Origin of the sequence: Clostridium tunisiense TJ (assembly GCF_000300195.1) — a bacterium.
GTDB lineage: Bacteria > Bacillota > Clostridia > Clostridiales > Clostridiaceae > Clostridium_J > Clostridium_J tunisiense.
The window spans coordinates 403,698-461,368 of sequence record NZ_AMQH01000006.1; the positions used below are offsets into that span (position 1 = coordinate 403,698).

A 57,671-nucleotide genomic window follows, 5' to 3' on the forward strand; every position below is an offset into this window, starting at 1 on the left:
AAGGATGAAGCTAAAGCTGCTACACTTCCTCCACCTGGAGCTGGTGAGTTTGATCCAAGCTCTTCTACGAATTCTCTTACAGTTTTATTGTCTAACATATTTACTCACTCCTTTTAATGTTCCACTACGATTTTACCATTTTTTATAACTTTATCTATAGAATTTATACCAAAATGATAAATTAAATAATTTAAATTTTTGCTGCTAAAAATTGCAATGTCAGCCTTTTTGCCCACTTCTATGGAACCAATACTGTCTTCTCTATTTATTGCACAAGCTGCATTAATAGTCATTGCATTAATGATTTCTTCTGGGAACATTCTCATTCCAAAGCAGGCGAAGGTCATTACATTTTGTAGTGACTCCGTAGGTGAAGTTCCTGGATTGCAATCTGTTGCTAGTGCTACAGCAACTCCATTATTAATCATTTCCCTTGCCCTTGCATATTTACCAAGCATTAAATAAAAGGCTGTAGATGGTAAAAGTACTGCAACTACATCATTATCAGCTAAAGCCTTTATTCCCTCATCAGAAGCGGCGATTAAATGCTCTGCAGTGGTTGCCTTTAATTCTCCTGCCAATTCTGCTCCCTTTACTGACTCTACCTCATCAGCATGAATTTTAAGCTTCAACCCATGTTTTCTTCCTACTTCTAAAATGTTCTTGCATTCCTCTGTTGTAAAAACTCCCTCTTCACAAAAACAGTCAACAAACTCAGCTAGTTTATGTTCACCTATATAAGGAATCATTTCTTCATTAATTTTTCTTATAAATTCTTTTCTGTTTTCCTTATATTCCTTTGGAATTGCATGAGCTCCCATAAAGGTTGAAACTATATCTATAGGATGACTTTCATTAAGTAATTGATTTACTTTCAGGATTTTTTCTTCGCTTTCTAAATCTAAGCCATAGCCTGATTTACTCTCTACAGTAGTAGTTCCATGATTAAGCATAATGTCTAATCTTTTTCTAGCTTCTCCTGCTAATTCTTCAACTGAAGCTTTTCTGGTGTTTTCTACTGTACTTAATATACCTCCACCCATTTTAAGTATTTCTATATAGCCTACCTTATTTAATTTTAGTGGTAGCTCTCTTTCCCTGCTTCCAGCATACACTACATGAGTATGAGGGTCCACAAGACCTGGTGTCACTGTCTTACCTCTTCCATCTATGATTGTATCTGCTTCAGCTATATAGTCTTTATATCCTTCTCCACTGCCTACAGCTATGATTTTATCTTCTCTTATTACCACATAACCATTTTCAATGATTTTGGCATCCTTCATTTCTTCTCTTTTTTTTCTATAGCTGCCCTCACAGGTAACTAAACAGTCAATGTTCTTAATAATTATGCCCATTAGTATCAGCTCCTAAATAAAATTATTCACTTATTCTTTTTTCTAATATTTGATCCATTGAGAAGTTTTCTATTTGAAGATAGTACTCTGCACTCTTAACTAAGGCTGCCATTGGTACAAGACCTATAACTTCACTGCCTATAACTGGTACTCCATAACGTTTTGCTTCCATTTTAACCATTTCAAAAGCTCTATAAACAGCTGTTTTTTCGTAGTTTACTAGGTTCATTGAAACTTGAGCTATATTTCTATCCTCTAATTTTACTCCCATAGCCTTAACAAATCTTAAGCCTCCACCTAAATGTCTTACAGTTTTTGCAATGGCATCAGCAATTTCCACTTTATCTGTACCTAAGTTAACATTAAAAGCTACAAGTGGTTCTCTAGCTGCAATAGCAATGCATCCACCCTTCACATTCACTTCACTTGGACCATAATCTGGTTTCCAATTTCCTTCTTTTATTTTTGTAAAGAAGCCTTCATATTGTCCTTTTCTTACTGAAGCTAAGTTCTCTCTGTGTGATGCTGTAGCAGCTTTTTCATAAAGGTAAACAGGTACATTGAATCTCTCACCAATTACTTTACCAACGTTATTAGCTATCTCAACGCACTCCTCCATAGTAACCCCTTCTATTGGAACAAAAGGTACTACATCTAAAGCTCCCATTCTTGGGTGACCGCCTTCATGAGTGCTCATGTCTATAACTTCATAAACCTTCTCTGCCATGTTAATTATTGCTGCTTGGAGTGCCTCCGGATTTCCAACTGCTGTAACTACAGTTCTGTTATGGTCTGCATCACTTGAGTAGTCTAAAAGCTTTACCCCTTCAGCCTTTCTTAAAACCTCTACTATACTTTCTACTTTATCCTTATCTCTTCCCTCACTAAAGTTAGGTATACATTCAATAATTCTCCCCATTTTAAAGTCCTCCTTATATTTTTATAAAATTAATTTATTTCTTTTATTAATAAGTTACTTTTACTACTTCCTCTACATTATTAACAATTGCTTCCTTAACTATAAGTTCTAGTACTTTATCTAGCTCTTTATACATAACTACATCTTTATCTATAAAATTCACAGCATTTCTTACTGTATCATAGGCTATTTTAGTTCCTTTTCCTAAAGTGACATTTTCTCTAAAATCTATGCCTTGACAAGCTGCTAAAATCTCAGTAGCTAAAACTCTTTCACAGTTTCTGATTATGTCCCTTCCCTTTCTTGCTGCTATAGTTCCCATACTTACATGATCTTCTTGATTTGCAGAAGATGGTATAGAATCCACACTAGCTGGATGAGCTAAAATTTTATTTTCTGACACTAAAGCCGCTGCTGCATATTGGGTAATCATAAACCCTGAGTTTAATCCCCCATGCTTAACTAAAAAAGCAGGTAAATCATTTAGTTGATAGTTTATCAATCTTTCAAGTCTTCTCTCGGATACATTTGCAAGTTCTGCCATAGCAATACCTAGAAAATCAAAAGCTAAAGCCATTGGCTGACCATGGAAGTTTCCTCCTGAAATTACTTGGCCTTCTTCAGTAACTATTGGATTGTCTGTTACTGAATTAATTTCAATTTCAACTTTTTCCTTTACATAGTTTAAGGCATCCTTGCTAGCACCATGGATTTGTGGAATACATCTTAAGGTGTATGCATCTTGAACTCTTATCTCTCCTTGATTTGTGATAAGACTACTTCCTTCTACTAAATTTAAAACATTCTCTGCTGTTTTGATTTGTCCTCTATGAGGCCTAATATTATGCGTTCTTGGGTCAAAGGCATCTCTTATACCTCTTAGTGCCTCTAAAGTTAAAGCTGAAGCTATGTCTGAGGTTTTTACAAGGTTAATTCCATCATAAAGTGCAAGAGCACCTACTGCTGTCATTATTTGAGTTCCATTAATAAGGGCTAGACCTTCCTTAGCAACTAATTCTACTACAGGAATTTCTGCTCTTTTCATTGCCTCCTGGCCAGTTAATATCTCTCCTCTATATTCAGCTTCCCCTTCCCCAAGCATAGGAAGCACCATATGAGAAAGTGGTGCTAAGTCTCCTGAAGCCCCTAAAGAACCCTTCTCTGGAATTATAGGATGAACTCCTTTGTTTAACATTTCAATGAGAGTACTTAAAGTTTCTAATCTAATGCCAGAATACCCTTTTGATAAAGCATTGGCTCTTAGTAGCATAGCAGTTCTAACCTCATCTTTTGCTAGGCTATTTCCGAAGCCACAAGAATGAGATATAATAAGATTTCTTTGAAGAGTTTTACAATCCTCTCCTGATATAGTTACATCAGAAAATTTTCCAAACCCTGTAGTAATTCCATAAACAACCTGGTCATTTTCTACAATGTTATCTACTATACTTCTTGATTTAATTACTCTTTTCTTTGCTTCTTCACTAAGCTCTACCTCATAATTTTCTCTAGCTACTTTGATAATTTCTTCTAGAGTTAAACTATTTCCATCAATCACCACTTTTTTCATTTAATAACCCCCAATATTTATAGATTTCTATATCTACTCTATTCTTTATAAAACTCAAATAACCTCCTAAAAATATATCAAGAATATTGCGAATATTTTTAACATAACATCACTTTACTTTGTTAAACTTCTCATACTGCTTTTTATCTATATAGATATACCACGTCTTAGCTTTAAATAAAATTAAATTTTTCTATACTTGGATAGCAAAATACTTTAAGGTTTCAAGTAGTAAATCTATATATATATGACTTACAAAATAAAAAGTCTAGTTCAAAAACCTAGACTTTTTATTATAAAATTCTTATTCCTTAGCCAAGATAATCATTGAAACAATTATTAATATACTTCCGAAAACTACTCTTAAGGTTAAAGCTTCTTTAAGTATCAATACACCTAGAATAAGGCTTACTATAGGTTCTAAGGTGCTAAATATAGCTGCATTAGAGGACCCAATGATTTTTACCCCTTGTAAGAATGCCATTAACGCAACTACCGTAGATATAAAGGCTAGCAGTAATATAGCAATAAAGCTATAAAACTCTATATTAAAATTAAGGGTATTAGTAGCTACTCCAAATATAAGTTCAGAACCTGCCGCAAGAAGTGATACATAAAAGGTCATCACATAACTATTTATGGCTTTAATTTCTTTGTGAGAGGCACCTAAAACATATAGTGAATAACATAAGGAAGAAAGTAGTCCTAAGAGTATTCCCATAGGATTATATGTAGTTCCTCCTACTTCTATCATAGTAAAGATACCACCTATTGATAAAAGCAGGCATACTATTTTCTTTAATTGTACTTTTTCTTTAAAAATTATAGTTGAAAATAAAGTAACTATAGCTGGGTAAGTATAAAGAAGCATAGTAGCCATACCTACTGATATATAGTTATAAGCCATGAACAAAGTGGCTGAAGTTAATGAGTACCCTGCAATACCAAGTATAATTACTATCTTAACTTGACTTTTATTTAACTTCATTGATATTTTATTAGTCTTTAAATAGTAAAATATCATTAAAGAAGCAAATAAAAATCTCAAAAATAGCGTAGTTATAGTATTAGCGCCTCCGTTATATGCTAACTTTGCTAATATAGGCATAATACCAAAAGAAACTGCAGATAAAATTATATATAATACCCCATTTAGTTTGTCGTTTTTCCCCATTTTGTCCTCCAATAAATTCTTTTATTATAGACTTTTAATGTGTTTGTTAAAGTAGCTTTCTCCTACCTTATTATACATTATTATCTATATCATTACATTATAAATCTAGAGAATGCAAAATATTCAAAAGAAAAATCACTATAATAATTTAGAATTCTTATAGTGATTCCATTAATTTTCCTAGCCATCAATTATGTTTTTATATATAGCTTCATATGTTGCCCAAAAATTTTCTAGGGTAAATCTTTCATAGAGTAACCTTTCACCATTTACCCCTTTTACTTTAATTTCTTGATCCTCATAAGCCTTTTTCATTGTTTCATATATAGCTTCACTATTTTGATCTTTTATTATATAGCCACACTGCTTTTCAAGAATACTCTCCAAATCCCCTACTTTAGTTGCCATTACTGGCACTTTTACATAGGCTGATTCTAACATTACTAATGGAGGTGCTCCACCTTCACTGAAGGAAGCTATTATAGAACAATCACAAAGCTTTAAATAATCTATAGGATTATCCACAAAGCCTGTAATGAATATACTTTTTTCTAATCCACTACCTTTTATTTTCTCTTCAATTTCCGCTCTTAAATCGCCATCACCAATTAAAAGCAGTTTACCCTTATTGCCTTCCTTAATAAATCTTGAAAAGGCTTCAAGGACGTTTATGTGATTTTTTATGGGATGAAATCTTCCCACCATTCCAAAGACAAAATCCTCTTTAGAAATATGATATCTATTTCTTATGCTTTCTTCTGTTTCTTTTCGCTTAATTCCTTCAATATCAATAGCATTATTTACTACAAACTTTCCCCCTTTAAAACTTTTTTCTTCTAGTAAAAGTTTTAAATTATTAGAAATAGTAATATAGTTTTTAAAAGTCTTTAACCCTAATATACTTATGGGCGTAAATAATAATAATTTTATTTTGCTATTCAAAAAATCATATCTAAAATCACTGTGTATAGTAGCTACAGTTTTTTTATTTATCCTTGACCTATAAATTAAATGTATCAAAGAAGTTCTTGCTCCATGAAAAACAACTAAATGGCAATCACTTTTATTTATATAATCTATTAGTGGTAAATTCTTTGTAGCTTTTTTAAATACTTCATTTTTTATACCCTTACTTATTGCCTTATCATATAAAATTCCTTTTCCTAGAAAGGCTATTTCATTATAAAAAGCCTGGTTTTTTTCATTGCATATATTAAGAACATGATTTCCTGCTCCACCATTATCATCCCCAGCTATTACATGTAAAATCTTCATAACATCCACCTCTATAAAATATATAACTTACTTATAAAATAAAGTATAGGTTACACCTATACTTTAATGGGTTTACTTACTACTTTTCTTTTATAACTTGAATTAAAAACTTAGGTATAGAGGATAACCTTTTAGCTCTCCAAGGTTCTTTTGCAACCCTATAAAACCACTCTAACCCAATATTAATCATCCACTTAGGTGCTCTCTTCACTTTGCCTGCAATTCCATCAAAGCTTCCTCCTACACCCATAAATACCTTACATGGTAATTCATCCATATATTTAATGATAAAGTTTTCCTGTCTTGGTGCTCCCATAGCTACAAATAACGCATAAGGGCTCTTTTCTTTTATATCCTCAATTATATCATTACAATTTTCCTGATCAAAAAATCCATTATGATACCCTAATATATTAAGTTCTGGATATTTTTTCTTTAAATTTAATACGCACTGTTCTATTGTTTCCTGAGATGCTCCCACTAAATAAATTCCTTTGTTGGTTTCAGCGCAACGTCTTACAATCTCATCCATTACTTCTATTCCCGCAATTTTCTCTTTTACTGGTTGTTTTACTATTCTAGAAGCAATAACCGTTCCAACTCCATCAGGTATTATTATTGCCTTGTCCGAGGCGAAATTTCGAAATAAACTTTCATTATTTAACCCTTGAAACAAAACCTCTGGATTCCCTGAAACAATATGAACCTTTTCATGTTTAAAGATTTCATTTATAAGATTTGATTTTGTATCTGAATAAATATTGTAATTAAGTAATTTAGTACTCATTAAAACCCCCAAGTTTTCCTCATAAATTTATAAAACTTATGACATTTTAGCTTTTACTTAAAATTTCCTCAAGTTCTAATACTATTTCATCTTTTGAGTCTAACTTTTTGGCTATTTCTAAGTGAAGCTTTGCTTGTGTTTTATCATTAATATTAATATAACACATAATTAAATTTGTACAAATTTCTATTGATTTAGTAACTTCAAAAGCTTTTCTAAAATACTGAATTGCAAAATCATAATTTCCTAAGCAAGCATGATTAATTCCAAGTTCATTGACTACTTCTATGTAATCACTACTTATTGCTAAAGCTTCATTTAAATAGTATACAGCTTTCTCAAAGTTTTCCAAAACTCTATAAGCTACAGCTATAAAATAGTAAATTTCTGCACTATCTCCTAAGGTATCTACAAGAGGAAGTAAAATTTTAAGTGCTTCTTTAGGGGCTTCGTACACCATTTCTTTACCTTTATCATACTCAGTAATAGTATTTAAGGAAGTTTTTAGTTCTGAAACCTCTTCTGTAACCTGACCTCCTAGAGATATATATTGATTAACTGCATATAAAGCTCCCTGAAAATCCTTATCATCTCTTTTAATTAAAGCTTCGTAGTAATAAGGTTTTGTATAATTACTTATTCCTTTTCCCCTTTGTATTAAGTTTAATTCTTCATCTTTAAAATTATTATTTTTATTTCTAAGAGCATCTACAAGTAGCAAGGCTTTGTCGAAAACTTCCTTGCTTTCATCCATCTCTAATAGCCCTCTTAGCAATATGTAAGCATCTTCATATTTTTCTTCTTTAATATATTTAAAAATTATTCCCTTAATGAATCTATCGCTATTTGGTACATGTTGTATTAGCTTTTTATAAGTTTCATTAAATTTAAATTCTTTATCAGCACCTAAAACATAAAACATTCCCTCGATAAACATATTTACAGGTATATGCTCTAGATTTTCTCCTGCTTTTGCCTTATCAACAATTTCATCTCCTCTTACTGGAAGAAATGTATTTTCAACAAATTTAAAATCATTTATCTTACTTTCCTTTTTTATTTCCAAGAATAATACTTTTGATAGTTTCTCCAATAAATAACTTTCAATACTCATATTCCACCATCCTATATGTTTGAATATTTTTATACAAATAATAAAAAAATAACCTTTATTACTCATATATAAACTAATTTTTCTCTGACTTTCTATATTACCATAGAATTGATTATTATACTAGAAATATACAGTATATTTAATATTATAAACAAAGTGAAAATTTTATTGCAATCCCAAAGATATTAATTTATAATTAATTTGTTTTATGTGTATATATATAAATAGTATTTAAATAAAATCCTGTGTTTGATGTTTTATTTATTCAATTATTTATTTTATTTATGTAAAATTATTTATTCAATTAATGTATTTTATTTGAACTGAAAATCTATATACATAAAACTAATGATTATTTCATAATTTAACTATAATAATTATATTACACCAATTGAAAGAATATAGAAAGAGGGTATGGAATTGTATAAGCTAAACCAAAACGAAACGCCACTTTTTGATGCCTTAATGGAATATGTAAATAGAGAAACTCTTCCTTTTCATGTTCCTGGACATAAAAAAGGAGTAGGAGTAGATAAAGAATTTAAAGATTTTATGGGAGAAAACCCATTCAAAATTGATGTGACAGTTTTTAAGCTTGTGGATAGCTACCATCATCCAACAGGTCCAATAAAAAAAGCACAAGAATTGGCTGCAGACGCCTATGGCTCTGATGCTTGCTTTTTTTCTGTACACGGTACTTCTGGAGCTATACAAGCTATGATTCTTTCTGTAGTTGGTGCAGGAGATAAAATAATAATTCCAAGAAATGTACACAAATCTATTACTGGCGGAATTATTCTAGCTGGAGCAATTCCAGTATACATGCAACCTGAGCTTGATAAACAAATTGGTGTAGCTCATGGTGTAACTCCAGAAACAGTTAAAGCAACTTTAGAAGAGCACCCTGATGCAAAAGCAGTACTTATAATTAACCCTACTTATTATGGAGTGTCTACAGATATCAGTAAGATTGCTGATATAGTTCATGACTATGATATTCCTTTAATAGTAGATGAGGCACACGGTCCTCACCTTAACTTTAATGAAAAATTACCAGTTTCAGCTATGGAAGCTGGTGCAGATATATGTGCACAAAGTACTCATAAAATTATTGGTGCATTAACTCAAGGTTCACTGCTTCAAGTTCGTTCAAAACGTATTAGCATACCAAGAGTAAAACAAGTACTTAACTTAATGCACACTACTTCTCCTTCATATATTCTTATGGCATCCTTAGATACTGCAAGAAGACAAATTGCCCTTGAAGGAAAAGAGCTACTTGATAAAACTATAGAGCTTTCTAACTATGTTAGAGATGAAGTAAATAAAATCCCTGGTTTCTATTGTTTTGGTGAAGAAATATTAGGAAGACCAGGTGCTTATGCCTTTGACCCAACAAAAATAACTATAACTTGCAGAGACTTAGGAATTACAGGCTATGATTTAGATATGATATTATCTAACAAATATCATATTCAAATGGAGCTTTCTGACCTTTACAATGTACTTATTGTAGGCTCTTTTGGTGATACTCCTGAAGGTATGGAAAAATTACTTAGTTCTTTAAGAGAAATTAGTAATGAGTACTACGGAAAAGGAAGTGCTAAGGCAGACTTTATAGATATCCCAGAAATTCCAGAACAAATCCAAATACCTAGTGAGGCCTTTAACAGCGTTAAAACTCCTGTTAGAATTAAGGACAGTGTTGGTATGATTAGTGGAGAGTTCCTAATGGCTTATCCTCCTGGAATTCCAATACTATGCCCTGGTGAAAAAATCAGCTCCGACATAGTAGATTATGTTCAAAGATTAAAAGACACTGGATTATATGTTCAAGGAACAGAAGACCCAGAGGTTGAGTACATCAGAGTAGTTAAAGCGGAAGATGCTGTTTATATCAATGTAGAATAATATTAAAAGCTATCAAGTATTTTCTTGATAGCTTTTTTATTTCTTATTACTATTATTTTATTTGCAGTATTTTAGTTTTCCTTATTAGCTTATTTTAGCAATTCTAGCTTTAAACACAACTTTTACTTATTGAACTTTATTTTTTAACACAAGTAATTTATATTCTGCATTAGTCTTTCCTGAGTTGGTTACAAGCTTTAAATATTGATTATAATTCATTGTAGCAATAGTTCCATAGGATCTTAAAAGATTTTCAAAGTATCCCATAGTGTAGTGAAGCTTCATTAAAGGCTCTGTGCTACGAGTATTAAATCTTATAGTATAGCTTTTTCTTGTCTTCTCTGCTCTTTTTTTTATGTCATTATAGTAAGCTGAGTTACTAGCAATTAATTGAATCTTTTCATAGTTGCAAACCATAGCATCCCTATAGTAAGGCATCAAAACCTCTATCATTTGCTCATTAAAGTATTCATGTTTTGCTTTCTCTTCCTCAATCTTATCTAGAAGAACCTTTAACTTTTCATTATTCTTAATTCTTAAAGCACTAAGCTTTGTTAGAGTGTTTTCAACTTCTTTTACTCCTTTAACTGCGGGTTCCTCTTCCTTGCGGTTTTTAACTTCTTTTTTGTTTTTATCTATCTTATTGTCTTTTTTACTTTTTTCCCTTTTATTTATCATTTGTAAAGCTTCAATGGCATTTTCAAAGTCATTGCTAGTCTTTTCTAAATCCCCATCTCTTTGCAAGGCTTTAATTATGCTGTCACTATCTTGACTAAAAAAGGCGTCCATGTAAAAGAATATCCTACCTAATCTTTCAATAGTATTCTTATTATTAACTACCTCATTATTCTCATCTAAATATAAATATTCCTTTGGATTTTCTCTGAACTTTCCAAAAACCTTTTTATTAAATACTACTTCTTTGTATAATTTGTCATGAAGCATTGCTGGCTGTGATACCATAACACTTTCAAATGTTTTCTTATAACTACTTGCAACCTTCATAACCTCTGGTGATGGTACTGTATATATGGACATATTAGTTCCCCCTTAATTGCTTTCCTTCAATTTTCTTCTATAATTTATTAAATATATATCTATTATTATCAATATTATTAATAGTATATATTATATCAAATATTTTGACAAATTTTAAAGTTATTAAGTTATTATTTTATAAATCCTTTCAGAACTTTACAATCCATAGCTATAAACAAAGCCTATAAATATAAAATGTTTATTTTAAGAAAATTATTCTTCCAAAGCAATATAAAAAAACACTAACCTTATATTAGCATTTCATTTCCCGTAAAAAAACATAACCCCAGGGTGAGGTCACAGAAAAATCCCTTGCTTTTCGGTGACATCCCTTAGGGTTACATTTTTATTTATCTATTATGCTTCCATTCCAGCTTTTAATGCTTTTTTATTAAGCTCAATTGCCTTTTCTGGTACTAATGATGCAACTACATCTTCCCAGTTGATTTCTTCTAGGTTTAAAGCCTTAAGTAATGCTCCAAGAAGTACTACGTTTTGCGCTTTAATATTTCCTAATTCTTTAGCAATTTTAGCTGCATTAATTATTAGGGTATTAGGAATTCTACTTTTTAATTCTTCACTAACTCCCTCTGGATATTTTTCTTCTCCAATTAAAACTGGTACTGGATGGATTTCATAGTCGTTAACAACTAAGTGTCCCCCATCCTTTAAATAAGGAAGTGCTCTTAAAGCTTCACTTTTCTCAAAGGCAACTATTACATCAGCCTTTCCTTTTTCAATTAATGGTGAGTAAACCTTCTCCCCAAATCTTACTTGAGTAGTAACACTTCCACCTCTTTGAGCCATACCATGAACTTCTGACATCTTAACATCATATCCATGTCTTAAAAGTCCTTCAGATAATATTTTTGAAGCAAGGATAGTACCTTGTCCTCCTACTCCTATAAATAGTATACTTTTAACTTCCTTCATATTATTCACCAACCTTCTCTATTGCAGTAAATGGGCAAACTTGCTTACAAACTTCACAACCATTACACATAGATTCATCAATACTAACTACACCATTTTGGAATTTAAGTGCTGGACATCCTGTTTTTAAGCACATTTTGCACTTTCTACAAACTTCCTCATTAACTTTGCACTTTAAGTTTACTCTTCTCTTCATTACTTCTTTTATTAGAGCACATGGTTGTTTTGTGATAATAACAAAAGGCTCTGTGCTGTCATGAGCTTCTTTAACAGCCTTCTTAGTTTCTTCAAGCTTATAAGGGTCAACTACTCTAATGTTTTCTTTCTTAATTCCACAACCAATAACTAGCGTTTCTATATCAATTACTGGTGCCACTCTATTTTGAAGAGTTTTACCTGTTCCTGGGTTCTCTTGGTGTCCAGTCATACCAGTAATGCTGTTATCTAAGATTACAGTTACTATTGGGCTGTTGTTATATACAACTTCAATTAAGCCAGTAACCCCTGAATGATAGAAGGTTGAATCCCCAATGAAAGCAAAAACTTTTTTATCTTGTCTTCCATCTGCCATATCCGCTTTTTGTAACCCTACTCCACCAGAAATTGAAGCACCCATACAAATTACTGTGTCAGTAACATTTAATGGAGCATTCATTCCTAAAGTATAGCAGCCTATATCCCCAGCAGCTACTACATCTTTATATTTTGATACCACATGGAAAATTCCTCTGTGTGGACATCCTGGACATAATACAGGTGGCCTTGATGGAGCTTTTAGTTCAGAACCATAATTTCCCTTACTTTCTTCTCCTAAAATAGCTCTTCTTATTATATCTGGATTTAATTCTTCACAAATTGGAATTATTTCTTTTCCTAAGCATTTAATACCTAGAGCCTTAACTTCTTTTTCAATATAAGGATCATTTTCCTCTACTACATAAAGCTTTTCTACCTTAGAAGCAAATTCTTTTATCATTTCATCTGGTAGCGGATAGCTAAAACCAATCTTTAAGTAAGAAGCATTATCCCCAAAAACTTCTTTACAATATTGATAAGATATTCCACTAGTTATGATACCAATCTTTGTATCTCCCATTTCAATTCTGTTTAAGCTACAGTTGTTAGAGTATTTTCTTAGTGCTTCTAATCTTTCTTCTACTTCATAATGTTTTATTTTTGAATGGTTTGGAGTCATAACATATTTTTTTATATTTTTTTCATAAGGTTTAACCTTTACTTCTTTTCTTTCCCCAAGTTCTACTACAGTTTTAGAGTGAGAAATCCTTGTAGTAACTCTAAATAGAACTACTGTATCATATTTTTCACTTACCTCAAAAGCTTCCCTCATGTAATCAAGACATTCTTGAGAATCTGAAGGCTCAATCATAGCAACTTTAGCATGTGGTGCATAAAGTCTGTTATCTTGCTCATTTTGAGAAGAGTGCATTCCTGGATCATCGGCATTTACAACTACAAAGCCCCCATTTACTCCTTCATATGCCATAGTGAATAGTGGATCTGCAGCTACGTTTAATCCAACGTGTTTCATGGTAGTCATAGATCTTGCTCCACCAATTGATGCTCCTGATGCTACTTCAAAACCAACCTTTTCGTTAGGAGCCCATTCTGCATAAACTCCTTCGTATGTAGCAAAGTTTTCTAAAATTTCTGTACTTGGTGTTCCTGGATAAGCTGAGGCAACATGGCATCCTGCTTCATAGGCACCTCTTGCAATGGCTTCATTACCAGTCATTATAACTTTCTTCATTTTTTTACCCCCATTTATTTATTCTTTGGAATGGATTAGCTGCTATAAAACAACAATCCAATCCATCCCCATAAGTGTTTTTACATACATAAAATAATATGAAACTTTTTATATTTAATTACTTTAGAAGAATAATTTCCTGCATAAATTACTAATTTTGCTTTGTTTTGATTTATCTTACAACCTTTAAACCTGAAAAATAAAGGAATTATCCCTCCCAAGTTCATATTACCTGGAATCAAATTAAACTAATACAGCTCCAAGTGCTATTGAATAAAGCTTAGACTTAGCACTATCTGCTCTTGAAACTAAAACTACTGGACACTTAGCACCAACAATAACTCCAGCACTTTCTGCTTGAGCAAAGTAAGTTAAAGATTTCCCTAAGAAATTACCAGCTTCAATATTTGGAACTAATAATATATCTGTTTCCCCTGCAACCTCACTTACAATTCCTTTATGATGTGCAGCTTCCTTAGAAATAGCATTATCTAGTGCTAATGGTCCATCTATAATGCAACCTTTAATTTGTCCTCTTTTATTCATAGTAGCTAAAGCTGCTGCATCTAAAGTTGCTTGCATTGAAGGATTAACTACTTCTACAGCACAAATTGGTGCAACCATTGGCTTCTCTATTTGTAGTGAATGAGCAACCTTTACTGCATTATTAATTATTCCAATCTTGTCCTTTAACTCTGGATAAGGTACCATACCTCCATCAGTTAAAAATAATAACTTGTGATAAGTTGGTACTTCATAGATCATCACATGAGATAAAAGATTGTTTGTTTTAAGTCCAGCTTCTTTATTTAGTACAGCCTTTAGTAAATCAGCAGTTCCTAAAATCCCCTTCATTAAAAACTGTGCTTCTCCCCTACTTACAAGGTCCACTGCTTTTGCAGCAGCTTTATTAATATCACACTCGTCCTCAATTCTCATATTAGATAAATCTAAGTTTAATTCTTCTCCTAGAGATAATATTTTTGTCTTATCCCCAACTAATATAGCATCAACTATGTTATCCTTTACAGCTTGTACCACTGCTTCTAAAACAACCTTATCTTGGGCTGCAGCAATGGCTATAGTTTTCTTTTGTCTTTCCTTAGCTAAGCTAATGAGTTCTTCTAACTTTCTTATCATAGTTTCACCCCTTGATTATAAATAAAAAATTAAATACAAGTTGTTATGCAAACCAATAAAGTTACATAGCAATTTATTGCTATGTAACTATGGACACATAAAAGATGTATATTTCTAAAAATTTCTTATATTCACAATTTTAGTATAAACTTTTTGCTATTTTTCGTCAATTTTACCTGCTAAAGTAAAATGCCTGTAAGCAAGTTTTTTTTATTTATTCATAAATACATAGAGTTTAAATTGTATTTAATAAATTTCTTTTACTATAGTTTATTTAAATTACATTACTATTCGGTGATCATAAAAATTCTTTTTAAATCAAGAATACTTATTTACTCCAATCTGTTTTTAAGCAAGAAAAAAACAGGGTTATCTCCCTGTTAATAATTTGTTTTATAATAAACTTATCCAATTTGGATTTTCGATATAATAAAAAACACCCATAGATTTGATATGCACAAATCTATGAATGCCTCCTCTTACAGATGTTCTTTTAACCATGTAACTGCGTCTTCTATCATTCCCATTGTTATCTTATGATTTATATTTGCAACCTCAATTAATCGAAGATTACTTGGATTTTTTGTATATAGTGGGCTTACTTTATCATAAAATAACCTTTGAGTTTCAATTGGTACTGAAGTATCTTGTACTCCATGCAATATTAAAATGGCTTTTTCTTTTATTCTGTCGCCATTGTTTGCTGGGTCATATGATTTTACAATTCGATTATCTTCGTCACTAGGTGGTGGCATATGATTTCTTTTAATAGCTTCTTGCCAAGCAAATGTTCCATTAAGTCCGATAAGGCATTTCACATTCAGGTTTTCGACCATAACTCCCCCCGCAGTAATTGCCCCCATAGAACTTCCCATAATTCCAATCCTTTTAGCATCAGCATCATGCTCTCTTATAATTGTATCTATAAACTGCTTAGACTCCTTAATGCTTTGAATTATTATTTTCCACAAATATCTATCACAATTTTCAATATTATCATGATCTATAGCATCTCTTTCCCCGTGATGTAAAGCATCTGGGACAACAATCTGATATCCGTAAGCAGCAATTGTCATTGCATTAAATCTTATAAATTCTTTACTTGAATGCCATCCATGATAAAATATTACTGTTGGTAATACTCCTCCATACCCATTTGGTCTAAATTTTAAAAATGGAATACCGTTTGCTTCCTCTCTTGTAATTGAAATGAAATTATTTTCATATTGAAAAATTGACCAACCCATCTTTTGCTCTCCTACCTATTCAATATTAAATCCAATATATTTTCAATTAAACAATTTTGCTCTAATCTTATTATGTTATTTGAAATTTTTTTATTTAATGAACATACAGCTACTTTATAACCCAAATCTATATCAAACAATTTAAAAGTATATTCCTTATTTTCACTGTTACTAATCACTTTAATATTTTCATATTGATCTATTTCAATTGAAAATGACTTTAAAGGCATTGATAACCCTTGTCCACAAAATTTGATATAGCTCTCTTTTAAGGTCCATATTTCATAAAATCTATCTAATTTAGATTTCGAATCTTTATTGGCAATATACTGAAATTCCTTTTCTGTAAAAAAGTTTTTAGCTATCTCTTCAAACTCCAGGTGTTTTATCTCTTCAATATCTACTCCTATAGGTTTATCATCAATTGCACATAATACATACTCCCCCGAATGAGATATATTAAAATTAAAATTTGGATAGCCTTTCAGATATGGCTTGCCATATTGATTTTTATTGAATCTTATATGTTTATTATTAATCTTTAGGTTTTCAATAACTATTTTTCTTATTAATATTTCCCCAATCAGCGTTCTAATCTTATCTTTTTTATTAATCAACTTTTTAATTTTATAACTTTTTTCTGAATCAATTAGTAAACATAGCTTATCCAGTTCTTCTTCACTAATATCAAAAATTTTTACAACATAAATCTCCATAAAGTTCTCCATCATAAACTTTTTATCTTGATATACTTCAAAATATTTCATAATAATTAATACATTTCCATTAACTAACATTATACATCATATTTACTAATTTATTATTATCTTTAAATATTTATAAAAACATATAGTTTCATATCTTTTTGTGAACTTAACCTTTGTTTCTTCCTTTTAAAATGCCTACTAAAATCTCCTAATTCTTTTCAAGAAGGAATTATAAAATAAATAATTTAAATAACGAAGGGGTTGGTTTTGAAAGAATTCATTTTGAAAAAATTCATCAAAGCATAGAAAAAAGCTATGATATTCTAAAATTAAAGTATGTTCTTAAAAGAATACACTGTAATAATTTAGGTTATCATAGCTTTTAATATTTTATTACACTCATTAATAATTATACTGATGAATTGTATCAATAATCTTTCTTAACTCCTCTACTGGAACTTGCCCAGGAGCAGACATTTCCTTTCCTGACCCAAAGGTTATATCCGAACCAAAAATTTCACCAGAAATTCTGCTAATTAGCCCCATATTTCCCATAGCCATTGTAATAATAGGTATATTCCCGTAACCCTCTTTCATAATTCTAGAGGCATCTAGTAAGTTAATCACATCTTCAGTGGAATTGGGCATCACTGCAACCTTAAAAATGTGCGCCCCTAAACTAACAGCTCTTTGATATCTATCTAGAATTTCATCTTTAGAAGGAGTTTTTTCAAAGTCATGAGCAGATAAAATAACAGCAACTCCATTTTCTTCAGCAGTTGAAATTATTTCTTCAATATGCTTCTCATCATTGAATAGCTCAATATCAACTATATCAATTAATTTTGTTCTTATTATTTCTTTATTTAACTTTAAATAATATTCTCTAGTAACTTCTTTTTCTCCACCCTCTTTAAGGCTACGAAAGGTAAAGATAATAGGTATATCAGTTAATAGCTTCCTGATTTCTTGCAGTACAGTCTTAATTTTATCTATATTTAAAAAGTCATCATAAAAATCAACTCGCCACTCTACTAAATCCAAAGGTAATTCCTTTAAGTAACTTGCCTCTTCCATAAGTTCTTCAAGACTCTTTCCTACCAAGGGTGCACAAATTTTTGGAATACCTTCTCCAATTGCAACATTTCTAACCTTAACCACACTCTTCATATGAATCCTTCCTTTTATATCTTTGTGTATATTTTATCATAAAGAATAACTTTTTCTTTAAGTTTTTAATATTATTTCAAAATCCTTCTTCTTTTTACACCTCTTTACCAAACTGTGTAATATACTATAATAAAATACTTATTTTTCTTTACATTAGTTTAGTGAACAACAATGCCTTTTATACATAATGTTATTTTATATAGATAAGTATTTAATCAAAGGGGATGATTTAGTGGAAAATTTGCTACATAAAAAAACATTGATAATAAGCTTTGTGGTCTTCCTACTAATAGTTATGTCTGCTTTATATTTTTCAAACAAAATAAGTTTGCGAACTTATAAAATTGCTCACTCATGGGCAATAGATGTAAAGGACCCAACGCAGGTATATGATAATTCAGATTTTATTTTTATTGGAACAGTAGAAAAACAGGTTGGAACAATAACTTATGGCAACTTCCCAGAAACTCAATTTTCTGTAAAGGTTCATCAGGTTATTAAAGGGAATATAAAAAATACTATCATTGTAAACCAAGAAGGTGGTATAAAGAATTATACATTGACAATAGCAGAAGGAGATAAGTTGCTGATTCCTGGTGAGAAATATTTACTTATAGGCAAGTTTGACAAAGAAACTAACATTTACACTGTACTACCAGTATACGGTGATGTTCTAATAAGTGATGATTTAGATATCCAAAAGCACGTGGATACATTTAGCAAATTTAACTAATACAAAAATAGTGTTATCTCCTACTTTGTTTTAGAGTAGCCCTTTTTACTATAAGCAAAAAATCAAGAGTAGATCTTCTTTTAAGAAGCCTACTCTCTTTTAATTGATATTCTATTTATTTTCTAAATATAACTCTACCATCTATATTTTTAACATCCTTACAGCCTGTTAAAACCATAGCTGATTTTAGTTCTCCCTTTAATTCTTCTACATAAGTCTTAACTCCTTCAGTCTGTCCTCCAAAGGAAGCTGTAACGAAAGGTCTTCCAATAAGTACTGCGTCAGCACCTAGAGCAATAAACTTAAGTACATCTACTCCAGTTCTTACTCCTCCATCTGCTAGGATAGTTACTTTTCCTTTTACAGCATTAGCAATATCCTCTAAAACCTCAGCTACTCCTGGAGTTTGATCTAATACTCTTCCTCCATGATTTGATACTACTATAGCATCTACTCCTGCCTCCACTGCTAGTAGAGCTTCGTCTACTGTCATGATTCCTTTAAGGATAAATGGAAGTTTAGTACTTTTTACTAATTCTTTTATGTCTTCAACAGTTTTAGGCATTACTGGTTTTCCGTGAAGAGCTAGGGTTATAAGCCCACAAGCATCTATGTCCATTCCTACTGCGAAGGCTCCAGCTTCTTCAGCCATTTTTATCTTTTTAATTACATTTTCATTTTCCCAAGGTTTAATAAATACAATCCCTTGTCCCTCAGCTTTCTTTAAAGCTTGAAGATTAGTAATCAGGAAGGAGTCCACTGCTGTATCCCCTACCATTGGATATATGCCTGCATTTAAGCATCCATCAATTACCCAGGATATATACTCTTCCTCAGTAAATTTTCCACCCATGTTTAAAGTAGTTCCTGAAACAGGTGCTGCAAACACTGGAATATCTAGCTTTTTACCAAATAGTTCAATTGAGGTATCAGGATTTTTAGCATCATGAATTACTCTCATGTTTAGCTTATATTTATTTAAAGCATCAATATTTACCTTAAAGGCATCTCCTGAGCCTTTACCACCCATTCCAGGCACTTGTCCAGCACAAGCAACTCCATTACAAACTGGACAAACTTTGCAACTATTGTTAAGGTTTTCTCTAGCAGCTTTTCTTACTTCTTTAATATTCATGAAAAATCCCTCCATCATAAGTTATAATTTAATCTATTTTTTATAATTATTTTATATAACACTTATAGTAGCTTAAGGCATGTAAAAATAAATACAACTAAAAACTATTTTCCTCAAAGCATTTTTCTAGTTCCTCTTCTGTATAAACCTTAATGCCATTTCTTAGGAGGAGTTCCGCAGCAACTCCATTGCCAGGCTTTTTATTACCACTGAAGGTTCCATCATAAATAATTCCTTTTCCACAAGAAGGGCTTCTTGCTTTTAAAATAGCAACTTTTGCCTCTACAGCCTTTGCAATTTTAAAGGTTTCTATGGCTCCTTTTATAAACTCCCCTGTTACATCATCATTTTCATCGGTTCCTTTAACTCTAGCTTTTCCATCTAATACTAAAGCTCCATCCCCTTCAATGATTTCATGAGCAACTCTAGGAGTTTCTTGCCCTCCAAGCTGTTCTGGGCATACAGGAATAGCCTTGCCTTCTTGTAACAACTTAAGTACTTTTTCATTTAAGTTATTGCCACCATCATATTTGCAGTTAATACCACAAAGACATCCACTTACTAAGATCACTTTATCACCTCAAAAATCCCTCTACTTTATTTGCACTACTGTAACTCCTGTTCCACCTTCACCATAGTTTCCTAGTCTAGAACCTTTTACATGAGGGTGTCTTCTTAACAGGTCAGTAATTGCACTTTTTAGTACTCCTGTTCCTTTTCCGTGAATTATGGTAACTTCATTTAGTCCACCAAGATAAACTTCATCTAAGTACTTATCTACAGTGTAAATTGCTTCTTCTGCATCCATACCTCTTAAATCCACAGAAGTTGCTACATTTTTAAGATTTAGTCTAGCTTCTCTTTTTTGCATTTTAGCTTTTTTCTTATCTTCTTGGTTTACCTTTGACTTTCTTAAATCAGAAAGTTTTACAGAAATTTTCATTATACCAGCTTGAACTTGAACTTCACCTTTGTTGTCAGGTTTTGAAAGTACTATTACATTTTGATTTAAGGATGGAAGATAAACGTCATCTCCCTCTCGAACTGTTTTTAGTTGTTCTCCTGTATACTCTTCTGACTTTTTCATGGAATCTTCCATGTTTTCAAGCCTATCCTTTATTTTTTTTCTTTCAGTTTCTAACATATTTCTAGCTTCTGAAGAATATCCTAATTTTTCAAGATCTCTAATATTTTTAAGAATATTATCTGCCTCATCTTTAGCAATTTTAATAAGCTGTTTTGCTTCCCTTTGAGCCTCATAAAGGGCATTTTCTCTATTTTTCTCAAACTTATATAATTTCTCTTCAAATCTTTCCTTAAGCTTCTCTGCATCCTTCTTTAATATTTCAGCAGCACGAGCATCATTTTCTGCTTTAATACTCTTTTGCTGAAGACTTTGAATTAAATCTTCAAATTTAAGACTTTCACTTGATATATTTTCTCTTGCAGAGCTTATAATATATTCTGGTAGCCCTAGTCTTCTTGAAATTTCAAAGGCATTAGATTTACCTGGAACTCCAATTAAGAGATTATAAGTTGGTCTTAAGGTCTCCACGTTAAATTCCACAGAAGCATTTTCAACTCCCACAGTTTTAAGTGCATAACCTTTTAACTCACTATAGTGAGTGGTTGCTACAATTTTTGTGCTTCTTCCTCTTAGGTTTTCGAGAATAGACACCGCAAGGGCTGCTCCCTCTGTTGGATCAGTTCCTGAACCTAACTCATCGAATAGAGCTAGAGTATTTTCATCTGCACCTTCAATAATTCCTACAATATTAGTCATATGAGAAGAGAAGGTAGATAGGCTTTGCTCTATGCTTTGCTCATCTCCAATGTCTGCAAATACTTTATCAAAGAAGCTTACCACTGAACCGGCTCTTGCTGGAATTAAAATTCCACTCATAGCCATTAAGTGAATAAGTCCAACGGTTTTTAAGGTTACAGTTTTTCCTCCAGTGTTTGGTCCCGTAATCACTAGAGAAGTAAATTCTCTACCTAAATAAATGTTACTTGGTACCACTACCTTTTGATCTATTAATGGGTGCCTTGCCTCAATTAAATCAATGATTCCCTTATCATTAACCTCAGGGCATATACAGTTAAGTTCACCAGCATACTTTGCTTTTGCAAAGATAAAGTCTAGTTCCCAAATTATATTTCCATTGTTTTCAACAATATCTACATTGGCAGTAACCTTTGATGAAAGTTCCCTTAGGATTCTTTCTATTTCTGCCTTTTCCTTAAGCATTAATTCTCTAATTTCATTATTAAGTTGAACTAAGCTCATTGGCTCAATAAATAAGGTTGCTCCAGAACCACTTTGGTCATGTACTAATCCCGGTACTTGATCCTTATATTCTGCTCTAACAGGAATAACATATCTATCTCCTCTAACGGTATATAGGTTTTCCTGTAAATATTTTGAGTTAGCTCTAACTAGTGACCCTACTTTATCTTTAACTGAAGAGCTTTTATCTCTTAAAGTTCTTCTAATACTATATAGCGCAGCACTTGCTCTATCTGAAATTTCTTCTTCACTTACAATTGCATTAAAAATTTCATCCTCAAGCTTTTTAAGTGGTACAAGTCCTATTATAATATCCTCAAGAACTCTATAGCCTTGCTCCTCTTCCTTGTGAGCAATGTAATCCTTAAATAATCTTGCACATCTTAGCATGGAACCAATCCTTAAAAGTTCTCCTGGCATTAAGGCTGAACCCTTAGCTGCCCTTGAAATTCCTTCTCTTACATCATGAATTCCATCAAAGGGTGGCGCTCCTTTTAAGCTTGAAATTTCTAGAGCCTCCTTAGTTTCTTCTAGGTGCTCTTTCATTTCATAAAGATTTTTATAAGGCATTAAATTATCAACAATATCTTTTCCCGCAGAGGTTTTGGCGTACTTTTTTATACTTTCTTTAATTTTTCCGTATTCTAATACCTTTAAGGTCTTCTCGTTCATTCTTTCACCTGCTCTCTTTATTCTACTCCTCTTTTATAATGTCCTCTTGTGTATTCCTTATAGTCACCTTCATACTTCTCGTCCATAATCATCTTTAGTACTTCTTTTATTTTATTTTCATCCTCATCTATAAAGTCCACTCTAAAGAAATTATATCCATTCTTTTTAAGTTCCTTCATATGAGGCACTAAGTTTACAGGCACATGGTTATAAATATGACTTCTACAATACTTATCAGTTTTTAAAATGAATTCTTCACCCATTCTATCCCTTAAAGTAAAAATGTCTCTTGCGCAATTAGCTCTGCAGCTCTTATTACTACTTTTTTCTCCAAAGGTGCTGCCAATAACGCAGTACTCACTTATCATAAGTTCATATTTTCCATAAAGAATAATTTGCATTGGCTTTTTCGTTTTTTCTGATAATTCCCTAAGTTCTCTTCCATTTAGCTCTACACTTAGGGCTGAAATATCCGCATAGCCACTGTAAAAGTCATAGCTGTTATGATTAAATATATTTAATTTATAGTCTCCAATTATTGAAGTCCTATCTTTAAATCTATTAATAATTCCAAGATTTGCAGTGACAATTCCCTTAACATTATTTAAGTTTTCTTCCACTACCCTTGCAATTCCCTCAAACTCTTCTTTAATTATATTTGGCACCTTAATATAAATGTTATTATAATTTAGCTCATTAATTTTTATATCATTGCCCATAGAAAATAAATCTAAGGCTAAAGCAATATTATTATATTTACTATTTAATTTTTCTTCTTCAATAAAGTTAATTACTGTGTTATATTGCTCTGATGAAGAAACGCAGATTAATAAGTCTGGAATTTCTTTGTGGGATTTTCCTCTATAGTTCTCCTCTACCCTTAATATATTTTCTTCACTTCTCTTATACCTTAAGGTTATGAAGTTAATAATTTTATCTATTAATTCTCTACGAACTAAGTTAATCCCTGCTACGGGTAAGAATCCTTCCTGAAGTTCCTTAAAGTCCACTTTATTCAGGTTAAAAGGTGTATCTCCTAGTTTGCTTAAGTTTTTAATTATACTTTCCTTATCCAAAGGCCTTTTTTGAGCTACCTGAACAATATCACCAGTTACTTCAAAGGTTTCTCCTTCATATTCAGCCTTTAGTTTAAAGGGCTCATTAACCTTAAATTCTACTTCTATATCTATTGGAAGCTTCTTTTCGTATATATTTTCATAGGCTGTAGAAAGCTCCTTCATAAGCTTTGTATCTGAAGTTACATAAAGCTCATCATTGGGTTTATATTTTTCTGGCTTGAGCTTTACTATGTCTCCTTTTTTAGCAAACTCCACTTTTTCTTTACCCTTTACTATAGAGGTTATATTAAAGCCGCCTTGATTAATTCTAATTCCATCTCCAAGAGAAATGTCCTTAGATAGGGTAATAGATAAGTCCTTATTTGCTTTTCCTAGGTATACTCCTGTATTTTTAGGGAAGCTGTAAGCCATCATATCCTTGCCCACATTTCCACGAAGATATGCTTTAGAAAACCCTTCTCTATTGAATAATTGGGTAAGAACTTCCCTATGTCTACTACTATCATAGCCCTTTTCTTTATAAACACTTTCAAGGGCTTCTCTATAACTTGATACTACTCCAGCCACATATTCTGGCTTTTTCATTCTTCCTTCAATTTTTAGTGAAGAAGTATTACTTTCTACTAAATCTTTAATTTCATCAATGGTGCACATATCCTTTGGACTTAGTAAATACCCTTCTCTAGTTTCCTCATTTCCCTTATTAATAACAGTATAAGGTAATCTGCAAGGCTGAGCACATCTTCCTCTATTTCCACTTCTTCCACCAATAACACTACTCATAAGACATTGTCCTGAATAACTTATACATAAAGCTCCATGAACAAATACCTCTGTTTCCACACCTAAATCTGTAGAAATGTACTTAATTTCCTTTAGGCTTAATTCTCTTGAAAGTACTATCCTTTGAAAACCTAAATCTCTTAAAAACAATGCACCTTCTCCATTGTGAATTGTCATCTGAGTTGAGGCATGTATTTCAAAATCCATCATAGAGGCTTTCACTAAAGTAAATAACCCCATATCCTGAATTATTAGTGCATCTACACCAATGGTATATAAATATTTTGCATATTCAAAGGCTTCTTTCATTTCATTTTCTTTTATTAAGGTATTTAGTGCAATGTATACTTTTATTCCATAAAGATGGCAGTAATCCACTGCTCTAATTAAGTCTTCATCACTAAAATTACTTGCATAAGCTCTTGCTGAAAATTTTGTTCCTCCCATGTAAATAGCATCACAACCTGATTGCACTGCTGCATACATGCTCTCCAAGCTTCCGCCTGGTGCTAATAACTCTATTTTATTCATATTCATCTCTCCTATTGCCATACCTATAATTATACAATACTGTGAATATAAAACAAGGTAATGTATTTGTACAAATTATAGTAAAACTTCCAAATAAGGCAGTATCTTATAGTTTAATTTGGTTTTCTTCTTTAGTTTTAACCAACTTTTCTATTTAATGTACTTGTTTAAGGTTATACTCTGTTTTATATTTTTAATCATCTATTTGCTCTAGTACCTAATATAATTTCTTTTTGACTTCTATATATTTCTAGTTTATCATTAATTTGTATATAATTATATTGCATTGTTGAAAAGTTTCATATAGGTTATTTTAAAGGAGAGGTTTATCAATGTATGAATATAAGGTTTTCAGATGGAGATTTGATTTAAATACCCCAGAAGAACTTGAGGTTGCTTTAAATGATTATGCTAAAGAAGGCTGGAGATTATTTAATATCATGCCAAATGTTAAAGGAAGTGGCGGAGCTTTATTTTCCTCAGTAGATGGAAATGAAGCTACTATTGTTATGGAAAGAACTAAATAAGCTTCCCCATAATAAATTCCTTTGCTTTTAATAAAATGACTAGAATAAAAAAGGGACTGTCTCATAATGCATTAACTGCACTTGGAGAAGTCCCTTATATAATTTATAGTAAAATTTATTTTAAAATTAAATCTTTAGATAGTCTGCATTGTATATTTAAAATATTTGTATATACTAAATAATTTGTTTTGACACAGCTACGTTCTATTTGCCAAACATCTCATTCTCTTGAAAAATTATAACTCCAAATAACTTTTGTATATTTCCTCTATAGCCTTTTTCCAAGTGAAATTATTCTCTATATGCTCCTTTAATTTACTGCTCTTTCTTTTTCCATACCCCTTAACAATTGCTTCCTTTATGCTGTTTTCATCATAAGGATTGCAATATATGCCCATATCCTTAAAGTATTCCCTTGAAGCTCCTTCTTCTGTCACTACAATATTGGTGCTACTGGCTGCTGCCTCTAAGGAAGAAAGACTGGTTACCTCTGCAAAGCTTGGAAGCACATGAACCTTTGCAAACTTATAAGCATTATACACATTGTAACTATCCATAAAACCTAAATACTTTACATTGGAGTACTGTAAACATTTTCTTAAATAAGCTTTTTCAGCAACTGGTCCAATTAAAACTAAAGTTATTCCTAGTTCATGGCATAGTTTACTTAGGGTGAGCTGATTTTTAGCGGCACATATTCTTCCAACAGAAACCACATACTTATCTAGATTGTATCTTTCTTTAAAATTATATAGTGGTATATCTTCATATTCTAAATCAACTCCATTATGAATAACCCTAAACTTATCACCTAGATCAAAATCCTTTAATAGAGCATCCTTTTCATAATTGCTATTACATATTATTAGCTTGCTCCTGTTTAGCAATTCTTCTCTATATGTTTTGCAATTATTCCACAGTTTAAATCTGTCCATATCTTCAATATGAGTGTAAAATTTACTCATGTTGAAATAAAAAGGAGATACTACAAGCTTATTTTTATAGTTGCTAGCCCCTTTAAAATGTTTATAAGAATCAAAAATGCTTTTTACATCAAACAAATGGACAATATCATAACTGCTATAATCATAATCATCATCACTGCAGGCTATATCTACCCTTATTCCTAACTCCTTTAAGTAATTATATATCTTAAGCAGAATAGTTGTGTCTCCTGCAGTATTTTTCAGATAATCCCCTCTTGCACATAGTAATACCTTCATTCCATATCCCCCTAGTAATCTACCTTTAAGATATAACTATGCCAGTTGGTTTTTAATTATCACAATTACAAAACAAAATGCACAGAAAAACACCATTTAAGGTGTTTTTCCATGCATCTATTTTAAGAAGGGAACTTTTTTATGCTTTTCTTGTAAAATTTCGATATTTTTAACTTGAACTTCCTTGAGAAGGTCTTTTATCTTTCTGTTCTTATCACAAACTTCATCACCGAGTCTTCTTTTTTCTGAAAACAACATTTTATTATAAGTTGAATTTCTTTCGTTTTCTTCTTTTAACTTTTGATTTTCTTCTTGAACTTCTTTAACTATGGCTTTCATTATATCCATTTGTTCATTCATACTTTTTAATTCTTCCTTAAGAGAATCCTGCTGTAAGTTTTCTGAATTACTTAATTTCGACTCAAGATCCACCTTCTGCATAGAAATTCCCTCTAAAGCAGCTTTTAATCTCTCTATTTCTGATATGAAATTCTTTTGTTCATTAAGTAAAGCTTTATAATTCTCATTGAGTCTTTCATAGGCTTCTCTGCTCTTGAAAGACTCATCCCCAAGATTCAATGCAGCAAGAATTGTTGCATCTGGGCGACTTATTTTTGGATTATTTTCCATTAGAGTGGATATTTTTTTATCCACATAACGAGCTACCATATGTAAATAAGCATCATTTTCTTCTGCTTTAAGATTATACTCCATTCCATTTATCCTAACAGTAATAATGTTCACAAAAACACCCTCTTAAATATATAGTTAACTATATTCTAACATAGAAAGTATTTTTATTGAACTATTATTATAGTAAAATCTCCAAAAACTACTCAATTTTTATATAATTTTTAATGAATATTAAAGATTTCTTTCATATATGCCCTAATTTTAATCATTATATTTAAAATATAATAATAAAACCCTAGAATATCTAAAATGCCTTTTTTATTTTGCATCTTATATTTTTCTAGGGTTTTAATGTAACACTTTAAATTAACTTAAATCAATTTATATTAGAATTTATAACTTTCCATATAAATTACTATTTACACTTGTCTAAGTTCAGCTCCAAGCTTATGCTCAAGACTTCTTAATATCTTATCATGAACCTTAGTAACTTCATCATCTGTTAAAGTTTTTTCACTATGTCTATACACTATTGAGTAAGCAATACTCTTTTTACCTTCTGGGATTTGTTTACCCTTGTAAACGTCAAACAACTTAACGCTTTCAAGAATTCCCCCACCTTGCTTTTTAATAGTATCTTCTATATCTTGCACTAGTACTTCATCTTCTACAAGAAGTGCTATATCTCTAGTAACAGCTGGGAATTTAGGAAGAGCTTTATATTTTCTGCCCATCTTTGAATTCTTCATTAATAAGTCTAAGTTTAGCTCTGCAATGAAGCATCTTACATCCATACCATAGTTATTAGCCACATCTGGGTGCATTTCTCCTAAAACTCCAATGTAATCCTTACCCACATAAAGAGCTGCAGTTTTTCCAGGATGGAAACTTGGGTTACTACTTTCTCTTTTAAAGGATGGATTATTTATTCCTAAGGAATGTAGTATATTTTCCACAACTCCTTTAAGCTCTAAATAATCTAAATTACCATACATCCCTAAAGTTACTATATTTCTCTCCTCTGGTAATTTGTTTTCATCTTGATTTTTTATATAAACCTTACCAATTTCAAAAAGCATGGCTTCTTCATTACTCTTTGCATAATTTCTTCCTAGAGATTCCATCATGGATGCTAGGGTTGTAGTTCTCATGATTTTAAAATCTTCCCCTAGGGGATTCCTAATTTCAACTGCATTTCTTAACATGCTATCCTCTGGGAATAGTAATTTATCAAATATTTTAGTACTTACAAAAGAATAGCTGATGGATTGATTTAATCCACTATTTACAAGAGTGTTTACAACCTTATCTTCAAGGCTTTGCTTTAAGGATTTTCCACCCTTTGTAGTGTCACAGCTTGGTAGAGTTGATTTAAAGTTATTATATCCATAAATTCTTGCTATTTCCTCAGCAATATCCTCTTTTATATTTAAATCACTTCTAAAAGTCGGGCATTCTACAATAAGCATATCCCCAGATATAGTTGTGTTTAAATCTAAACTATCTAAGTATTTTTTCATATCTTCCTTAGCTATATTGCTTCCTAAAAATTTATTTACCCAAACTGAGTCAACTTCTAAGAAATGTGACTTTTTAGGGTTAGGATAAACATCTATAACACCTTCCATCACTTCTCCTGCTCCTAGTTCCTCTATTAAAGCACAAGTTCTCTCCATAGCTACTTCTACTAGGTTCGGATCTAAATCCTTTTCAAATTTAGAGGAAGCTTCAGTTCTTAAACCTAATTTTTTAGAAGAATTTCTAATATTAGTTCCATCAAAATTAGCAAACTCAAGAACTACCATAGTGGTATCTTCCTTAACCTCAGAGTTAAGCCCTCCCATTATACCTGCAAGGCCTATGGTTTTCTCTCCATCTTTTATATTTAATACATTGTTATCTAAAGTTCTTTCAACTTCATCTAAAGTAGTGAATTTTTCTCCCTCTTCAGCTCTTTCAACTACAATAGTATTAGTAGTTATTTCTCTTACATCAAAGGCATGCATTGGCTGACCAAGCTCTATCATAACAAAGTTAGTTATATCCACTATGTTGTTTATTGGTCTTATATCCGCTTCAAGAAGTCTTTCTTGCATCCATTGTGGTGATGGAGCTATTTTAATATTCTTAACCCCTTTAAGCATATATCTTCTGCATAATTCATCTTTAATCTCAACTTTATAGTTAGCCGTTACATCTTCTTTACAAGCAGCAGTAAAGGTTGTGTTTGGCATGTTATAAGTTGTACCTAGAGTTGCTGCTGTTTCTCTTGCCATACCCACTATACTTAAGCAATCTGGTCTATTAGAAGTTATTTCAAAATCAATTACTGCACTTTGAAGATTTAAAACTTCTTTAATATCCTTTCCTATTGGAGTATCCTGTGGTAATATCATTAAGCCGTGAACTGGCTCATCTCCTGCTATGCCTAGTTCTTCTTCAGAACAGAACATACCATTAGACACTACTCCTCTTAGTTTTCCTTTTTTAATTTTTAATCCACCGTGTAAGGTTGAGCCATGTAATGCCACAGGAATTATATCTTGTTCCTTCATATTTTTCGCAGCAGTAACAATTTGAATAGGTTCTTCTTTATTAATATCTACTTGACATACTACTAAAGCATCTGCATCTGGATGCTTTTCAATTTTTGTTATTTTCCCTGTAACTACGTTGGAGATTTCATCTCCTGAAGTAATTAACTCCTCAACCTTTGACCCTGATAAAGTTAGGGCATCTGCTAATTCCTTTGGTGAAACTTTTATATCAACATAATCTTTAAGCCATTTAACTGGAACCTTCATGTTTCTTCCTCCTTTAATTTAAGTAATTTTTTAATTAAGACATCTTTAAAAATAAATAAGCCAGTGTCCTTGTCGGCACAAGCTTGCTTGTGAACACAAACTTGCTTGTGAGCTCAAAGTATCCTTCACCTCTTTGACTTATTATTTATTTTCATATGCCTAAAATTGATCTAAGAATCTCATATCACTTTCGTATAAAAGTCTTATATCATCTATTCCATACTTTAACATTGTAATCCTATCTAAGCCAAATCCAAAAGCAAAACCACTGTAAACCTCAGGGTCTATTCCACAATTTCTTAAAACATTAGGATGCACCATACCACAACCTAAAAGTTCTATCCAACCGCTACCTTTACATACTTTACAGCCTTCTCCCATGCATACAAAACAAGTAGCATCAAGTTCTGCTGAAGGCTCCGTAAATGGAAAATGATGTGGTCTGAATTTAGTTTTCATCTCATCTCCAAACATTTTTTGTGTAAACATTTCTAAAGTGCCCTTTAAGTCAGCAAAGGTAATGCCCTTATCTATAACTAAGCCTTCAATTTGATAAAATATTGGTGAGTGAGTTGCATCCACTGCATCTGAACGGTACACTTTTCCTGGTGCTATCATTTTTATTGGTGGCTTTTGATTTTCCATAGTTCTAATTTGTATTGGAGAAGTCTGTGTTCTTAACACCATGTTATCATTAATATAAAAAGTGTCTTGTTCTCCTCTTGCTGGGTGATCCTTTGGAATATTTAAAGCCTCAAAGTTATAGTAATCATACTCTACCTCTGGTCCTTCCTCTATAGAAAAGCCCATAGATAAAAATATATCATTTATTCTTTCAAGAGTTAAATCTATAGGATGTCTTTTTCCTATAATCTGTTTTTTCCCTGGCATAGAAATATCTATAATTTCGCTCTTAAGTCTTTCCTCTTTCTCCTTGTTTTTCATATCTTCCATTTTAGCAGTTATTTCATTCTCTAAAGCTTCCCTAACCTCATTTGCTACTTTTCCTACTAGTGGTCTTTCCTCAGCAGATAACTTACCCATACCTCTTAATATTGCAGTAAGTTCTCCCTTTTTACCTAAATACTTAACTCTAATATTTTCTAATTCTGCTTTTTCATTTACTTTGCTTAATTCTTGTAAAGCAGAAACTTTTATAGCTTCCAATTGCTCTTTCATTTCCTTTTCTCCCTTCATAAATAATTATTTTATGTATTAAGTATCTGCAACAAATAACAAGCATACTGGCTTATTTATTTTTTGAAGACACTTTACTTAAATTGTTAACAAATATAAATGATTTAGTACCTGGCTGTGTATTATTTTCATAAATAGACTTTTAGTTAAAACTTCTAATTTTAACCTTCACTAAATACCACTGAGTATGTGAAAAGTTCTCTTTCAAAATACTCCTAAATAACATATCATCTTTAGAATTCCACTATTAAAGAAATCTTATAGATAAATCAACTTCAAGTTAACTTACAAAAAAATAAAAACCGCCCCTGAAAAGGGACGGAAAATCCGCGGTACCACCCTAATTGGACTTTAAACAAAGACCCACTTAGCTTTTTTATCGACCATTAGCCGCCAACTACTACTACTATTTCATAGTTAGAACTCAAGAGTGAACTTCAGTATATATTCCCAAAAGAAGGCTTGCAGTCTATGACCTTCTCTCCCTGATTGCTTCTACATACTTACTCTCTCTATCATAGTTTAATTTATTTATAATGTTTCATAGGCTTCTACCCTAAACTTTAAAAACTTAGAAAAACAACTTAAATTGTTATGTAAGCAATAAGCTTAATTTAGCTCCTACAGTTAAAAGTTTAAAAGCTTTTAAACTTCATAATTGTTTCTCTATATTATACATATTTTACTCATAAATATCAAGTTATTTATAATCATCAATTTAATTAACTATTTATGGATTTTTGCCTTACTCCTTCATATATCATTATTGAAGCTGCCACTGCTGCATTTAGGGATTCCGCTCCACCAGGCATTGGTATTTTAACTTTTATATCACTGATATTATAGAGTTCCTCACTTATTCCATTACCTTCATTTCCAACAGAAATAATTAAGTTTTCATTAAAATCAATGTCATAAAAGTTATACTCTGTATCTAGGGAGCTACATACTAATTTGTATCCATTATCTTTTAGTCCCTTTGTAAAGGATAAATCCAAATCTTCTATGATTGTAATGTTAAAAATTGACCCCATGGTAGATCTTAGGGTTTTTTCATTATACAAATCCACAGTACCCTTTGTTAGGATCACCCCACTACACTCTGCCGCATGAGCGGTTCTTATAATCGTTCCCAAGTTTCCAGGATCTTGAATTTTATCTACTAAAACATAAGTTCCTTTATCTTTATGAACTTTTTTAGAATCCATTTTTACTAAAGCTAAAACTCCCTGAGGGTTATCTGTACAACTTATAGTTTTAAAAATTCCTTCAGTAACTTGAATTAGCTTTGTTTCTTTCTTAATGTGGATATCTATGAAGTACTCTTCAAACTTTGACAATGAATTTTCACTTATAAATATACTTTCAATTGAAAAGGAGGATTTTAACGCTTCCTCTAAGAATCTAAACCCTTCTATTATAAATAATCCCTTTTCATTTCTGTACTTTTTTTCCTTTAACTTTTTAGTTTCTTTAATGAGATTATTATCTTTGCTAGTTATTAGTTGCAAAATAACCTCTCCTTATCTAACTAGAGTTTCTATATTGTTTAATTCCTGAGTACCACCAATTGCTACTATAATGTCTCCTGACAGCACAACTTCATCTGGTGATGGAGAAACATCTATTTCATTGCTTCTTTTTATCGCCACTACATTTATGCCATAGGTAGCTCTAAGATTCAACTCTATTAAGCTGCGGTTTTCCCAGTCACTTGGAGCAGCAATTTCAGCAATACTAAAATCTGGTGAAAGCTCTATATAATCCAGTATATTTGAAGAACATAGATTATGTGCAACTCTTACTCCCATGTCTCTTTCAGGGAATATAACTCTATTAGCACCTATTTTATAAAGCACCTTTGCATGTAATGCATCATTTGCTTTAGTAATTATATGCTTAACACCCATTTCCTTTACTAACAATGTAGCTAAAATACTTGCTTGAATATCGGAACCAATACTTATAATTGCCACATCAAAGTTACTAATCCCTAGTGCTCTTAGGCTATTTTCATCATTTGCATCTAATTGAACTGCATGTGTAACTCTTTCTGATATATTCTGAACTATTTCTTCATCTGAATCCACAGCAAGAACATCATTTCCTAACCCATATAGGGTTTCCGCCACGGAAGTCCCAAATCTTCCTAATCCAATAACTATAAATTGTTTTTTCCTCACTGTTAACACCTTCTCTTCTATCCAACTAAAATTTTATCTTCAGGGTATCTAATAGAATTTCCCCTATCATGTTTTCGTATGGTCATAGCTACTGCTATAGTTAGCGGACCAACTCTACCTGCATACATGGTTAATGCAACTATTACCTTTCCAAAGGTAGTAAGTTTTTGGGTTAGCCCTAAACTCAACCCTACGGTACCAAACCCTGAAGTAGCTTCATATAAGTAATACTCAAAAGGCATGCCACTTCCTCTTTCTGTAAAGGACAATATCATTGTTACGGCAAATACAATACCTAATCCTATAATAGTTACAGCAAGTGCCTTATAAACTATATCTTTGCTTACTCTTCTTTTAAAGTATTCTGTATCTTCTCTTCCTCTTATAACCGATACCACTGTCATTAATAAAATACCAAAGGTAGAGGTCTTAATTCCTCCGGCTGTAGACCCTGGTGAACCACCTATGAACATGAGTATAATAGTTAAAAGAATTGATGCTGAAGTCATGGACGAAAGGTTTATCGAGTTAACCCCTGCAGTTCTTGGGGTTATAGAAGCCAAAATTGAGGATAACACTTTTCCTTTCAAACTCATAGGCTGCATAGTTCCAGGATTGCTATATTCAAATATAAAAAATAATACAGCCCCAGACACAATTAAGATAGCTGTCATTGATATTACTACCTTTGAATGAAGCGAAAACCTTTTTATCTTTTTATAATGGTATATTTCATCCCAAACAATGAATCCTAGCCCTCCAATTGCAATTAAAGAAGAGGTAGTTAATATTACAACTGAGTTGTTATAATACTCAGTTAAACTTTTAAATTCTCCCATTACATCAAAACCTGCATTGCAGAAAAATGAAACCGCATGAAATATACTATAATATATTCCTTTTGCAATTCCAAAATCAGGTATAAATTGGGTTGAGAATAAAATAGCACCTGCTAACTCTACAGAAAATGTAAAGGCCAAGATATATTTTACTAGTTTAACCACACCTTGCAAGGAATTTAAATTAAGGGATTCCTGCATTACTAATCTTTCTCTTAATGTAATTTTTTTACCAATAATTAATGAAACTAAAGTGGCAAAGGACATAAATCCTAATCCCCCAATTTGTATTAGCATCATGATTACTGTTTTTCCAAAATAAGTCCAATGCGTTCCTGTATCTACAGTTACTAATCCTGTTACACAAACCGCTGATGTAGCAGTAAAAAGACAATCTATAAAGGGTGTAAACTCCCCACTTACAGCAGATATTGGTAAAGTTAGTATAGTTGCTCCAATTAAAATTGTTAAGGCAAATCCAATTACCACTATCTGAACAGGAGTAAATTTAAACTTTCTTAGACTATCTTTTAGTTTAATTTCCAAAGAAAACACCTCTAATCATTCCTAATGTCTAAAGTATATAACTAATATATACCTGTTATTTACAATTGTACATAGGCTTTATTAAATTTAACAAACTTAACAATACTTATAATGTATGTAAATCTATTTTAAAATTTGTTTACTTAACTTTCTAAATTGAACTAGTATTTACTAGTTTAATTAAGCCTTTTTTCCTATTGTAAAATTAGTATTTCCAAAAAAAAATTATATAAAGCAAAAATGCAGCCAAAGGCTACATTTTATGTATATATAACTAATTATTTTATTATATATTAAGCTTGTAATTGCTTCTTAGCTACTTCAACTAATTCAGCAAATGCTTTTGGATCATTTATAGCTATTTCAGAAAGCATTTTTCTGTTGATATCTATTCCAGCAAGTTTCATTCCATTCATGAATCTTGAGTATGAAAGACCGTTTAGTCTAGTACCAGCATTAATTCTAGCTATCCATAGTTTTCTGAAGTCTCTCTTTTTTAATTTTCTTCCAACATAAGCATTTCTTAGTGCTCTTATAACTGACTCATTAGCAGTTTTAAATAACTTGCTTTTTCCACCGTAGTATCCTTTTGCAAGTTTTAATATTTTTTTATGTTTTTTACGAGCGTTGATTGCTCTCTTTACTCTTGCCATTTATCATTACCTCCTAGACAATTCCTATTATAAGTATGGTAGTAATTTTTTCATTACTTTTTCTTGAGAAGCTGAAACATATCCTGTTTTTCTAAGGTTTCTCTTAGTTTTTGAGCTTTTCTTAGTTAATATATGGCGTTTGAAAGCTTTCGCTCTTTTTAACTTACCTGTTCCTGTCTTCTTGAATCTTTTAGCTGCACCTCTATGAGTTTTCATTTTTGGCATAATAAAGTCCTCCTCTCAGTTATGCTCTTTTTGGAGCTAATATCATTATCATATTTCTACCTTCTTGTCTTGCTGGCTTTTCTACTATGAAAATATCGCCAATTTTTTCAACAAAAAGATCTAATATCTTACGTCCCACATGTGAGTTTTCAATTTCTCTTCCTCTAAATCTCACAGTAATTTTAACTTTGTCTCCATCTGTTAAAAATTTCTTTGCATTATTCGCTTTAATTTCAATATCATGCTCTTCAATTGTAGCACTCAATCTAATTTCTTTAATTGTAATAACCTTTTGCTTTTTCTTAGCTTCCTTATCCTTCTTCTGTTGCTCATAAATGAATTTTCCAAAATCCATTATTTTGCAAACTGGTGGAGCTGCATTTGGTGATATTGCAACTAAATCAAGCTCTTTTTCTTCTGCCATCTTAAGTGCTTCTTTTGTTGGAAGAATTCCAAGTGGTTCTCCATCAGCACCGATAACTCTAATCTCTTTTTCTCTTATTTCTTCATTCATCATGAAGTCTTTATTTTTGCTAATAACATTCACCTCCAGGTGTATTTAGAAAAATATATAAAATAAAAAGGACGACAAACGCCGTCCAATTGTTACTTTTTAACAAATTCATCCTTAACCTTACTAGCATAACTGTAAGGTGAGAAACGGCAGTTCCTACTTAAATCATTCAATATTATGTTTAATTTTTTCTCAACAAAGGTAATTATACTACTATATTACTCCAATGTCAACAGTGCTTTAATCTAAATCTTAGCTTTACTTCTTAAGGCTTCGCACTGTTTGCAATCATTACAGTAACTCACCCTATTCTCAAATACATTTTTTATAGTTTCAATTAGTTCTTTGTTAATACAGTTATGAACTGAGTGTATGATAACTCTTTGTGGCGCTGTTGTTATAAGACCACTTATTATCAAATCTTCTGAAGTTACCTTAGCAGTATACTTTGTTTCATACAATTCGTCAATTATATTATTTAATATATCATTGCCAAATTCATCCTTAACAATATAGTCTCCTTTTTCATCTATCATTATATGAACTTCCTGAAGCTTACTCTCCTGAACCTCAACAAAGTACTTTAATAATTTGATAAATTCGTTATACTCCTTTTCAACCATGTATTTTTCTACCACTTTTTCAACGATACTTTCTAAGTCTTCTTTAAAATCTTTCATTCGAAAAGTTAATAAACCTTGCACATTCACTTCATTATTTTCTTCCAAGCACTGCACAATCTTTTCAATAACATTGTTCTTCCTATTCATAAAATATATTACTGTCTCATCTACTTTTTCATCTTCATCCCTTAAGGCCCTATAAACCATTTCCTTTAAGGCTTTTATATCATCAAATTTCAAAAAAGGAAAGCTCTGTGTTAATAATTTCCCTATGTTATTCTTATAGAATTCATCTATTATTACCTTATATAGCACATTCCCCACATGTAAATTTATTAACTTTATTATCTTATTATCATATTTTTTATCATCACACTGTATCTTTATTAACTGTTTTCCCTGTTCAAAACTTGCTGACATATCTAAGGTTACATTCTTCTTGTTAAAATATGTTATCATATCCTTAATATCTTCTACCATATAATCTCTATTACTATTATCTATTAATTCCAATAGTAGCATGTAGTTCACCCCTTTTTACCCACCTTAGTGGATTTTATCCTTTGAACTTCTTTCAAGCTATAATCAAATTTAACTTTAAGAATGTTACTTAAACATTTTTTAATATATGATTTAACCTATTTTATATTTTATTATGTGTTTTAATAAAATGTATATTCATTATATTGAAAACAATTGTCGACAGTGCCATAATAATATGTGGAGCAATTTGTAGAAAATTATTTTTTATGATAATAATGGTAACTTTGCGCAAAATACACTTAGATTAATTACTTAAGGAAGCAAAAATTACTGAAGGAAGTGAAATTATTGAAATATGCCTTTGTAGATTATAGAATTTCTCGCCAAGAAAAACATAGCTTAGAAACCTTAGGTTGCACTGTGATAATTTGCCCTCCTTCAGCTTTGCTATATCCAGCTATTTGTGGTCATCCAGATATTCTTATACATTTGCTTAATGATAATAAGATCCTTGTTCATAAGGATATTGATGAAAGTTTTATACAACTATTAAAAAAAATAAATTTAGACATTGAATACACTGTTAACTCTTTAGGTAAGAGTTATCCTTATGATATATGTTTAAATGCCGTTAGCTTAAAGGACTATTTTATTCACAACTTGAATTTTACTGATAAAACTCTTTTAGCTAATTTTTCCTCAAAAAAACTTATAACTGTAAAACAAGGCTATACCAAATGCTCTACTGCAATAATAAATGATAATGCTATTATAACTTCTGACTTATCCATAGCTAAAGCCCTTGAAAAAGAACCTATTGACGTTCTTTTATTGCCCCCTGGTGATATACTTCTTCCAGGCCTTAATTATGGTTTCATAGGCGGAACCTGTGGAAAGTTAAAGGATACTATAGTTTTTTACGGAACCTTGGAGAAATATAAATACGGAAGTTTAGTATTAGATTTTTTGCATAAGCATAAAGTGAAGCCTTTTTATCTAAGTGATAGCCCCTTAGTAGATAGAGGTAGTATATTTTTCCTATAAAAAACCTTGCCAAAAGATGATCAGTCTCTTTTAGCAAGGTTTTCTTTATAATATAGAATTTAGTGCTACTTATTATAATTTTTTAACAACTTATCATGTGAGAATCACTGTATTAAAAACTACAAAAAACAAAAAAAACATTGCTAATGCAATGCTTTTTTGGAGGCGCCACCCAGATTTGAACTGGGGATAAAGGCTTTGCAGGCCTCTGCCTTACCACTTGGCTATGGCGCCACATGGAGCGGAAGACGAGATTCGAACTCGCGACGTTCACCTTGGCAAGGTGACGCTCTACCACTGAGCCACTCCCGCACATGTTGGTGGCTCGAGCAGGAATCGAACCAGCGACACGAGGATTTTCAGTCCTCTGCTCTACCGACTGAGCTATCGAGCCTTGTTTTATTAAATTAATGGCGACCCAGAAGGGACTCGAACCCTCGACCTCCGGCGTGACAGGCCGGCACTCTAACCAACTGAGCCACTGGGCCATATATGGTGGTCGCAACAGGGATCGAACCTGTGACCCTCTGCTTGTAAGGCAGATGCTCTCCCAGCTGAGCTATGCGACCAATTCTTCCAACATGTATTATTATAATACTTAATTAATATTGTGTCAACAGTTTTTTTATTACCTTAAACTGTTCCGTGGCACATATATAATATACAAAACTTACACTCCTCTGTCAACAATTATTTCAACTATTTTCCTAAAATATCATGCAATCTCTTTTATTTTCTACTAAATACTCAAATTTACTCAATAGCATCTTTTTTTGCACCTCTAGTGAACTACCACCCCTCATTTTCACCAACTTATATATAAAAATAAGCCCTATTGATAACACCACAGCTACCAATAGAACTTATTAAGCTAAAATTATTTAAAGTAAATAATAGTTAACTATTTTAAAGGTTTCTTAATTTAATTCCTTTAATAAGTTACCTATATTTTCATTAGTGAACAAATATGCTTTATTGCAAAAATGGCACAACAACTCTTCACTCTTGCCTTCTTCATGTAACTCCTGAAGATCTTTTTTCCCTATGCTTATCAGTGCTCTTTCTACTCTTTCTCTTGAACAATCACATTTATACTCCGGTGTTAATTCCTCATGTATTTTTAAATCCATATCTTCAAAAATATATTTCAATATATCTTCCATAGACATACCTTCAGAAATCATAGAAGTTATAGATGGCACCTCTTGAAGTCTGTAGGATAATATATCTGCCACAAATTCTGATGCTCCCGGCATCATTTGAATTATAAACCCACCAGCTGCCTTTATAGTTAAATCCGTATCCACTAGCACTCCTAAGGCTACCGCAGATGGAGTTTGCTCTGAAGCCGTAAAGTAGTAAGCTAAATCATCCCCAATTTCACCTGTTTGAATAGGCACTTGACCTATATAGGGTTCTTTAAGTCCCATATCTCTTATAACTTTCAAATATCCATTGGTACCAATAGCTCCACCCACATCTAACTTACCAATAGAATTTAAAGGTAAGTCAACCTCTGGATTACCTATATATCCCTTTACATTAGCATCTGCATGTGCTGTAACAATAACTCCTTTAGCTTCACCACCTCCAGAAATTTGAATTGTTAAGCTGTCCTTTTCATTTTTTAAAAGTGCTCCCATTAAACTTCCCGCAGTTAACATTCTTCCCAATGCTGCTGCAGCTGTTGGCGTACATTTATGAATTTCCATAGCTTCTTGAACTAAACTTGTAGTAGTTGCACCTATAATTCTTATGTCTCCATTTTGAGCAGTAGCTCTAACTAACTTATCCATATGCTATTCCCTTCTTCCTAGAACATATACTATTCTTTCTGTATTTTTCTTTATATTATTGCTTTTATAATCATCTAATTTTTGTATGATTCGAAAACCTATATTTTGCAAAACTTCCTCTAAGTACTCTTCACTATAGATTTTCTCCCTATGATGCTCATCAAACCTTCTATAAACTTGTCCTTCTTTTATAAAGAAAGTGAGATACATATTTATAGTTTCATTTTCAATTTCATTTTCCCAAATATAAACTACTTTATCATTATCATAATTGAAAGTATTCTCCCCTAAAACTTCTAACAACTTATACTGAGAGTTTATATCAAAGATAAAAAGTCCTTCATCTTTTAAATGCTGATAAACTGAAGTAAAGTAATTAATTAAATCCTGTTTCTCCAAAATATAATTAGTGGAATCTAATGCACAAGTTATTAAATCAAATTTCTTTCTTAAGTTTAGTTCACAAATATTTTGACATATCACCTTAGCTCTTACATGGTTATTTCTAAGTTTATCTTCAGCTATTGATAGCATTTCCTCTGATAAGTCTACAGCAGTGGTAGTTTTAAAAAACTTGCCTACCTCTACAGTTAAATTTCCAGTTCCACAAGCTAAATCTAAATAGTCTCTTTTTGTTAATCCAGCTTTATCACAAAGACCTGTTATAACCTCAGCCCAAGATTTATAATCTACATCTCCATGTATAAGTTCATCATAAACATCTGCAAACTCATTGTAACATTCCATAAAATCACCTAACTTATCCTTCTACAAATCTATAAATCATCTTTAATAGAGCTCTCATAAAAAGTATTGAAGTAAATATGTATAATACCTAAATATTTTATCAATGTTAATTAAAAGGCCCAGTTATTTTAATCTCTTACATGAATTATATTACTAACATATTTTACATTAAAATAATAGTTTTGTCTAAATCTTTTATAACATATCTTTATTTTTAGGCATATTCAACATCTTTTTCTTTTTAGTCATTAATCCACCAATTCTTCCTGTTTCTTCTGCTGTAAGTCCACTCCATCCTAACTCTCTAACTTTATCTATAAGTCCCAATTCCTCTGCAATTTCATATTTAATTTCTTCTCTCATTTTTTCTTGGGGAGTTAATTCTCTATTGCTTTTTAACTTTGATTTAATCACCTTTTTTAGTGGTGTTTTTCCCATAGTACCCCTCCTTATTTATATTACTATTTTCTACAAGGAGAAGTTTTTTATTCATTAATAAAATAATTAAAGACTTAAGTTTCAGAAAGCATAATATGCAACGCCTCTATACAAAAATAAAAGCAGTATAACTTGAGTTATACTGCTCTTAATTAAATTATTCTCTTCCTTCAGTGTAAGTGTATTTTAAATCAAGTGCTCCAAAAGTTGGTGACATGTAATTTTTAATATATTTTCTTACGAAAGTATTTTTAAATCTCCAAACTCCTGGACTGATTACGCCATCTTCAAATACTAATAATTTTTCTGCTTCTTTGAACTTCTCTAATCTCTTAGCTGGGTCTATAGAGTTACCTGCTTCTTTGATTAGATTGTCATACTTCTCACTCTTCCAACCTGTATTGCAGATTCCTGCCTCTGACATGAACATATCAAAGAAGGTGTTAGGGTCATTATAGTCAGCACCCCAAGCTTGACCAGCAATTTGGTAATCTCCCTCATCTGTTCTCTTTTGGAAAACTGCCCACTCAGCATAGTCACACTCTATATTAACTCCAAGTGCTTTACTATAGTTTTGTTGATCAAACTCAGCAAACTCTTTAGCTCTAGCATCAGTTCCTGATTGTAGAACCTTAAATGTATGTTTAGCTGGATCTGGGTCTAGCCCTAATTCTTTTAATCCTTCAATTAATAAAGCTTTAGGATCTGAATTAGCTTTCTTTAATTCCTCAACTGGTAGATATGTTGCTGTTTCTCTATAGTCTTTTCCATCAATTTGAATTGCTGGAGGACACCATGCATTAGCTGGCTCTGCAAGTCCTCTGAATAAAGTTGATGCTGTACCTGCTCTATCATTAGCAATTATAAATGCTTTTCTTATTTTCGCATTAGCCAAATACTTATCTTTTTGGTTAAAGAAAGTATAGGTAGCTGATCCATCATATCCTTTTTTAACCTCGAACTTACCAGTTTGGTTAAACTTATCAACCCATTCTTGTTTAGTTACTGCAGCAGCATCTAATGAACCATTGTATAACTCATTCATTCTTGCTGTTTCTTCTTTTATGATTTTCATAGTAGCTTTTTCAAGCTTTACATTTTCTGCATCCCAATATTCTTTATTCTTAACTAATTCTACTTTATTGTTGTGTACCCACTCAGAAATGATGAAAGGACCTGTAAATACCATAGTATCTGTTTCACTACCATATTTATCACCATGTTTTTCTATTATATCTTTTCTTTGTGGTTCCATTACTTTGAAATATGTTAAATCTAAGAAATATGCACAAGGTGAAGCCAAAGTAAACTCTATAGTTTTTTCATCTATAGCTTTAACTCCTAAATCTTCTGCTTTTGCTTTTCCTGTATTGAATTCATTAGCATTCTTTATTGGGAATAATAAGAACGCATACTGAGAACCAGTTTTTTGATCAAGAGTTCTTGTGATACCGTATACAAATTGCTCTGCAGTTACAGCTTGACCATCGCTCCACTTCATATCTCTTAATGTGAAAGTCCATTTTAATCCATCTTCAGATTTTTTCCACTCTTTAGCAGCACCTGGCTTTATAACATCCTTGCCATCTTTCCCAACTTCAAGTCTTGTTAACGCCTCCATAGTGTTTGCAAGAACTTGAGAAGAATATAAATCTGTTGCTTTAGATGGGTCTAAAGTTTTTGGTTCTGCACCTAAAACTACATTTAAATATTGCTCCTTGTCCATTTTTACAGCTTGAGCGTTTTCTCCTGACTTCTCTCCTTCTGCCTTTTTGTCATCTTTTCCACCACAACCAGTTAAGGCTACTGATGCAATCATAGATGACGCTAGTAATACAGATAAAAGTTTTCTGCTTTTCATTAAAAAATCCCCCTTCTTATTGTTTCTTTCTAATAAAAACTCTTTTGTAAAATTGAGTTTTTCTTACACATTGAAACTAAATATTAGAAATTATAAAATCTTTAAGCAGTCCCCTTGTTGCTTTTATAAATGAAAATTCAAGATTTTTATAATTTTCTGTTATTTATATCATATACTTCATTTTTTTAAAAATCAATAAGGTTTAAATGAAAACTTAGTGTATCCAGTTCACATTTTATTTTTATTTTTAAATATTTATTAATATATGATTTTTTTGAAAAATTACTGCATTTTTTACCTCTTATCACCTGAATAATCAAGAAAAACAGCGAAAAAAAGTAGTACAATTTTCATTGTACTACTTTTAAATATTTCCTATTAATTTACATCTAAATTGCTAAAGATTACTCTCTGCCTTCAGTATAAGTGTATTTTAAATCAAGGTTTCCAAAGGTAGGAGACATGTAGTTTTTAACATACTTTCTAACATAAGTGTTCTTAAATCTCCATACACCTGGGCTTATTACTGCATCATCATAAACAAGAATTTTTTCTGCTTGTTTAAATATATCTGTTCTCTTAGCAGGATCTATAGTATTAGCTGCTTCTTTGATTAAATTGTCATACTTATCGCTCTTCCAGTTAGTAGGAGCTATACCAGCATTAGACATGAACATATCAAAGAATGTATTTGGATCATTGTAGTCAGCACTCCAACCTTGAGAAGCAATTTGATATTCAAATTCATCAGTTCTCTTTTGGAATATAGCCCATTCAACATACTCACACTCAATATTTACTCCTAGAGCTGTTTTATAGTTTTGTTGAGCAAACTCAGCAAATTCTTTAGATCTTGCATCTGTTCCTGATTGTAAATATTTGAAGGTATGCTTAGCTGGATCTGGATCTAAGCCTAATTCTTTTAATCCTTCAACAAGTAATGCTTTTGCATCTGGATTTTCTTTCTTTAAATCTTCAATTGGCTTATATGCCACTTTTTCTCTATAATCTTTTCCATCAATTTGGATAGCTGGTGGACACCAAGCTGTTGCTGGCTCAGCTAACTTCTTAAATAAAGTATTAGCTCTTCCTTCTCTATCCTCAGCTACTGAAAAGGCTTTTCTAATTTTTGCATTTGCAAAGTACTTATCCTTTTGGTTGAAGAATGTATAAGTTGATGATGAGTCATAACCCTTTTTAACATCAAACTTTTTAGTATCATCAAACTTTTGAATCCACTCAGGTTTAGTAACTGCTGCAGTATCTAAAGAACCATTAAGCAATTCATTCATTCTTGAAGTTTCTTCTTTTATTATTTTCATTGTAGCTTTTTCAAGCTTAACATTTGAATTATCCCAGTACTCTTTATTTTTAACTAATTCAACTTTGTTATTATGAACCCATTCAGTAATTGTATATGGACCACTAAACACCATTGTATTTGGTTCTGTACCATACTTATCACCGTGTTGCTCTATTATATCTTTTCTTTGTGGCTCCATAACTTTGAAATATGTTAAATCAAGGAAGTAAGCGCATGGAGAAGAAAGTGTAAACTCTAATGTCTTCTCATCTACTGCTTTAACTCCAACATCTTCAACTTTAGCCTTTCCAGTGTTAAATTCTTGAGCATTTTTTATTGGGTATAATAGGAATGCATATTGAGAACCTGTTTCTTTAGCTAAAGTTCTTTGTATACCATAAACGAATTGTTCTGCTGTTATTGGTTTACCATCACTCCATTTTGCATCTCTTAAAGTAAATGTCCATTTTAATCCATCATCAGACTTTTTCCATTCTTTAGCTGCACCTGGTTTTATAACGTCTTTTCCATCCTTGTCAACTTCAAGTCTTGTTAACGCTTCCATAACATTTACTAGAACTTGTGAAGAATATAAATCTGTTGCTTTAGATGGGTCCAAAGTTTTTGGTTCTTGTCCTAGCACAACATTTAAATATTGCTCTTTGTCCATTTTTGATGCTTCTGCTGGTTTGTCACCATCAGCTGGTTTTTTGTCGTCTCCTTTTGATCCACATCCAACTAATGCAATTGACGCCACCATTGATGAAGCCAATAATGCAGCTAATAATTTTTTACTTTTCACAGATAATCCCCCTTTTTGTTTAGCTCGGTCATTTAACCTATGCTCCATTTATTAATCTTCCTAATACATAATTTCATAAATTTAGGATTTAATATCTTAAAGTTAAGTGATGTTATATACTAGTGTGTCTCCCCCGTCTAACTTATTTATATAATATAATAAAACAATAAATAAATCAACACATTTTTCTGAAAAATGATTTTTATTTTTTCGACATTAACATTTATCAAAACAATTTAGTTGTATTTAAACAGCGACTTTTGTTTAAATTTAGTTAATAATTAAACATTGTATGAACTTAATGTTATTAGTCTAGCTCATATATATAACTACATTTAATGTATCTAGTATATTACAACTTTAGTTGTATTTACTTTATTAATATATTGTACATTTATAAAAGTTAATATTTTTTAAATTTATTTTTTGTAAATATATGTTATATTTCACAATTATGCATGAATATAATAAATTTCATTCATTTTATTGCATTCTAACCTTGGTACCCACTATAAAAATTCATCTAAATGCACATATCTACACTGCTTCTATGCATAATGTGAGAAGTTTTCCCCCAAGTATCTATTAAACCCATTCCTTATAGATGATTTTCTAAGGTTTAAAAGGTTTATATAAGTATATCTATATATTTTATTGTTCTATATTGAACTTTATCACTTATACCTATAAGATATTCTCCCAACCTTTCACATATCCCCCCCCTAACATCTTTGTCCAAACATATAAGTTGCAACAGTATTTCTGCATTACTCAATAAATTAAAAGCAACTTGCATGGAAAGAATGAAAAGTTGGTTTATTGTTAATGTAGTCTCTTTATTTCACCCTATATATTTCATAGGGTAACTTGGTAATTTAAAACAAAAAACAAAAAGAGACAGGATAAATCCTATCTCTTAACTTATTATAATAAATGGCATGCAACAAAGTGATTTGGTTCAATTTCCTTAAGCTCAGGTGTTTTCTCGCTGCATACAGGTTTTGCATATCTGCATCTTGGAGCAAATCTACAACCTGGTTTAGGGTTAATTGGACTTGGAACTTCTCCCTCAAGAGGAATTCTCTTTTTATTTCTTTCAACTTCTGGATCTGGTACAGGAATAGCTGAAAGTAAGGCTTGAGTATATGGGTGTAATGGCTTGTCATATAAGTCAGCACTTGAAGCCAGTTCAACCATTGTACCAAGGTACATAACTCCAACTCTATCTGAAATATGCTTAACCATTGAAAGGTCGTGAGCAATAAACAGATAAGTTAATCCTAATTCATTTTGTAACTTTATAAGTAAGTTAACTACTTGAGCTTGGATAGAAACGTCTAGAGCTGATATTGGCTCGTCACACACTATAAAGTCTGGCTCTATAGCAAGTGCTCTAGCTATACCTATTCTCTGTCTTTGTCCACCTGAAAACTCATGTGGAAATCTAGATGCGTGCTCTTTGTTTAATCCAACTAATTGTAGTAACTCATATATTCTGTTAGTTCTTTCTTGACCAGTATGAAGATTATGAACGTCAATTCCTTCTCCTATGATATCTCCAACTGTCATTCTTGGGTTAAGTGACGCATATGGGTCCTGGAATATTATTTGAGCTCTTCTTGTGAACTCTTTCTTTTCCTTTTTATTTAATTTGCTAACATCATGACCATCATATAGGATTTGTCCGCCGGAAGCTTCATAAAGACCCATAACAGTTCTACCACAAGTAGTCTTACCACAACCAGATTCTCCAACTAATCCTAATGTTTCACCCTTATATATATTGAAACTTACATCATCAACTGCTTTTAATGTAGCATCTTTTCCAACTTGGAAATATTTTTTAAGATTTTTAACTTCAATTAAAACGCCATTTTTCTCTTTCACATTTTGATTAGCCATATTATACACCTCTCTTCAATGCTTCAGGAACTTCTACTTTTGGAGCCATTGGGTGTTTCAACCAACAAAGAACTTCATGAGTATCTGAAATAGTAGTAGCTTCTGGCATCTCTTCTAAACATACTTGCATACAATATTCACATCTTGCTGCAAAAGGACATCCCACTGGTGGTTTAATTAGATCTGGAGGTGTTCCTTGTAAAGAATATAATACATCTTTATTTTTAGTATCTAATCTTGGTACAGATTGTAACAGAGCCCAAGTATATGGGTGTTGAGGATTTGCGAAAATCTCATCAACAGTTCCTCTTTCTATGATTTGTCCCGCATACATTACTTGAATTCTATCAGCAACGTCTGCAACAACTCCCAAATCATGAGTAACTAATATAACTGCTGTACCTAATTTTTCTTGAAGATCTGCTATAAGATCCATAATTTGTGCTTGAATAGTAACGTCTAGAGCTGTTGTTGGCTCGTCCGCTATTAATATTTTTGGGTTACATGCTAAAGCTATAGCAATCATAGCTCTTTGTCTCATACCACCTGAAAATTCGTGTGGATATTGATGAACCCTTTTATCTGCGTTTGGAATATTAACAAGGTTTAGCATTTTTGTAGCTTCTTTTATAGCTTCATCTTTGCTCATTCCTCTGTGTATAATTAAACTCTCGGCAATTTGCTTTCCTATAGTCATGGTTGGATTTAAAGAAGTCATAGGATCTTGGAATATCATAGATATATCCGATCCCCTTAACTCTCTTAAAGCCTTATCATCCATTCCTAATATATCTTTACCTTCGAAAACTATTTTTGAACCCTTTTTAATTTCTGCTGGCATTGGTTCAGGAAGCAATCTCATAATGGCTTTTGATGTAACTGTTTTGCCACATCCTGATTCTCCAACTACCGCTAGGGTTTCACCTTTATTTAAATGGAAGCTTATGCCTCTTACAGATTTTACTTCTCCTGCATAAGTATGAAATGATACTCTTAAGTCTTGTACATCTAATATTTTTTCCATTGCTAACCCTCCCCTATTGACGCATTTTTGGATCTAGGGCGTCTCTTAAGCCATCACCAAGTAATTGGAATGATAACATTGTTAAAGAAATAAATAACGCTGGCCAGAATAACTGGTATGGATAGAACATTAAGTTAGGTTGTGCAATAGCTGCTAATGCTCCCCAGCTTGTGTTTGGTGATTGAACTCCAAGTCCTAAGAAACTTAAGAACGCTTCAGCGAATATATATCCTGGTATATCAAAGGTAATAGCTACTATCATAATACCTAAAGTGTTTGGTATTAAGTGTCTTGCTATTATTCTTGATGGGTTAGCTCCTAGAGCTTTTGCTGCTAAAATATATTCCTGTTCTTTTATTTGTAATAATTGTCCTCTTACAAGCCTCGCCATATAAACCCATCCACCGATTGTCATAGCAATTATAAGAGATTGTATTCCAGGTCCAACAATTAATCTAACAAGGATTACTGTTACAAGGTATGGAATACTCGCTATTATTTCAATTATTCTCATCATGATGTCATCTACTATTCCTCCAAAGAAACCAGCAACACCACCGTAGATAGAACCTACAACTGTGTCAATAAGTGCACCGACTAGACCAATAACGATAGAAATTCTTCCACCCTTCCAAACTCTAGCAAATAAATCTCTACCTAGGTTGTCAGTTCCAAACCAATGGTCTCCATTTGGTTTTAAGTTAAGTAAGTTATTATCTGTTACTTCATATGAATATTTAGCAATCATAGGTCCTATGATTGTCATTAGCGAAATTAAAATTAGCAGTATTAGAGAGAATGTAGCTACTTTATTTTGCTTTAATCTTCTCCAAGCATCTTGCCAATAAGTCATACTAGGTCTTAGTATTCCTTCTGAGTCTAAGTTTTCACAGCCTATAATCTGAAATTTTTCTCTTGATAGTTCTGCCATAGTTGCTCCTCCTATCTCTTCTTACCAGTTACTCTGATTCTTGGGTCGATTAATCCATACACTATATCAACAATGAACAATGCAACAATATATAATACCGCTACAAATATAGTTTGTCCCATAATCATTGGGTAGTCTCTATCATTAACTGAAGATACGAAATACTGACCAAGACCTGGTATAGCAAATATACTTTCTATAACGAATGATCCTATAAATATACCTGCAATCTGTGGTCCTAACAGTGTAATAGCTGGAAGTATCGCATTTCTTATAACATGCTTAAATACTAAGCTAAGCTTTGATACCCCTTTTGCTTTTGCTGTTAAAATATAGTCTTGTCCAATAACATCTAGACAGTTAGCTCTCATATATCTAGCATAAGTTGCTATAGAACTAAAGCTTAATGCTATAGATGGTAGTATTGTATGCTTAAATTGCCCCCATCCAGTTGATGGTAAAATCATCCATTGAACTGTAAATGTATATTGTAATAATGCCGCAACAACGAAACCTGGTACAGAAATACCTAATATAGCTATAAACATAACTACGTAATCTGGCCATTTTCCCCTATTAAGAGCTGCTATAATTCCGAGAGTAATACCAATTGTGAATCCCATTAAAATTGCTTGTGAACCAACTCTAGCTGAAATTGGTGCATACTTTAAAATTGTTTTTGTAACTTCTCTGCCTGGATAAAGTAGAGATTGTCCTAAATCTCCATGTAAAACTGCGTTTTTAACAAATAATCCATATTGTTGAATAACCGGCTTGTTCAAACCATACTTTTCATAGTAGTTTGCTTTAATTTGTGGTGGTAAGTTTCTAGCCAAACTAGCTAATGGGTCTCCAGGTATAGCATGAATAAGCATAAATGTGATAGATGCCGCTATAAATAACGTAACTAGCATATACCCAAACCTCTTAAGAGTAAATTTTAACATCATCATCCCTCCATTTAGCGTAAAGTTGTTGCAACAGACTCTCCATCTGTTGCAACAATAAAATTAAATCTTATTTTCTTCCACTTGTATAAGCATATTTGTATTCAGTTACTCCGAATAATGGAGTCATTACGTTATTTGTATATTTAGCAACAAAAGTATTTTTCTTTCTAAATACAGTTGGAGATACTATACCTTCTTTGTATATTAGGATATCTTCTGCTTTTTTGAAAGCTTCAAGTCTTGCCTTATTATCAGTTGAAGTTTGAGCTTCTTTTATTAATGCATCATACTCAGCATTTGACCATCCTGTTGGAACAACACCTGCTCCTGTCATAAACATATCAAAGAATGTCATTGGGTCATTGTAGTCTCCTGTCCAAGCCATTGAAGCTATTTGGAATTCTAACTCATCTGTTCTCTTTTGGAATACTGGCCACTCAACATACTCTGTTTCAACATTTACTCCTAATGTTGATTTGAAGTTTTGTTGATAGAACTCAGCAAACTCTCTGTTTCTTGCTGCTGTTCCTGACTCTAAGTATTTGAAGGTATGCTTAGCTGGATCTGGATCTAATCCTAATTCTTTTAATCCTTCAGATAAAAGAGCTTTTGGATCTTTAAATTCATCAACTAATTTTTTAACTGGTTGCTCAGTATTTAACTTTCTGTATTCTTCTCCACCAATTTGAACTTCTGGTGGGCACCATGCTAGTGCTGGATCTGCTAAATCTCTAAATAAAGTTTTAGCTGCTCCTGCTCTATCTTGAGCAACAATAAATGCTTTTCTTACCTTTGCATTACTGAAATACTTATCTTTAGCATTAAAGAATGTATATGCAGTAGATGCGTCATAGCTTGATAAAACATTAAACTTATTTGTTTCATTGAATTTTTGAATCCATTCTTGCTTAGTAACTGCTGCTATATCTAATGATCCATTATATAGCTCATTCATTCTAGAAGTTTCTTCTTTAATGATTTTCATAGTTACTTTGTTAAGCTTTACAGAATCTTTATCCCAATAGTTTTCATTTTTTTCTAATACTACTTGGTTATTATGTACCCACTCTGTAATTTTGAATGGTCCACTGAACACCATAGTATCAGCTTCAGAACCATATCTTTCCCCTGCTGCTTCAACAATATCTTTTCTTTGTGGGTGCATAACTTTGAAGTAAGTTAAGTCTAAGAAGTATGCAGTTGGTGACTCTAATGTAAATTGTACAGTTTTATCATCAATTGCTTTTACTCCTAACTCTTCTACAGAAGCTTTTCCACCATTAACTTTTTGAGCATTTTTTATTGGGAATAGTAGGAATGCGTAAGGAGAACCTGTCTTAGCATCAAGAGTTCTTTGAATTCCATACACATAATCTGCAGCAGTTACTGGCTTTCCATCACTCCACTTATAATCTCTTAATTTAAAAGTCCAAGTAAGTTTATCTTCTGATGAAGTCCATTCAGTTGCTCCTGCAGCCTTTATTACATCTTTACCATTTTCTTGCTCAATTCTTGTTAAGCCTTCTTGTACCTCAACTAATACTTGTGAAGAGTAAAGGTCTGAAGATTTTGATGCATCAAGTGATTTAGGCTCTGAACCTAATGTAACATTAAGATATTGTTCTTTGTCCATATTAGCTGTAGCAGCGCCCCCATCAGTAGCAGGCTTTTCTCCACAACCAACTAATAGTCCAGCTGATAAAGATAAAGTTAGTAATGTTGCTAAAATTCTTTTGCTTTTCATTAAAATTCCCCCTTAGTTTGTTGTTTTCTTAAGTATGTAAGATAAATTCAAATACTTATTAACTTTGAAATATTTTGACAATTTTAAATAAGTTACATAATTTTCTTGAAATTTTGAATCTTATTAAAATCGTTCAAAAAAAATAGTTGAATTTCCAAATCACACCTTAATAAATTTCCTTAGTAATTTTCCTGTTATCTCTTTAGTAAGTTATAGAACAATATGAATTTTGAAGTAATGCAATATCTAAAATTCATTTTTTATAATATTATCATAGACACTTGTAAGTTGTCAAACTATTTTGTCGTATAATAAGTGCGTAATGTATACCATTTCATGAACTTTTTTTGAACAATTTATAATTTAATTATATTTACTTATAGGGTTAGATTTTATAACAATATTTATACATATATTTATTGCTTGTATAAATATTATTATTCCATATATTGTTCTTTTATTAGGAATTTAAATATTGTTTACAAATACCCCTTAACACCAGAATAGTATCTAAACTTCCTTTAATTCCTATATTACTTTATGCACTCTTATTCTTATTACCTATATAATGTAGGTTTTAAGATATACCTCTATAAATATGAACAAAATAAGCACAGAAACCACAAATAAATCTAGATTATTTTCTTAAGAACTTTAAAAATTAACAAAATCAAGTTGAAAGCAAAAACTTATATCACACCAATAAACATAGACATACATTAATATTAAAGAAATTTTTATAATATATTATATAACTTTATTCCTCTAAGTTATATAATATATTATAGAACTTTTAAGGAGTGATAAAATTGAAATATAATGTTGCTGTAATTGGAGCTACTGGAATGGTTGGAAGACAATTTGTATCTATATTAGAAGAAAGAAACTTTCCAATAGATAATATATACTTTTTCTCTTCTAGCCGATCTGCGGGTACTAAGCTTACTTTTAAAGGAGAAGAAGTACTAGTAGAAGAATTGAAAGAGGATAATATAGTAAATAAAAAGCTAGATTTTGCACTATTTTCTGCTGGCGGCGATACTAGTCTTAAATTTGCTCCCATTTTTGCTCAGCATGGTGCTATTGTAATTGATAATAGTAGTGCTTGGAGAATGGATCCTCAAGTACCTTTAGTTGTCCCTGAAGTAAACTTTGAGGATTTAAAATGGCACAAAGGTATTGTTGCAAACCCAAATTGTTCTACTATTCAAGCTGTGGTTGCTCTTAAGCCACTCCTTGATAAATATGGTATTAAAAGAATTATTTACTCAACCTATCAAGCTGTATCAGGTGCAGGACTTGGTGGCTTTAATGATTTAAAAAATGGGATTTCTGGGGAAGCTCCTAAGAAGTTTCAGCATCCTATCGCTTATAATGTGATTCCTCAAATTGATGTATTTCTAGATAATGGATACACTAAAGAGGAAATGAAGATGATTGAGGAAACTAGAAAAATTTTACACGATGACAAGTTGAAAGTTACTGCAACCACTGTGAGAGTTCCTGTTGTTCATGGTCATAGTGAAAGTATTAATGTAGAGTTAGAAAAGGAATTCAACTTAGAGGATGTTTTGAACCTGTATAATAATTCGCAGGGAATAGTATTAATGGATGACACTAAGAACAATGTCTATCCTATGCCACTTCATATAGAAGGGAAAGATGAGGTTTATATTGGTAGAATAAGAAGAGATTTCAGTTTGGATAACGGTATTAACCTTTGGGTAGTAGCTGATAATATAAGAAAAGGTGCTGCTCTAAATGCTGTTCAAATTGCAGAAACCTTTATCAAAACTGGCCTAATATAAATACTGTAGGCTTATTAATTCGTAAAAATAATTGGGGTATAATTACACATTATTCCCCTCTGATTATATTGAATAAAAAAGTTGAATAACCACATTTTATACTGAAAATCTAAAGGACTAAAAGTCAGATATTACAAATATTGAAAGGAAGGTTATATATGAGTATTTTTAAAGGCTCTGGAGTTGCTATTGTTACTCCATTTAAGGAAAATGGTGTTGATTTTGATAAATTAAGAGAATTAGTAGAATGGCATATAGAAAATAAAACTGATGCTATCATAGTGTGTGGTACCACCGGCGAAGCTTCCACTATGAGTGAGTCTGAAAGAAGAGAAACTATTAAATTTGTTATTGATACAGTTAATAAACGTATTCCTGTTATTGCTGGTACAGGTTCTAATAACACTGCTGCTTCTATAGAAATGAGTAAATATGCAGAAAGTGTTGGTGCTGACGGTTTATTAGTTATCAATCCTTACTATAATAAAACTTCTGCAAAAGGATTAATCGAGCATTTTAAAGCAATTGCTGGTAGTGTTAACACTCCAATAGTAGTTTATAACGTGCCATCTAGAACTGGTATGAACATCACACCTAAAGCCCTTTATGAATTATGTAAAATTCCAAATATTACTGCTGTAAAAGAAGCCAGTGGAAACATCAGTCAAGTTGCTGAAATTAAAGCTTTATGTGGTGATAAGTTGGATATTTATTCAGGCAATGATAATGAAATTTTACCAACTTTATCTATCGGTGGAATTGGTATAATCTCAGTGCTTGCTAATATAATTCCTAAGGATGTCCACGATATTTGTGAACTTTTCATGAATGGAGAAGTAAAAAAATCTCAAGAATTATTTTTAAAAACTATCCCTCTAACTAATGCTTTATTTATAGAAACAAATCCTATCCCTGTAAAAACTGCATTAAATCTAATGGGGAAAAATCCAGGTAAATTAAGGCTACCTCTTGTAGATATGGCTGAGGATACATTAAAAGTATTAAAAGCTGAACTTAAAAATTATAATATCCACATAAAGGAGGATTAACATGATAAAAGTCCTTTTAGTAGGCTGTAACGGTAAAATGGGTGCTATGATATCTTCAACAATAAAAAAATTTGAAAATATTATTATTGCTGCTGGAGTAGATAAAAACACAGATTCCCCTTTTGGATATCCAGTTTTCACCTCTATTTCAGAATGTACTAAAGATATAGATGTAATCTTAGACTTTTCCCGTCCAGATGCCTTCGAAGAAATTTCTAGTTATGCAATAAAAAATAATAAGGCTGTTATCTTTTGTACAACTGGTTACTCAATAGAACAAGTTGCTATGATTAAAGCTTTAAAAGAATATATTCCTGTGTTCTATTCTGCTAACATGTCAATTGGAGTTAATATAATTAACAATTTGTTAAAAAATTTAAGTAATTTACTTTATAAGGATTTCGATATTGAGATAATTGAAAAACATCATAACCAAAAGGTAGATTCCCCAAGTGGAACTGCTCTACTTCTTGCTAATACAATTAGAAATGCCATTGAAGAAGAAACTCTTTTAGTTCATGGAAGAGAAGGGATTTCTAAAAGACATCATAAGGAAATTGGCGTTCATGCTATCCGTGGTGGAAACATCATTGGAGACCACGAAGTGATTTTCGCTGGTCAAGGTGAGGTAATAGAGATTAAACACTCTGCAATTTCTAGAGAAGTCTTTGCTGTAGGTGCTATAAGAGCTTGCCTATTCATATATGGTAAAGAAAAAGGTCTCTACTCTATGGAGGATGTAGTAAAAATCTAGTTAAAGTCGCAGCAAGCTGCTTAGGTCTAAAAACTTTGGAAGCAAATTTATTCCCAACAAGTGGAATTCATTACACCAAAGTAATTTGCTTAGGCTGAGCATCTACAAGGCTGCTTTACAACCCTTTATAGATGATGGTGGACTTGAAACTTCCAAAATGTTGTTAAATAGTAAAAACCACTAAAGATTAACTTGGAGTTAATCTTTAGTGGTTTTTTTACTAATTTCTATTTCTTTGATAATTCCTTTATAAACTCTTCTAAACCATCTAGGGCTATTTTTAAACTTTCCATGCTATAACAGTAGGAAATCCTAATATATCCCTCTCCCCCTACTCCAAAAGCAGAGCCAGGTACAATAGCAACTTTTTTACTTTCTAACAACTTTTCACAAAACTCTTCACTACTCAGGTTAAACTTATTAATTGATGGAAATATATAAAATGCCCCTTTAGGGAGTTCTACTCTTAATCCCATGCTTTTTAATCGCTGATAAACGTATTCTTTTCTGCTTTCAAACTGTTCTTTTATAAGCTCACAATGATAAAGAGAATCTTTAAGTCCAGCTAAGGCTCCATATTGGCCTATAGATGGTGCACAAGATACATTATACTGATGCACTTTAATAATACTATTCATAATGTTCTCAGTAGCACAAATATATCCTACTCTAATGCCTGTCATGGAAAACATCTTAGAAAATCCACTTACTAATATTACTTTTTCCTTTATATCTTCACATTGACTAATAGAATAATATTCTTCAAAACATATGGCACTGTATATCTCATCGCTTATGATTAGAATATCTTCATCTTTAAGTAAAGCATGAAGTTCATCCCTATCTTTCTCTGTCATTATTGCCCCTGTAGGATTTGAAGGGAAAGAAACTATTAATACTTTAGGATGTTCCTGGTTTATTATTTCCCTTACACTGTCTATATCTAGAGAAAAATCTTCCTTCAGTTTATAGGTTAATACCTCTGCTCCTACTAGTTTGCCACAGCTTTCATAAGCTGGATACCCAATAGCTGGAACTAATACTTTATCTCCTTCATTTAAAAGTGCCTTATAGGCACATAAAAGAGCCTCGCTTCCTCCCACAGTAACACAAATTTCATTCTCATTATACCTTATAGAATTTTTCAAAAGGTAATCTGAAATACCTTGTCTTAACTGTAAAATTCCTGCGTTAGGAGTATAGGTAGTCTTATCTTCATCTATTGCTTTTTTCATTGCCTCTTTAATTTCCTTAGGAATCTTAAAATCTGGCTCACCTAAGGTTAGAGAAATGGCACCTGGATGATTAGCTACTTTATTAAAAAACTTCCTTATACCTGAAATCTCAATACTTTCTACATTCTTTGAGAACATATTCTCCATATTATTTTACCTCTTAAAATTCAATTCCTTTTCTAGCAGGAACACCTTCATTAAAATAATGCTTTATGTCCTTCATTTCAGTAACAAGATTTGCTTTTTCTACAATTCTCTCTGGCACATTTCTTCCTGTCATAACAAGCTCTATATCTTCAGGCTTTTTATCCATAAGATGTAGTATTTGCTCTTCTGTTAGCAATTTATTAGATAATGCTCCCATAACCTCATCCATAATTAAAATATCACAACTCTTATCTTCTAATTGCTTTAAACAAAAATTATACGCTTCCTGGATTTCTTCCTTCAGCTCAGCCTTTTGTTCCTCATTAAGAGTCCAGAAAAATCCTCTTGGTTTCTC

Annotated in this window: 49 protein-coding genes, 5 tRNA genes and 1 other annotated feature (2 of these 55 cut by a window edge); of the genes, 7 read left to right on the top strand and 47 right to left on the bottom strand. The window is 31.8% G+C overall.

The features are described from left to right. The 8 genes from C661_RS0107340 to C661_RS0107375 all read right to left on the bottom strand — a co-directional run. A protein-coding gene (locus C661_RS0107340) for a cyclodeaminase/cyclohydrolase family protein (RefSeq protein WP_017414676.1) crosses the window boundary here: on the bottom strand, positions 1 to 98 show its start. Its footprint begins 538 nt before the window's first position; the window shows 98 of its 636 coding nt (coding positions 1-98); its start codon is at positions 96 to 98; its stop codon lies off the left edge, out of view. 15 nt (positions 99 to 113) lie between these two features. Beyond that, the gene (gene hutI, locus C661_RS0107345; protein WP_017414677.1) at positions 114 to 1,358 is read right to left on the bottom strand and encodes an imidazolonepropionase; all 1,245 of its coding nucleotides are present in this window, start codon (positions 1,356 to 1,358) and stop codon (positions 114 to 116) included. 22 nt (positions 1,359 to 1,380) lie between these two features. After that, a complete protein-coding gene (gene ftcD / locus C661_RS0107350) occupies positions 1,381 to 2,277 on the bottom strand; it encodes a glutamate formimidoyltransferase (protein WP_017414678.1) in 897 nt (298 codons plus the stop codon). Between the two features lie 46 nt (positions 2,278 to 2,323). Continuing rightward, on the bottom strand, positions 2,324 to 3,847 hold the full coding sequence (hutH, locus tag C661_RS0107355; RefSeq protein ID WP_017414679.1) for a histidine ammonia-lyase: 1,524 nt from the start codon (positions 3,845 to 3,847) through the stop codon (positions 2,324 to 2,326). A 304-nt stretch (positions 3,848 to 4,151) separates the two neighbouring features. After that, positions 4,152 to 5,021 carry a DMT family transporter gene (locus tag C661_RS0107360; RefSeq protein WP_017414680.1) on the bottom strand — a complete coding sequence of 290 codons (870 nt, stop codon included), beginning with the start codon at positions 5,019 to 5,021 and terminating at the stop codon, positions 4,152 to 4,154. Positions 5,022 to 5,201: 180 nt separating this feature from the next. Next, entirely contained in the window at positions 5,202 to 6,296 is a 1,095-nt protein-coding gene (locus tag C661_RS0107365; protein WP_017414681.1) for a glycosyltransferase, read from the bottom strand. A 79-nt stretch (positions 6,297 to 6,375) separates the two neighbouring features. After that, entirely contained in the window at positions 6,376 to 7,083 is a 708-nt protein-coding gene (locus C661_RS0107370) for a WecB/TagA/CpsF family glycosyltransferase (protein ID WP_017414682.1), read from the bottom strand. Between the two features lie 46 nt (positions 7,084 to 7,129). Then, on the bottom strand, positions 7,130 to 8,197 hold the full coding sequence (locus C661_RS0107375; RefSeq protein ID WP_017414683.1) for a tetratricopeptide repeat protein: 1,068 nt from the start codon (positions 8,195 to 8,197) through the stop codon (positions 7,130 to 7,132). Positions 8,198 to 8,617: 420 nt separating this feature from the next. Here C661_RS0107375 and C661_RS0107380 point away from each other — a divergent pair, with 420 nt between their 5' ends. After that, positions 8,618 to 10,108 (top strand): aminotransferase class I/II-fold pyridoxal phosphate-dependent enzyme, encoded by a 1,491-nt coding sequence (locus C661_RS0107380; protein ID WP_017414684.1) that lies wholly within the window; start codon positions 8,618 to 8,620, stop codon positions 10,106 to 10,108. Positions 10,109 to 10,234: 126 nt separating this feature from the next. Here the strand turns inward: C661_RS0107380 and C661_RS0107385 are convergent, their stop codons facing one another. The 7 genes from C661_RS0107385 to aroD form a co-directional block, all read right to left on the bottom strand. Further along, a complete protein-coding gene (locus tag C661_RS0107385; protein ID WP_017414685.1) occupies positions 10,235 to 11,146 on the bottom strand; it encodes a hypothetical protein in 912 nt (303 codons plus the stop codon). Positions 11,147 to 11,503: 357 nt separating this feature from the next. Continuing rightward, positions 11,504 to 12,079 (bottom strand): indolepyruvate oxidoreductase subunit beta, encoded by a 576-nt coding sequence (locus C661_RS0107390; RefSeq protein ID WP_017414686.1) that lies wholly within the window; start codon positions 12,077 to 12,079, stop codon positions 11,504 to 11,506. A gap of 1 nt (position 12,080) precedes the next feature. Then, on the bottom strand, positions 12,081 to 13,847 hold the full coding sequence (iorA, locus tag C661_RS0107395) for an indolepyruvate ferredoxin oxidoreductase subunit alpha (protein WP_017414687.1): 1,767 nt from the start codon (positions 13,845 to 13,847) through the stop codon (positions 12,081 to 12,083). Between the two features lie 243 nt (positions 13,848 to 14,090). Beyond that, a complete protein-coding gene (locus tag C661_RS0107400) occupies positions 14,091 to 14,987 on the bottom strand; it encodes a phosphate butyryltransferase (RefSeq protein ID WP_017414688.1) in 897 nt (298 codons plus the stop codon). A 479-nt stretch (positions 14,988 to 15,466) separates the two neighbouring features. Further along, on the bottom strand, positions 15,467 to 16,234 hold the full coding sequence (locus tag C661_RS0107405) for a prolyl oligopeptidase family serine peptidase (protein WP_017414689.1): 768 nt from the start codon (positions 16,232 to 16,234) through the stop codon (positions 15,467 to 15,469). Positions 16,235 to 16,245: 11 nt separating this feature from the next. Continuing rightward, entirely contained in the window at positions 16,246 to 17,001 is a 756-nt protein-coding gene (locus C661_RS0107410) for a 4'-phosphopantetheinyl transferase family protein (protein ID WP_202803537.1), read from the bottom strand. A 342-nt stretch (positions 17,002 to 17,343) separates the two neighbouring features. Then, positions 17,344 to 18,111 carry a type I 3-dehydroquinate dehydratase gene (gene aroD / locus C661_RS0107415; protein ID WP_017414691.1) on the bottom strand — a complete coding sequence of 256 codons (768 nt, stop codon included), beginning with the start codon at positions 18,109 to 18,111 and terminating at the stop codon, positions 17,344 to 17,346. Between the two features lie 232 nt (positions 18,112 to 18,343). Here aroD and C661_RS0107420 point away from each other — a divergent pair, with 232 nt between their 5' ends. Next, entirely contained in the window at positions 18,344 to 18,844 is a 501-nt protein-coding gene (locus C661_RS0107420; RefSeq protein ID WP_017414692.1) for a hypothetical protein, read from the top strand. Positions 18,845 to 18,959: 115 nt separating this feature from the next. On the opposite strand, the gene C661_RS0107425 is transcribed toward C661_RS0107420, so the two are convergent. The 4 genes from C661_RS0107425 to C661_RS0107440 all read right to left on the bottom strand — a co-directional run bounded on the left by C661_RS0107425 (position 18,960) and on the right by C661_RS0107440 (position 25,331). Beyond that, positions 18,960 to 19,979, bottom strand: a complete 1,020-nt coding sequence (locus C661_RS0107425; RefSeq protein ID WP_017414693.1) for an alpha-hydroxy-acid oxidizing protein — start codon at positions 19,977 to 19,979, stop codon at positions 18,960 to 18,962. A 97-nt stretch (positions 19,980 to 20,076) separates the two neighbouring features. Next, a complete protein-coding gene (locus C661_RS0107430; RefSeq protein ID WP_017414694.1) occupies positions 20,077 to 20,550 on the bottom strand; it encodes a 2-thiouracil desulfurase family protein in 474 nt (157 codons plus the stop codon). Between the two features lie 21 nt (positions 20,551 to 20,571). Beyond that, a complete protein-coding gene (locus tag C661_RS0107435; RefSeq protein WP_017414695.1) occupies positions 20,572 to 22,938 on the bottom strand; it encodes an endonuclease MutS2 in 2,367 nt (788 codons plus the stop codon). A 17-nt stretch (positions 22,939 to 22,955) separates the two neighbouring features. Further along, on the bottom strand, positions 22,956 to 25,331 hold the full coding sequence (locus C661_RS0107440; RefSeq protein ID WP_017414696.1) for a U32 family peptidase: 2,376 nt from the start codon (positions 25,329 to 25,331) through the stop codon (positions 22,956 to 22,958). A 332-nt stretch (positions 25,332 to 25,663) separates the two neighbouring features. Here C661_RS0107440 and C661_RS0107445 point away from each other — a divergent pair, with 332 nt between their 5' ends. After that, complete coding sequence (locus tag C661_RS0107445; RefSeq protein ID WP_017414697.1) at positions 25,664 to 25,858, top strand: DUF4177 domain-containing protein; 195 nt, start codon at positions 25,664 to 25,666, stop codon at positions 25,856 to 25,858. 236 nt (positions 25,859 to 26,094) lie between these two features. Here C661_RS0107445 and C661_RS0107450 read toward each other — a convergent pair whose 3' ends face one another. The 11 genes from C661_RS0107450 to ytxC all read right to left on the bottom strand — a co-directional run bounded on the left by C661_RS0107450 (position 26,095) and on the right by ytxC (position 37,820). Further along, entirely contained in the window at positions 26,095 to 27,081 is a 987-nt protein-coding gene (locus C661_RS0107450; protein ID WP_017414698.1) for a glycosyltransferase family 4 protein, read from the bottom strand. Positions 27,082 to 27,198: 117 nt separating this feature from the next. Next, positions 27,199 to 27,825 (bottom strand): cell division protein ZapA, encoded by a 627-nt coding sequence (locus tag C661_RS21465; protein WP_017414699.1) that lies wholly within the window; start codon positions 27,823 to 27,825, stop codon positions 27,199 to 27,201. Positions 27,826 to 28,133: 308 nt separating this feature from the next. After that, positions 28,134 to 30,518: a phenylalanine--tRNA ligase subunit beta gene (gene pheT, locus C661_RS0107460; RefSeq protein WP_017414700.1), complete on the bottom strand. Its 2,385-nt coding sequence runs from the start codon at positions 30,516 to 30,518 to the stop codon at positions 28,134 to 28,136. A 159-nt stretch (positions 30,519 to 30,677) separates the two neighbouring features. Then, positions 30,678 to 31,697, bottom strand: coding sequence for a phenylalanine--tRNA ligase subunit alpha (gene pheS, locus C661_RS0107465; RefSeq protein ID WP_017414701.1), 1,020 nt, complete (start codon positions 31,695 to 31,697; stop codon positions 30,678 to 30,680). 329 nt (positions 31,698 to 32,026) lie between these two features. After that, positions 32,027 to 32,243, bottom strand: a binding site (T-box leader). A gap of 194 nt (positions 32,244 to 32,437) precedes the next feature. Beyond that, positions 32,438 to 33,226, bottom strand: coding sequence for a TrmH family RNA methyltransferase (locus C661_RS0107470; protein ID WP_017414702.1), 789 nt, complete (start codon positions 33,224 to 33,226; stop codon positions 32,438 to 32,440). A 12-nt stretch (positions 33,227 to 33,238) separates the two neighbouring features. Then, positions 33,239 to 33,898, bottom strand: a complete 660-nt coding sequence (locus C661_RS0107475; protein ID WP_017414703.1) for a potassium channel family protein — start codon at positions 33,896 to 33,898, stop codon at positions 33,239 to 33,241. Between the two features lie 17 nt (positions 33,899 to 33,915). Then, positions 33,916 to 35,283 carry a TrkH family potassium uptake protein gene (locus C661_RS0107480; protein WP_017414704.1) on the bottom strand — a complete coding sequence of 456 codons (1,368 nt, stop codon included), beginning with the start codon at positions 35,281 to 35,283 and terminating at the stop codon, positions 33,916 to 33,918. A gap of 293 nt (positions 35,284 to 35,576) precedes the next feature. Beyond that, a complete protein-coding gene (rplT, locus tag C661_RS0107485) occupies positions 35,577 to 35,936 on the bottom strand; it encodes a 50S ribosomal protein L20 (RefSeq protein WP_017414705.1) in 360 nt (119 codons plus the stop codon). Between the two features lie 27 nt (positions 35,937 to 35,963). Further along, positions 35,964 to 36,161: a 50S ribosomal protein L35 gene (rpmI, locus tag C661_RS0107490; RefSeq protein ID WP_017414706.1), complete on the bottom strand. Its 198-nt coding sequence runs from the start codon at positions 36,159 to 36,161 to the stop codon at positions 35,964 to 35,966. A gap of 19 nt (positions 36,162 to 36,180) precedes the next feature. Next, complete coding sequence (gene infC / locus C661_RS0107495) at positions 36,181 to 36,708, bottom strand: translation initiation factor IF-3 (RefSeq protein ID WP_026050981.1); 528 nt, start codon at positions 36,706 to 36,708, stop codon at positions 36,181 to 36,183. Positions 36,709 to 36,920: 212 nt separating this feature from the next. Beyond that, the gene (ytxC, locus tag C661_RS0107500) at positions 36,921 to 37,820 is read right to left on the bottom strand and encodes a putative sporulation protein YtxC (protein ID WP_017414708.1); all 900 of its coding nucleotides are present in this window, start codon (positions 37,818 to 37,820) and stop codon (positions 36,921 to 36,923) included. 309 nt (positions 37,821 to 38,129) lie between these two features. On the opposite strand from ytxC, the gene C661_RS0107505 reads away from it, so the two are divergent. After that, entirely contained in the window at positions 38,130 to 38,825 is a 696-nt protein-coding gene (locus C661_RS0107505; RefSeq protein WP_017414709.1) for a DUF6873 family GME fold protein, read from the top strand. 160 nt (positions 38,826 to 38,985) lie between these two features. On the opposite strand, the gene C661_RS0107510 is transcribed toward C661_RS0107505, so the two are convergent. The 15 genes from C661_RS0107510 to C661_RS0107580 form a co-directional block, all read right to left on the bottom strand. Further along, positions 38,986 to 39,059: transfer RNA gene (locus tag C661_RS0107510), tRNA-Cys, on the bottom strand. A gap of 3 nt (positions 39,060 to 39,062) precedes the next feature. Beyond that, positions 39,063 to 39,137, bottom strand: a tRNA-Gly gene (locus tag C661_RS0107515). A gap of 6 nt (positions 39,138 to 39,143) precedes the next feature. Then, positions 39,144 to 39,219, bottom strand: a tRNA-Phe gene (locus C661_RS0107520). 17 nt (positions 39,220 to 39,236) lie between these two features. Then, positions 39,237 to 39,313, bottom strand: a tRNA-Asp gene (locus C661_RS0107525). Between the two features lie 5 nt (positions 39,314 to 39,318). Continuing rightward, a tRNA-Val gene (locus C661_RS0107530) sits at positions 39,319 to 39,394 on the bottom strand. A 348-nt stretch (positions 39,395 to 39,742) separates the two neighbouring features. Further along, positions 39,743 to 40,621 (bottom strand): Hsp33 family molecular chaperone HslO, encoded by an 879-nt coding sequence (gene hslO, locus C661_RS0107535; protein ID WP_017414710.1) that lies wholly within the window; start codon positions 40,619 to 40,621, stop codon positions 39,743 to 39,745. Between the two features lie 3 nt (positions 40,622 to 40,624). Then, entirely contained in the window at positions 40,625 to 41,368 is a 744-nt protein-coding gene (locus tag C661_RS0107540; RefSeq protein WP_017414711.1) for a class I SAM-dependent DNA methyltransferase, read from the bottom strand. Between the two features lie 195 nt (positions 41,369 to 41,563). Continuing rightward, positions 41,564 to 41,806 carry an alpha/beta-type small acid-soluble spore protein gene (locus C661_RS0107545; protein ID WP_017414712.1) on the bottom strand — a complete coding sequence of 81 codons (243 nt, stop codon included), beginning with the start codon at positions 41,804 to 41,806 and terminating at the stop codon, positions 41,564 to 41,566. 157 nt (positions 41,807 to 41,963) lie between these two features. Then, a complete protein-coding gene (locus tag C661_RS0107550; protein ID WP_017414713.1) occupies positions 41,964 to 43,667 on the bottom strand; it encodes a peptide ABC transporter substrate-binding protein in 1,704 nt (567 codons plus the stop codon). Between the two features lie 404 nt (positions 43,668 to 44,071). Beyond that, a complete protein-coding gene (locus C661_RS0107555; protein WP_026050982.1) occupies positions 44,072 to 45,772 on the bottom strand; it encodes a peptide ABC transporter substrate-binding protein in 1,701 nt (566 codons plus the stop codon). Positions 45,773 to 46,696: 924 nt separating this feature from the next. Beyond that, on the bottom strand, positions 46,697 to 47,674 hold the full coding sequence (locus C661_RS0107560; protein ID WP_017414715.1) for an ABC transporter ATP-binding protein: 978 nt from the start codon (positions 47,672 to 47,674) through the stop codon (positions 46,697 to 46,699). A gap of 1 nt (position 47,675) precedes the next feature. Beyond that, complete coding sequence (locus C661_RS0107565) at positions 47,676 to 48,698, bottom strand: ABC transporter ATP-binding protein (protein ID WP_017414716.1); 1,023 nt, start codon at positions 48,696 to 48,698, stop codon at positions 47,676 to 47,678. 13 nt (positions 48,699 to 48,711) lie between these two features. Then, a complete protein-coding gene (locus C661_RS0107570; RefSeq protein ID WP_017414717.1) occupies positions 48,712 to 49,629 on the bottom strand; it encodes an ABC transporter permease in 918 nt (305 codons plus the stop codon). Positions 49,630 to 49,640: 11 nt separating this feature from the next. Beyond that, positions 49,641 to 50,576 (bottom strand): ABC transporter permease, encoded by a 936-nt coding sequence (locus C661_RS0107575; RefSeq protein ID WP_017414718.1) that lies wholly within the window; start codon positions 50,574 to 50,576, stop codon positions 49,641 to 49,643. Positions 50,577 to 50,646: 70 nt separating this feature from the next. Then, positions 50,647 to 52,323 carry a peptide ABC transporter substrate-binding protein gene (locus tag C661_RS0107580; protein ID WP_017414719.1) on the bottom strand — a complete coding sequence of 559 codons (1,677 nt, stop codon included), beginning with the start codon at positions 52,321 to 52,323 and terminating at the stop codon, positions 50,647 to 50,649. A gap of 809 nt (positions 52,324 to 53,132) precedes the next feature. Between C661_RS0107580 and C661_RS0107585 the strand changes: the two genes are divergently transcribed. The 3 genes from C661_RS0107585 to dapB all read left to right on the top strand — a co-directional run bounded on the left by C661_RS0107585 (position 53,133) and on the right by dapB (position 55,934). Then, on the top strand, positions 53,133 to 54,131 hold the full coding sequence (locus C661_RS0107585) for an aspartate-semialdehyde dehydrogenase (RefSeq protein WP_017414720.1): 999 nt from the start codon (positions 53,133 to 53,135) through the stop codon (positions 54,129 to 54,131). Between the two features lie 158 nt (positions 54,132 to 54,289). Next, positions 54,290 to 55,180 carry a 4-hydroxy-tetrahydrodipicolinate synthase gene (gene dapA / locus C661_RS0107590; protein ID WP_017414721.1) on the top strand — a complete coding sequence of 297 codons (891 nt, stop codon included), beginning with the start codon at positions 54,290 to 54,292 and terminating at the stop codon, positions 55,178 to 55,180. A 1-nt stretch (position 55,181) separates the two neighbouring features. After that, positions 55,182 to 55,934, top strand: coding sequence for a 4-hydroxy-tetrahydrodipicolinate reductase (gene dapB, locus C661_RS0107595; protein WP_017414722.1), 753 nt, complete (start codon positions 55,182 to 55,184; stop codon positions 55,932 to 55,934). Between the two features lie 227 nt (positions 55,935 to 56,161). Here the strand turns inward: dapB and C661_RS0107600 are convergent, their stop codons facing one another. After that, entirely contained in the window at positions 56,162 to 57,316 is a 1,155-nt protein-coding gene (locus C661_RS0107600) for a pyridoxal phosphate-dependent aminotransferase (protein WP_017414723.1), read from the bottom strand. A 13-nt stretch (positions 57,317 to 57,329) separates the two neighbouring features. Next, positions 57,330 to 57,671 carry the 3' portion of a cob(I)yrinic acid a,c-diamide adenosyltransferase gene (locus C661_RS0107605; RefSeq protein WP_017414724.1) on the bottom strand. It continues 198 nt past the right edge of the window, so only the last 342 of its 540 coding nucleotides appear in the window; the start codon falls outside the window, past its right edge; the stop codon is at positions 57,330 to 57,332.

Bases quoted from the DNA above. Each gene is read 5' to 3' on its own strand.
- hutI (WP_017414677.1), bottom strand. From the start codon at position 1,358: ATGGGCATAATTATTAAGAACATTGACTGTTTAGTTACCTGTGAGGGC.
- ftcD (WP_017414678.1), bottom strand. From the start codon at position 2,277: ATGGGGAGAATTATTGAATGTATACCTAACTTTAGTGAGGGAAGAGAT.
- hutH (WP_017414679.1), bottom strand. From the start codon at position 3,847: ATGAAAAAAGTGGTGATTGATGGAAATAGTTTAACTCTAGAAGAAATT.
- C661_RS0107360 (WP_017414680.1), bottom strand. From the start codon at position 5,021: ATGGGGAAAAACGACAAACTAAATGGGGTATTATATATAATTTTATCT.
- C661_RS0107365 (WP_017414681.1), bottom strand. From the start codon at position 6,296: ATGAAGATTTTACATGTAATAGCTGGGGATGATAATGGTGGAGCAGGA.
- C661_RS0107370 (WP_017414682.1), bottom strand. From the start codon at position 7,083: ATGAGTACTAAATTACTTAATTACAATATTTATTCAGATACAAAATCA.
- C661_RS0107375 (WP_017414683.1), bottom strand. From the start codon at position 8,197: ATGAGTATTGAAAGTTATTTATTGGAGAAACTATCAAAAGTATTATTC.
- C661_RS0107385 (WP_017414685.1), bottom strand. From the start codon at position 11,146: ATGTCCATATATACAGTACCATCACCAGAGGTTATGAAGGTTGCAAGT.
- C661_RS0107390 (WP_017414686.1), bottom strand. From the start codon at position 12,079: ATGAAGGAAGTTAAAAGTATACTATTTATAGGAGTAGGAGGACAAGGT.
- iorA (WP_017414687.1), bottom strand. From the start codon at position 13,847: ATGAAGAAAGTTATAATGACTGGTAATGAAGCCATTGCAAGAGGTGCC.
- C661_RS0107400 (WP_017414688.1), bottom strand. From the start codon at position 14,987: ATGATAAGAAAGTTAGAAGAACTCATTAGCTTAGCTAAGGAAAGACAA.
- C661_RS0107405 (WP_017414689.1), bottom strand. From the start codon at position 16,234: ATGGGTTGGTCAATTTTTCAATATGAAAATAATTTCATTTCAATTACA.
- C661_RS0107410 (WP_202803537.1), bottom strand. From the start codon at position 17,001: ATGAAATATTTTGAAGTATATCAAGATAAAAAGTTTATGATGGAGAAC.
- aroD (WP_017414691.1), bottom strand. From the start codon at position 18,111: ATGAAGAGTGTGGTTAAGGTTAGAAATGTTGCAATTGGAGAAGGTATT.
- C661_RS0107425 (WP_017414693.1), bottom strand. From the start codon at position 19,979: ATGAATATTAAAGAAGTAAGAAAAGCTGCTAGAGAAAACCTTAACAAT.
- C661_RS0107435 (WP_017414695.1), bottom strand. From the start codon at position 22,938: ATGAACGAGAAGACCTTAAAGGTATTAGAATACGGAAAAATTAAAGAA.
- C661_RS0107440 (WP_017414696.1), bottom strand. From the start codon at position 25,331: ATGAATAAAATAGAGTTATTAGCACCAGGCGGAAGCTTGGAGAGCATG.
- C661_RS0107445 (WP_017414697.1), top strand. From the start codon at position 25,664: ATGTATGAATATAAGGTTTTCAGATGGAGATTTGATTTAAATACCCCA.
- C661_RS0107450 (WP_017414698.1), bottom strand. From the start codon at position 27,081: ATGAAGGTATTACTATGTGCAAGAGGGGATTATCTGAAAAATACTGCA.
- pheT (WP_017414700.1), bottom strand. From the start codon at position 30,518: ATGAAGGTTCCAGTTAAATGGCTTAAAGATTATGTTGATATAAAAGTT.
- pheS (WP_017414701.1), bottom strand. From the start codon at position 31,697: ATGAAAGAGCAATTGGAAGCTATAAAAGTTTCTGCTTTACAAGAATTA.
- rplT (WP_017414705.1), bottom strand. From the start codon at position 35,936: ATGGCAAGAGTAAAGAGAGCAATCAACGCTCGTAAAAAACATAAAAAA.
- rpmI (WP_017414706.1), bottom strand. From the start codon at position 36,161: ATGCCAAAAATGAAAACTCATAGAGGTGCAGCTAAAAGATTCAAGAAG.
- ytxC (WP_017414708.1), bottom strand. From the start codon at position 37,820: ATGCTACTATTGGAATTAATAGATAATAGTAATAGAGATTATATGGTA.
- hslO (WP_017414710.1), bottom strand. From the start codon at position 40,621: ATGGATAAGTTAGTTAGAGCTACTGCTCAAAATGGAGACATAAGAATT.
- C661_RS0107540 (WP_017414711.1), bottom strand. From the start codon at position 41,368: ATGGAATGTTACAATGAGTTTGCAGATGTTTATGATGAACTTATACAT.
- C661_RS0107545 (WP_017414712.1), bottom strand. From the start codon at position 41,806: ATGGGAAAAACACCACTAAAAAAGGTGATTAAATCAAAGTTAAAAAGC.
- C661_RS0107550 (WP_017414713.1), bottom strand. From the start codon at position 43,667: ATGAAAAGCAGAAAACTTTTATCTGTATTACTAGCGTCATCTATGATT.
- C661_RS0107560 (WP_017414715.1), bottom strand. From the start codon at position 47,674: ATGGCTAATCAAAATGTGAAAGAGAAAAATGGCGTTTTAATTGAAGTT.
- C661_RS0107565 (WP_017414716.1), bottom strand. From the start codon at position 48,698: ATGGAAAAAATATTAGATGTACAAGACTTAAGAGTATCATTTCATACT.
- C661_RS0107570 (WP_017414717.1), bottom strand. From the start codon at position 49,629: ATGGCAGAACTATCAAGAGAAAAATTTCAGATTATAGGCTGTGAAAAC.
- C661_RS0107575 (WP_017414718.1), bottom strand. From the start codon at position 50,576: ATGTTAAAATTTACTCTTAAGAGGTTTGGGTATATGCTAGTTACGTTA.
- C661_RS0107580 (WP_017414719.1), bottom strand. From the start codon at position 52,323: ATGAAAAGCAAAAGAATTTTAGCAACATTACTAACTTTATCTTTATCA.
- dapA (WP_017414721.1), top strand. From the start codon at position 54,290: ATGAGTATTTTTAAAGGCTCTGGAGTTGCTATTGTTACTCCATTTAAG.
- dapB (WP_017414722.1), top strand. From the start codon at position 55,182: ATGATAAAAGTCCTTTTAGTAGGCTGTAACGGTAAAATGGGTGCTATG.
- C661_RS0107600 (WP_017414723.1), bottom strand. From the start codon at position 57,316: ATGGAGAATATGTTCTCAAAGAATGTAGAAAGTATTGAGATTTCAGGT.